This window comes from Microbulbifer maximicatervae (SeqCode), assembly GCF_052467305.1.
The window spans coordinates 867,570-925,240 of the sequence record NZ_CP174306.1 but is presented as its reverse complement, the minus strand read 5'-3'; the positions used below and the strand labels follow the sequence as shown (position 1 = coordinate 925,240).

Annotated in this window: 57 protein-coding genes (2 of these 57 cut by a window edge); 29 read left to right on the top strand and 28 right to left on the bottom strand. The window is 48.8% G+C overall.

Annotated features, from left to right (window positions below):
* The 11 genes from ACJJI4_RS04155 to ACJJI4_RS04105 form a co-directional block, all read right to left on the bottom strand.
* On the bottom strand, window positions 1-550 hold the 5' end (the start) of the coding sequence (locus ACJJI4_RS04155; RefSeq protein WP_444927170.1) for a terminase gpA endonuclease subunit. 1,463 nt of this gene lie to the left of the window's left edge; only the first 550 of its 2,013 coding nucleotides appear in the window; its start codon is at window positions 548-550; the stop codon falls past the left edge of the window.
* A complete protein-coding gene (locus ACJJI4_RS04150) occupies window positions 513-1,034 on the bottom strand; it encodes a hypothetical protein (protein WP_444927169.1) in 522 nt (173 codons plus the stop codon). Before ACJJI4_RS04150 ends, ACJJI4_RS04155 begins: the two co-directional genes overlap by 38 nt.
* 97 nt (window positions 1,035-1,131) lie before the next feature.
* Complete coding sequence (locus ACJJI4_RS04145) at window positions 1,132-1,869, bottom strand: hypothetical protein (protein ID WP_444927168.1); 738 nt, start codon at window positions 1,867-1,869, stop codon at window positions 1,132-1,134.
* A complete protein-coding gene (locus ACJJI4_RS04140) occupies window positions 1,859-2,107 on the bottom strand; it encodes a hypothetical protein (RefSeq protein ID WP_444893433.1) in 249 nt (82 codons plus the stop codon). Before ACJJI4_RS04140 ends, ACJJI4_RS04145 begins: the two co-directional genes overlap by 11 nt.
* Window positions 2,104-2,598 carry a hypothetical protein gene (locus ACJJI4_RS04135; RefSeq protein ID WP_444927167.1) on the bottom strand — a complete coding sequence of 165 codons (495 nt, stop codon included), beginning with the start codon at window positions 2,596-2,598 and terminating at the stop codon, window positions 2,104-2,106. Before ACJJI4_RS04135 ends, ACJJI4_RS04140 begins: the two co-directional genes overlap by 4 nt.
* Complete coding sequence (locus tag ACJJI4_RS04130) at window positions 2,598-2,993, bottom strand: DUF5675 family protein (RefSeq protein WP_444927166.1); 396 nt, start codon at window positions 2,991-2,993, stop codon at window positions 2,598-2,600. Before ACJJI4_RS04130 ends, ACJJI4_RS04135 begins: the two co-directional genes overlap by 1 nt.
* Before the next feature lie 255 nt (window positions 2,994-3,248).
* Window positions 3,249-3,707, bottom strand: a complete 459-nt coding sequence (locus ACJJI4_RS04125; RefSeq protein ID WP_444927165.1) for a hypothetical protein — start codon at window positions 3,705-3,707, stop codon at window positions 3,249-3,251.
* On the bottom strand, window positions 3,700-4,035 hold the full coding sequence (locus ACJJI4_RS04120; protein ID WP_444927164.1) for a hypothetical protein: 336 nt from the start codon (window positions 4,033-4,035) through the stop codon (window positions 3,700-3,702). The genes ACJJI4_RS04125 and ACJJI4_RS04120 overlap by 8 nt, the downstream gene beginning before the upstream one ends.
* A gap of 282 nt (window positions 4,036-4,317) precedes the next feature.
* Window positions 4,318-5,841, bottom strand: coding sequence for a primase-helicase family protein (locus ACJJI4_RS04115; protein WP_444927163.1), 1,524 nt, complete (start codon window positions 5,839-5,841; stop codon window positions 4,318-4,320).
* A complete protein-coding gene (locus ACJJI4_RS04110) occupies window positions 5,838-6,878 on the bottom strand; it encodes a PriCT-2 domain-containing protein (RefSeq protein ID WP_444927162.1) in 1,041 nt (346 codons plus the stop codon). The genes ACJJI4_RS04115 and ACJJI4_RS04110 overlap by 4 nt, the downstream gene beginning before the upstream one ends.
* A 268-nt stretch (window positions 6,879-7,146) precedes the next feature.
* The gene (locus ACJJI4_RS04105; RefSeq protein ID WP_444927161.1) at window positions 7,147-7,416 is read right to left on the bottom strand and encodes a transcriptional regulator; all 270 of its coding nucleotides are present in this window, start codon (window positions 7,414-7,416) and stop codon (window positions 7,147-7,149) included.
* A 96-nt stretch (window positions 7,417-7,512) separates the two neighbouring features.
* Here ACJJI4_RS04105 and ACJJI4_RS04100 point away from each other — a divergent pair, with 96 nt between their 5' ends.
* Window positions 7,513-8,187 carry a LexA family protein gene (locus tag ACJJI4_RS04100; RefSeq protein ID WP_444927160.1) on the top strand — a complete coding sequence of 225 codons (675 nt, stop codon included), beginning with the start codon at window positions 7,513-7,515 and terminating at the stop codon, window positions 8,185-8,187.
* 7 nt (window positions 8,188-8,194) lie between these two features.
* On the opposite strand, the gene ACJJI4_RS04095 is transcribed toward ACJJI4_RS04100, so the two are convergent.
* Window positions 8,195-8,812, bottom strand: a complete 618-nt coding sequence (locus ACJJI4_RS04095) for an AbiU2 domain-containing protein (RefSeq protein WP_444927159.1) — start codon at window positions 8,810-8,812, stop codon at window positions 8,195-8,197.
* A gap of 164 nt (window positions 8,813-8,976) precedes the next feature.
* Here ACJJI4_RS04095 and ACJJI4_RS04090 point away from each other — a divergent pair, with 164 nt between their 5' ends.
* The 16 genes from ACJJI4_RS04090 to ACJJI4_RS04015 all read left to right on the top strand — a co-directional run bounded on the left by ACJJI4_RS04090 (window position 8,977) and on the right by ACJJI4_RS04015 (window position 18,525).
* On the top strand, window positions 8,977-9,312 hold the full coding sequence (locus ACJJI4_RS04090; RefSeq protein ID WP_444927158.1) for a response regulator transcription factor: 336 nt from the start codon (window positions 8,977-8,979) through the stop codon (window positions 9,310-9,312).
* The gene (locus ACJJI4_RS04085; protein ID WP_444927157.1) at window positions 9,309-9,488 is read left to right on the top strand and encodes a hypothetical protein; all 180 of its coding nucleotides are present in this window, start codon (window positions 9,309-9,311) and stop codon (window positions 9,486-9,488) included. The genes ACJJI4_RS04090 and ACJJI4_RS04085 overlap by 4 nt, the downstream gene beginning before the upstream one ends.
* A complete protein-coding gene (locus ACJJI4_RS04080) occupies window positions 9,485-9,787 on the top strand; it encodes a DUF7673 family protein (RefSeq protein WP_444927156.1) in 303 nt (100 codons plus the stop codon). Before ACJJI4_RS04085 ends, ACJJI4_RS04080 begins: the two co-directional genes overlap by 4 nt.
* A complete protein-coding gene (locus tag ACJJI4_RS04075; RefSeq protein ID WP_444927155.1) occupies window positions 9,784-10,092 on the top strand; it encodes a DUF6378 domain-containing protein in 309 nt (102 codons plus the stop codon). The genes ACJJI4_RS04080 and ACJJI4_RS04075 overlap by 4 nt, the downstream gene beginning before the upstream one ends.
* A complete protein-coding gene (locus ACJJI4_RS04070) occupies window positions 10,092-10,250 on the top strand; it encodes a hypothetical protein (RefSeq protein WP_444927154.1) in 159 nt (52 codons plus the stop codon). Before ACJJI4_RS04075 ends, ACJJI4_RS04070 begins: the two co-directional genes overlap by 1 nt.
* Complete coding sequence (locus ACJJI4_RS04065; protein WP_444927153.1) at window positions 10,247-10,534, top strand: phage antirepressor KilAC domain-containing protein; 288 nt, start codon at window positions 10,247-10,249, stop codon at window positions 10,532-10,534. The genes ACJJI4_RS04070 and ACJJI4_RS04065 overlap by 4 nt, the downstream gene beginning before the upstream one ends.
* A gap of 89 nt (window positions 10,535-10,623) precedes the next feature.
* Window positions 10,624-10,977 (top strand): YfdP family phage-associated protein, encoded by a 354-nt coding sequence (locus ACJJI4_RS04060; protein WP_444927152.1) that lies wholly within the window; start codon window positions 10,624-10,626, stop codon window positions 10,975-10,977.
* A 55-nt stretch (window positions 10,978-11,032) separates the two neighbouring features.
* Window positions 11,033-11,860, top strand: a complete 828-nt coding sequence (locus tag ACJJI4_RS04055) for a DUF2303 family protein (RefSeq protein WP_444927151.1) — start codon at window positions 11,033-11,035, stop codon at window positions 11,858-11,860.
* Between the two features lie 67 nt (window positions 11,861-11,927).
* Complete coding sequence (locus tag ACJJI4_RS04050; protein WP_444927150.1) at window positions 11,928-12,182, top strand: hypothetical protein; 255 nt, start codon at window positions 11,928-11,930, stop codon at window positions 12,180-12,182.
* 108 nt (window positions 12,183-12,290) lie between these two features.
* A complete protein-coding gene (locus tag ACJJI4_RS04045; RefSeq protein WP_444927149.1) occupies window positions 12,291-13,205 on the top strand; it encodes a hypothetical protein in 915 nt (304 codons plus the stop codon).
* 13 nt (window positions 13,206-13,218) lie between these two features.
* Entirely contained in the window at window positions 13,219-13,464 is a 246-nt protein-coding gene (locus tag ACJJI4_RS04040) for a DUF4224 domain-containing protein (protein ID WP_444904188.1), read from the top strand.
* Window positions 13,461-14,474 carry a tyrosine-type recombinase/integrase gene (locus ACJJI4_RS04035; RefSeq protein WP_444927148.1) on the top strand — a complete coding sequence of 338 codons (1,014 nt, stop codon included), beginning with the start codon at window positions 13,461-13,463 and terminating at the stop codon, window positions 14,472-14,474. Before ACJJI4_RS04040 ends, ACJJI4_RS04035 begins: the two co-directional genes overlap by 4 nt.
* A 25-nt stretch (window positions 14,475-14,499) precedes the next feature.
* Complete coding sequence (mutS, locus tag ACJJI4_RS04030) at window positions 14,500-17,100, top strand: DNA mismatch repair protein MutS (protein ID WP_444928215.1); 2,601 nt, start codon at window positions 14,500-14,502, stop codon at window positions 17,098-17,100.
* 139 nt (window positions 17,101-17,239) lie between these two features.
* Entirely contained in the window at window positions 17,240-17,563 is a 324-nt protein-coding gene (fdxA, locus tag ACJJI4_RS04025) for a ferredoxin FdxA (RefSeq protein ID WP_108732342.1), read from the top strand.
* 62 nt (window positions 17,564-17,625) lie between these two features.
* Entirely contained in the window at window positions 17,626-18,321 is a 696-nt protein-coding gene (locus tag ACJJI4_RS04020) for a polysaccharide deacetylase family protein (RefSeq protein WP_444927147.1), read from the top strand.
* A 45-nt stretch (window positions 18,322-18,366) separates the two neighbouring features.
* The gene (locus ACJJI4_RS04015; RefSeq protein WP_282931841.1) at window positions 18,367-18,525 is read left to right on the top strand and encodes a DUF1328 domain-containing protein; all 159 of its coding nucleotides are present in this window, start codon (window positions 18,367-18,369) and stop codon (window positions 18,523-18,525) included.
* A gap of 25 nt (window positions 18,526-18,550) precedes the next feature.
* Here ACJJI4_RS04015 and ACJJI4_RS04010 read toward each other — a convergent pair whose 3' ends face one another.
* Window positions 18,551-19,093 (bottom strand): carboxymuconolactone decarboxylase family protein, encoded by a 543-nt coding sequence (locus tag ACJJI4_RS04010; RefSeq protein ID WP_413664916.1) that lies wholly within the window; start codon window positions 19,091-19,093, stop codon window positions 18,551-18,553.
* Between the two features lie 82 nt (window positions 19,094-19,175).
* Between ACJJI4_RS04010 and dinB the strand changes: the two genes are divergently transcribed.
* The 4 genes from dinB (at window position 19,176) to ACJJI4_RS03990 (ending at window position 22,134) form a co-directional block, all read left to right on the top strand.
* A complete protein-coding gene (gene dinB, locus ACJJI4_RS04005; protein ID WP_444927146.1) occupies window positions 19,176-20,252 on the top strand; it encodes a DNA polymerase IV in 1,077 nt (358 codons plus the stop codon).
* A 273-nt stretch (window positions 20,253-20,525) separates the two neighbouring features.
* Window positions 20,526-21,053, top strand: coding sequence for an RNA polymerase sigma factor (locus tag ACJJI4_RS04000; protein WP_444927145.1), 528 nt, complete (start codon window positions 20,526-20,528; stop codon window positions 21,051-21,053).
* 13 nt (window positions 21,054-21,066) lie between these two features.
* Window positions 21,067-21,531 carry a hypothetical protein gene (locus tag ACJJI4_RS03995; RefSeq protein WP_444898121.1) on the top strand — a complete coding sequence of 155 codons (465 nt, stop codon included), beginning with the start codon at window positions 21,067-21,069 and terminating at the stop codon, window positions 21,529-21,531.
* A gap of 75 nt (window positions 21,532-21,606) precedes the next feature.
* On the top strand, window positions 21,607-22,134 hold the full coding sequence (locus ACJJI4_RS03990; RefSeq protein WP_444927144.1) for a hypothetical protein: 528 nt from the start codon (window positions 21,607-21,609) through the stop codon (window positions 22,132-22,134).
* Between the two features lie 89 nt (window positions 22,135-22,223).
* Here the strand turns inward: ACJJI4_RS03990 and ACJJI4_RS03985 are convergent, their stop codons facing one another.
* The 6 genes from ACJJI4_RS03985 to ACJJI4_RS03960 are packed head-to-tail and all read right to left on the bottom strand — an operon-like array spanning window position 22,224 to window position 27,278.
* Window positions 22,224-22,682: a MaoC family dehydratase gene (locus ACJJI4_RS03985; RefSeq protein WP_444927143.1), complete on the bottom strand. Its 459-nt coding sequence runs from the start codon at window positions 22,680-22,682 to the stop codon at window positions 22,224-22,226.
* Between the two features lie 49 nt (window positions 22,683-22,731).
* Window positions 22,732-23,508 carry an SDR family NAD(P)-dependent oxidoreductase gene (locus tag ACJJI4_RS03980; RefSeq protein ID WP_444898124.1) on the bottom strand — a complete coding sequence of 259 codons (777 nt, stop codon included), beginning with the start codon at window positions 23,506-23,508 and terminating at the stop codon, window positions 22,732-22,734.
* 2 nt (window positions 23,509-23,510) lie between these two features.
* Window positions 23,511-24,287 carry an SDR family oxidoreductase gene (locus ACJJI4_RS03975; protein WP_282931833.1) on the bottom strand — a complete coding sequence of 259 codons (777 nt, stop codon included), beginning with the start codon at window positions 24,285-24,287 and terminating at the stop codon, window positions 23,511-23,513.
* Between the two features lie 24 nt (window positions 24,288-24,311).
* A complete protein-coding gene (locus ACJJI4_RS03970; RefSeq protein ID WP_444927142.1) occupies window positions 24,312-25,364 on the bottom strand; it encodes a phosphotransferase in 1,053 nt (350 codons plus the stop codon).
* Window positions 25,357-26,589 (bottom strand): acyl-CoA dehydrogenase family protein, encoded by a 1,233-nt coding sequence (locus ACJJI4_RS03965; protein ID WP_444927141.1) that lies wholly within the window; start codon window positions 26,587-26,589, stop codon window positions 25,357-25,359. The genes ACJJI4_RS03970 and ACJJI4_RS03965 overlap by 8 nt, the downstream gene beginning before the upstream one ends.
* Window positions 26,590-26,603: 14 nt before the next feature.
* A complete protein-coding gene (locus ACJJI4_RS03960) occupies window positions 26,604-27,278 on the bottom strand; it encodes a histidine phosphatase family protein (protein ID WP_444927140.1) in 675 nt (224 codons plus the stop codon).
* Window positions 27,279-27,386: 108 nt separating this feature from the next.
* Here ACJJI4_RS03960 and ACJJI4_RS03955 point away from each other — a divergent pair, with 108 nt between their 5' ends.
* Entirely contained in the window at window positions 27,387-28,280 is an 894-nt protein-coding gene (locus ACJJI4_RS03955; protein ID WP_444915918.1) for a LysR family transcriptional regulator, read from the top strand.
* A 226-nt stretch (window positions 28,281-28,506) separates the two neighbouring features.
* Window positions 28,507-30,543: an oxidoreductase gene (locus ACJJI4_RS03950; protein WP_413664906.1), complete on the top strand. Its 2,037-nt coding sequence runs from the start codon at window positions 28,507-28,509 to the stop codon at window positions 30,541-30,543.
* Between the two features lie 84 nt (window positions 30,544-30,627).
* Here the strand turns inward: ACJJI4_RS03950 and ACJJI4_RS03945 are convergent, their stop codons facing one another.
* A complete protein-coding gene (locus ACJJI4_RS03945) occupies window positions 30,628-31,893 on the bottom strand; it encodes an MFS transporter (protein WP_444915917.1) in 1,266 nt (421 codons plus the stop codon).
* A 637-nt stretch (window positions 31,894-32,530) separates the two neighbouring features.
* Here ACJJI4_RS03945 and ACJJI4_RS03940 point away from each other — a divergent pair.
* Window positions 32,531-37,300 (top strand): CapA family protein, encoded by a 4,770-nt coding sequence (locus ACJJI4_RS03940; protein ID WP_444927139.1) that lies wholly within the window; start codon window positions 32,531-32,533, stop codon window positions 37,298-37,300.
* A gap of 36 nt (window positions 37,301-37,336) precedes the next feature.
* Here ACJJI4_RS03940 and ACJJI4_RS03935 read toward each other — a convergent pair whose 3' ends face one another.
* The 5 genes from ACJJI4_RS03935 to ACJJI4_RS03915 all read right to left on the bottom strand — a co-directional run bounded on the left by ACJJI4_RS03935 (window position 37,337) and on the right by ACJJI4_RS03915 (window position 46,706).
* Window positions 37,337-38,248: a transglutaminase-like domain-containing protein gene (locus tag ACJJI4_RS03935; protein WP_444927138.1), complete on the bottom strand. Its 912-nt coding sequence runs from the start codon at window positions 38,246-38,248 to the stop codon at window positions 37,337-37,339.
* Window positions 38,249-38,260: 12 nt separating this feature from the next.
* Window positions 38,261-39,517 (bottom strand): HlyD family type I secretion periplasmic adaptor subunit, encoded by a 1,257-nt coding sequence (locus tag ACJJI4_RS03930; protein WP_444927137.1) that lies wholly within the window; start codon window positions 39,515-39,517, stop codon window positions 38,261-38,263.
* Between the two features lie 21 nt (window positions 39,518-39,538).
* The gene (locus ACJJI4_RS03925; protein ID WP_444927136.1) at window positions 39,539-41,743 is read right to left on the bottom strand and encodes a type I secretion system permease/ATPase; all 2,205 of its coding nucleotides are present in this window, start codon (window positions 41,741-41,743) and stop codon (window positions 39,539-39,541) included.
* Window positions 41,740-43,170, bottom strand: a complete 1,431-nt coding sequence (locus ACJJI4_RS03920) for a TolC family outer membrane protein (RefSeq protein ID WP_444927135.1) — start codon at window positions 43,168-43,170, stop codon at window positions 41,740-41,742. Before ACJJI4_RS03920 ends, ACJJI4_RS03925 begins: the two co-directional genes overlap by 4 nt.
* 146 nt (window positions 43,171-43,316) lie before the next feature.
* The gene (locus ACJJI4_RS03915; protein WP_444927134.1) at window positions 43,317-46,706 is read right to left on the bottom strand and encodes a BapA/Bap/LapF family prefix-like domain-containing protein; all 3,390 of its coding nucleotides are present in this window, start codon (window positions 46,704-46,706) and stop codon (window positions 43,317-43,319) included.
* A 273-nt stretch (window positions 46,707-46,979) separates the two neighbouring features.
* Here ACJJI4_RS03915 and ACJJI4_RS03910 point away from each other — a divergent pair, with 273 nt between their 5' ends.
* Both ACJJI4_RS03910 and ACJJI4_RS03905 read left to right on the top strand, forming a co-directional pair.
* Window positions 46,980-48,539, top strand: a complete 1,560-nt coding sequence (locus tag ACJJI4_RS03910; protein WP_444927133.1) for a carboxylesterase/lipase family protein — start codon at window positions 46,980-46,982, stop codon at window positions 48,537-48,539.
* Between the two features lie 10 nt (window positions 48,540-48,549).
* On the top strand, window positions 48,550-49,098 hold the full coding sequence (locus ACJJI4_RS03905; RefSeq protein WP_444927132.1) for a histidine phosphatase family protein: 549 nt from the start codon (window positions 48,550-48,552) through the stop codon (window positions 49,096-49,098).
* A 42-nt stretch (window positions 49,099-49,140) separates the two neighbouring features.
* On the opposite strand, the gene pepN is transcribed toward ACJJI4_RS03905, so the two are convergent.
* Window positions 49,141-51,771 carry an aminopeptidase N gene (gene pepN, locus ACJJI4_RS03900; protein ID WP_444927131.1) on the bottom strand — a complete coding sequence of 877 codons (2,631 nt, stop codon included), beginning with the start codon at window positions 51,769-51,771 and terminating at the stop codon, window positions 49,141-49,143.
* Between the two features lie 517 nt (window positions 51,772-52,288).
* Here pepN and ACJJI4_RS03895 point away from each other — a divergent pair.
* The 3 genes from ACJJI4_RS03895 to ACJJI4_RS03885 all read left to right on the top strand — a co-directional run bounded on the left by ACJJI4_RS03895 (window position 52,289) and on the right by ACJJI4_RS03885 (window position 55,992).
* A complete protein-coding gene (locus tag ACJJI4_RS03895; RefSeq protein WP_444927130.1) occupies window positions 52,289-55,279 on the top strand; it encodes an intermembrane phospholipid transport protein YdbH family protein in 2,991 nt (996 codons plus the stop codon).
* A gap of 181 nt (window positions 55,280-55,460) precedes the next feature.
* Window positions 55,461-55,655, top strand: a complete 195-nt coding sequence (locus ACJJI4_RS03890; RefSeq protein WP_282931815.1) for a YnbE family lipoprotein — start codon at window positions 55,461-55,463, stop codon at window positions 55,653-55,655.
* A gap of 10 nt (window positions 55,656-55,665) precedes the next feature.
* Window positions 55,666-55,992, top strand: coding sequence for a YdbL family probable chaperone protein (locus ACJJI4_RS03885; protein ID WP_282931814.1), 327 nt, complete (start codon window positions 55,666-55,668; stop codon window positions 55,990-55,992).
* Window positions 55,993-56,084: 92 nt separating this feature from the next.
* Here the strand turns inward: ACJJI4_RS03885 and rpoS are convergent, their stop codons facing one another.
* Window positions 56,085-57,131 (bottom strand): RNA polymerase sigma factor RpoS, encoded by a 1,047-nt coding sequence (gene rpoS / locus ACJJI4_RS03880; protein WP_444894557.1) that lies wholly within the window; start codon window positions 57,129-57,131, stop codon window positions 56,085-56,087.
* A gap of 199 nt (window positions 57,132-57,330) precedes the next feature.
* Window positions 57,331-57,671 carry the 3' portion of a peptidoglycan DD-metalloendopeptidase family protein gene (locus tag ACJJI4_RS03875; RefSeq protein WP_444927129.1) on the bottom strand. 502 nt of this gene lie beyond the right edge of the window, so 341 of the gene's 843 nt are visible here — the last part of the coding sequence; the start codon falls outside the window, past its right edge; its stop codon occupies window positions 57,331-57,333.

Here is a 57,671-nt window from a genome sequence, read left to right as displayed (position 1 = left end):
GGTGGCGAATAGAGTCGCCCTGATCACCGACGTCTTTGTTGGTATCGTCAGGCTCCTCCACATAGCCCCGACGGGCTGATGTGGATTTCACATTAGAAATTGAGTTGGAGCCAATGGTGCGTACTTCACCACCGGGAAATTTTTTCCGTGTTGAACGGCTGCCGCCTTTGCGGCTAGTGGTGACATCGATCACCCGGTTCACTGCTGGTGAGCCTTCGATAATCGGTACCAGCTTTTCATCCATAAACAACCGGCCTTTTTCATCCTTGGGGAACAGCATCAGGATGCGGGCTGGCTCAGTAGCGGCGACCTTGCAGATATCGGTAGCCAGTAGAACCGTCCAGCCGATCTGCGCGGCCTTTTGCATCACTACCATCCACGACACCGGATTATCCAGCGCGTGCATTACGCCCCAAAAATAGGGCACATAATCGTTGCGGTAATAGCCCGCGTTATCGCTATCCTCAGACGGCAGCTTGATATTTTCCGGCAACCACTCAATCAGCGGGACTTTAGGCTGCGGTATCCAGGTCTCCCGCACCTCCTTCACCAGCCTCTTCAGATTTAATCTCGTAACTGCCAATAGCTTTGAGGGCAGCGTCAATGTTTGGCTGTAGGGGTTCTCGATCGACGGTAATGGCATGCTGACTTTCGATAGCAATAAAGATGCTTTCTACCGCTCCTAAAAATTCATTCTTGCCAATAGTGGACCACTCCACCATCGCCTTGCGTACAGACTCAATATCGAGGATGAGCTGATCGTCCTTATACAGCTCGCGCATTTTCATCTGCGCATTCACCTCAGACTCAATGGCTTGTGCCATATCGCGGCGGCTGCGAGCATCGCTAACCTGGCGGCCAGCGGCTTCTGTTCTTAGACGCTCGCAATATTCCTGAAGCCAAACCCGATAACTGGCACCTTCAGTGAAGACCCCTGCTTTAAAGTGCTTTGCAATCGCCGGCTGCGAAGCGCCCACCAAGCGAGCCAAACCAGACTGAGTGGCCTGATCATCCAGTGATAGGTTGTCAGCCAAGGTATAACCCCCTAGGAAATTTCAGATAGCTGTTAAAAAAACGGGGTCCGAATTACCCGTATCACGGATTTCTCAGGAGGACCCGTTGACGTTTAGGTCAACGCCGCTTGGCTGTCGCAATGGCGCGATCCATTGCCTTATCAAGCTCAATCGGGAAGTGTCGCCGCGCTATGCCCTCGGCAATTCGGAAGAAGGGGAAGCGCTTGCGATAGTTTGGTTTCTTTTTTACGAAGATAAGAATGGGCCTAACGGATCTGCGCCGCTTGTACCCTACCCTCTGCCACACACCCAAGGTACCTTCAATCTTCCCAACGAAGTAGCCCTTAGTGATGCCCCGCTTGGACTTGCTGCGCTTACTATTAGTGGCGTTCTGCGTTGGGTCACTGCTAGCACGTACCTGGGAGAGGATTTTGGTATAAGTCGCTGCTGAAATATTTCCATATTTATTAAGCTTTGCGCCCTCACCTGCAACCGCATACATCCCAGCAGGTAGTAAGCCAGCATGTCGCAAAGCACGCTCAAATCGCTTTTCATTCCTGCTAGTGCCAAATACCGCAGGGGCCAGATATTTACTGGGAGCTGTGCCTTTTGTCGCTTCATCACGGATATATATTTTGGCAACACCCGAGCGCTTGGTGGCCTTCTTCACTAATACGGAGTTTTGAGTTAGTCGTGTTGGGCTCATAAAAACTCGCCCTATTGCTGAACGCTCCTCACCTCGAATACGAAACGCCACATTATTCAGAGCAACCGAACTGGCATAGGGCAACTGCTTTTTTAATTCAGCAGCGGCCTTATCAAACTTTGAAGTATCCAGCTTGATACTAACGTCCATCGCTCAGCTCCTCAGCAGGGTTATCCTCCCCCCGCTTCATCTGCTCACGCTTCAACTTAATATCCTGATGCCGGTAATAAGCAAACACCGCGATAGAAAGCAGGCCGGTGGTGAATGCACCGTAGGTAATTACATACTGCTCAAACGCCGATGCAACCTGAGCTGTCACGCTACCCACTCCCGCAATCCATATCATCAGCCGCTCCATTGCTGTATTTGCTGCATCAGTTGGACTCATTGAACCACCCTCTTCGCTGCGCCTTTCACCGCAGCCAATGGCTTCATGATGTGCTGGCTGATCCCATAAGAACCAAAGAAGAAAATGATCACTGCCGAGAAAGCACCGAACATCAGCATCGACCCAGCAACAGACCAAATAAACTTCGCGTACCCAGCATCCCACGGCCACACCACCACAGAGGCCAATACTAAAAACATCTCGATGCGAATAATGGCCAAGGCCGCAAAGCGCCGGGTTAAGCTGCGTTGCGTATTCTCACTCGCCGTGCTCTCAACATGAGCCACCACCGTACTGATAATTTGCTTGCGGGCCTCAGAGGCATGGCGAATTAATTCTTTCGCATCTTCCGCACTTTCCTGTTCGGTGTAAGACAAGCCATCAATCCAACCCCCCGCCCGCACCAGTAGCCCGTTATCCTTGTCGAGGATATCGTCCACGGGTTTAGCGTTACTGCTAAACAGCCCTGTTATTCCAGACCAAATACCCATCACGGATACTCCGGCACATAGTGCGTAATTGTCAGATTAAAGTTAGGCGGCAACATATCCCGCAATTGCCCCATAGCCTTGCGTGACTGCATCACCCACCAGCCACCCGGAGCCACACCAGAACCAACACCAATGCAGCCTTGAACATCAGAGGAATAATTAGCCGTGTGGATTAATATTTTTGAACGCCCAGGAACCTCCAGCAGTTCCCACACATTGGGGTAGCGCTGTGAGCTATACGCCTCACAAGAATAAATACCCTCGGGAATACAACTCTTAAATGGGCGGTTACCCAACCACGGACGCTCTACCGTATAAAACACACAGTCGCGCACTCTCAGTCGCCCCAATGTGGCATCAGGCCCATAGGCGAATCGTTGTAGGTTGCAGTCCATGTGTTTGCGCTCAGTGCCCTGCGTTGCAGAGCAAATAGAATTTAAAAAAAACGGCGCCCAAAAGAGCGCCGCCAAAGATCGTACAAGGATGAAAAATGAAAGCCCCAAACGTAAAAAACCCAGCTGGGGGAGCCGGGTTTTTTACGCGATCCGAAAATGGGGGGATCGGATTTGGTTCTTTCTTACCCACCTATGGCAGGATGCCTAGATTTAATAATTTATTATCACGGATGTAAACCCCTAATTTAAAAATAATTACGCCACTCTCGGACCTTGCGAACCAAATAGCTCCACATCCAATAAAACATGGGCCGCATCAAGGTGGCGATAATAAGTAGCAATAGGGACACCCGCAGCCTTTGCCCGCCCTTTGGCAGAAAGGCCCTCCCGTAAATACTGCACTCTCACAACCTGACGCAGCACTTCCGGCAATTTACGCAAAGCCTCTTCAACTTCCATAGGCTCCTCATCAATTAAAACTACCGGCCCCTTACCTCGCTGCCCCTGGCCACTGCCTGCGCGCATATTGGCGGTAATTCTTCTCGCCCGGTAAGTTATCGGGCTCACCCGTATCTCATTGGTCCACTGGCCAGAAGATGAAGAGTTCACACCGTTCTCCATAATCGCAGCCATCGGCGACTTATATTGCCGCGCCATACTTCCAATTACCTGAAGCGCCCAATCAAGCAAACGTTTCTCGATTCGATCAATCACTTGAAACCTCCTCAGGAAGATCTACTCCAGCTGATTCCAAATCAACCATTAAATCCTGTACTTGACTAAATAAACTCGACCTACACTCAATACCACCTTCACGCCTAGCCGCCTGATCTCTAGCATCTTTCTGGTCGAGATGAATCGTTCGGGAAGAGTGGCCCCCAATACGCAGCGTCACGTCAAATGTGAAGCCAGTGTCTACAACAACCACTTCTGGAAAACCATGAAGGCGTCGCCAACCATTCACCTTGTAATCTTCAAGCAAAATATCTGCGACCAATGTTGCTACCTGAATCCTTGTTACTTCATCACCTACATTGCGCATTCCCGTCTCCTTACTGGTTATGACACTTTCAAAATAAGCGTCACAAATTGAGTCACAAAAAAAATCTTTATTAATCAGTGAGTTATTTATTTTTATGACACTATGACACTTATGACACTAAAAAAAGAGGTGCATACACGTACGTATGTGCGCGCGCACGCGTAAGGGTATTTACAGAAAAAGCGTCATAAGTGTCACAAGCCCCGTATTTACTGGGTTTCCTTGCGTCATACTATGTGTCATAAGAAGTGTCATAGTGTCACAAAACCGTTCACCATTTAATCAATCGCTTGGACTAACAACAGTTGCCACTCGAAATTCCCGGCATGACTCGCCCAAACGCTCAGCAAAATGCCTATCGTATTTGAAGTTCATATCATCCTCAGTGACATAGATTCGCTTGGTAATATGAGAGCTCATAACCTCAGGGTATTTAATATTGTGCCTAACCTGAGGCATCACACGTTTTAATTCAGCACCAAAGTAACGTTCAGTACGCTTAAATTCCCCCGAACGCTCACACCATCGCTGAAATTCTTTAAATAAATCCCCAGCTACAGCTGACTTATAAGGGATATCCAGCTCTCCTTGCTTCCAGAGCTTATGAAAATAGGCTGGCGAGGGCAAGCTAGCATCAATGAGCTCTTCTTTCTCCCGGTTTACTGGTGGCTTTGTATGCGCAGAGAAATCACCCATATCAAGGTTTAATAAATGGTGATAAAAACATTCCACCCCACCATTTTCAATTTCAGCAAAGAGATCAATAAAGTATTGCTTCTCTGGCACCTTATCGACATAAAGCACCAGGTATCGGCGATCTCCCATATCTAACTCAAGAGGAACCGTAGAGTTGGAGAGAAACACAAAATTCATGTGATTCGACTCTTCCCGCTCAGGCAGCATCTTCTCATTAATCATATGAGTGCTGCCTGTTACAGTTTGCTTGAGTACGCCTTTATGATGATTCCGCTCAGAGCGGCTTACCACTTCCTCTGCCAGCGCAAAGAGCCTGCGGGATTTCCACCCTGTAAACTGGCTTTCCAATTGTGCCTGACCAATAGTCACTGAGTATTCGCCATATATTTTCTTAACAACCTCTTCCCAGACTATCGACTTACCCGGGCCCTCACTGCCATACATAATCACAGAACTTGCCATCTTGGCCCCAGGGTTTTGAAGGGGGAAAGCTATCCAGCGCATCAACCAATCAAACTCAGCATCACGCAATCCGCACAAACGGTAAATGTGGTGAAGGATACGGGCACATCCAGACCTTCCACGAGGGTCAGGAGTCATATTGAAACCGGTATAGAGGTTTACATACTTAGAGCCCATATCTTTATCGGGAGAAAAAACAATATCCTTAACCCACCGCCTATCAGAAGACTCATCCCAAAGTTTATAACGCTCCCTCCCCACCCCATGGCGCAAGTGCGAGAGCTCAATCTGCTTCTGATGAATATTGTCCCAAGCATGACGAGTTCCCCACACATACCAAAAGTGATCAATTAGCGTCTGATATGAATATCTGCCGAACTCATCCAATAACTTATTGGAATCGCTCTCAGGCTTAGAGGGCGCGGGAGATACAGAATAGCCTGAATATTCAGGCGGAATTTCATCAATAGGAGGAGGATCACTATTAGTCGGATCTCCAGCAAAAACCTCAGGAGGCACCCCATCAGATGGGCGCGGGAAGAAAACCACATTCTCCATAAACTCATCCCACTGCCGCCGCACCTCCCCTAATCCATAGCGGCAATGGATATCATTAAAATCAAATCCCTCTGGCTTTTTCTTACTCACGCTGCTTTATCCTCCACCTCATCACGCAGAGACGGAACCCACACCGCAGCATCACCCACAGCCTTTGCCGCCTCCATAGCCTTCTGCACACCATCATTCACATCCAAGTGCAGATCATTATCAGCAGCGAATACCATGTGTTGATCAGGGAAGCGCGCGCGGATCAACAGAGCCACCACCTTCAAATTGCCGCAGTCAAAACAAATCAATACCGGGCACTCTGTGGCCTCATGGGCACTGGCACCCGTCGAAAAGCCCTCAACCAATACTAAGGGTTTACGTGGGTCCATCTTTCCAAGGAGTACATACAAACCCGACTTACGCCCATTCCGTAAAAACAACTTCTTACCTGAGGGTGTAATAATTTGTAGATTCCAAATCACACCATCAATATCAGTCATAGGGACTGCAAAATATCCACTCTTGAAATAGTGAAACTTCGGGCGCCCTTCTTTCGGCAAAGCGAAAAACTCTGATATTTTTTCCTGATCCTCAACACGCTCTAAATGATCATCCCGCTCAATCAACAACAACGCCGAACGGAAAAAGCGCACCCCATGGGCACCAATTTTTTTAACCCCCAGGTACTTACTCCGCCCTGTAGGTTTTAATTCTGACCAAATTGCCTGCGCCTGCTGCTTTACCGCTTCATGCCAGGCCGCAGTCTCTGCCTCTTCCTGCTGAACATCCTTGGCCCGCTGAGCATCACGCGCCGCCTTTTCCTTTGCCCAGGCCGCCTTCTCTTCCGGCGTTAACTCCCGGCGCTCAAACTGGTAGCCGCCCTCTTTCGCCTTCGCAAATAAGGAACCAATACCAATACCACCTGCTGACCGCTTGAAACTTTTCCAAGTGCTTTTCGCCGCGCGCGGGCAATAGTTATCCGCCTGCTGGCTCCACTCATCCCAGATATCAAAGGCTGAATCACCAAACTCCGCCTTGATCGCCATACCTATCTCAACCCAGGTATCACGCACGGCATAATCGAGAACAAACGTGAGCGCACGGCGCACATCATCCATAGTGCACTGTTCGTACATAGAGAATTCCCCCTAATACAGAAGCGCCTAAGCGCAGTGAAGAGTGCCGGTCTTTCCCGGCTGTCAGCGGTCTTTCCCGCCGTCTTCTAATTGGGCCGGCTTAGGTAACGCACCGGCCCATCCTGTGGGTATTCAATACACTCTGTATAAATCCCCATATACCGCAATGAATTAATCCCGATCTTCAAAAACCGCAGAATGGCAGGACAATAAAATGGGGAATTGAAAATGATCGTTATTCTGGTTTCTGAAACGAACCCGCACGGCCTTAACTTGCCTGCCGAACTTCTGGCATGGCTTGTCCACCAATCTGATCATCCAACGGCCCAAAAACATCAGGGCGAAGACAGGCCCGAGAAACCCTCCTCTGAGTAGCCAGCTCTATCTTTGAGCAAAGCTTTGGCGGTATCGCCTTTAATCCATTACGCATCTGGGAGACAAAGACCGGGGTTACCCCTATGGCCCTTGCAAGATTGGCCTGTGATCCGACCAGCTTGATCGCGATATCTAGGGCAGAATCTGTCGTTTCCTGCATCATTGCGGCTGCTCCTTGTCATCAGAAGCCAGAGTATTAACTTTCAGCTACTGAAAATCAATAGCCGATAATTAATTAACTTATAGCTAACATGTCGCTATGAAACATCCTGACTTTGCAAAGCGGTTTAAACGGGCAGTTACTCATGCCGGCGTAGAAGACACGCAGGAGGCATTAGCTCGCCTGTTTCAGGTGAGCACCGTAACAATATGGAGCTATCGCAACGGCGAAAAACTGCCTCGCATGAGTACTGCAAAACGAATTGCGGAGACACTTGGAGTTTCTGTTGATTGGTTGCTCACTGGCACAGGCAAAGGTCCAGGTGAAGGGAGTACTGAGGAGGGAAGCAATGTTACTCAAGGACCTCGGATTCAAGGGAGAATCCCCCTGATAAGTTGGGTACAAGCAGGCGCATTTTGTGAAGCCTTGGACTTGCTTGAGCCTAGTGAAGCCGAAGCTTGGCTTCCTTGCCCAGCCGCGCATTCAGACCGCGCCTACGCATTACGGGTTAATGGCGACAGCATGACGAGCCCTTACCCTGGCCAGCGATCTTATCCAGAAGGAACAATCATATTTGTAGACCCCGACAAACCTCTCACCAATGGCTGTAGAGTTATCGCCAAACTTAATGATGAGGTTACCTTCAAAACATATGCTGAAGACATGGGCCGAACATTCCTACGCCCAATTAACCCTAGTTATCCATCAATGGATATAACTGATTTAGACGTTAGCTTTTGCGGTGTCATCCTGGGGGCTTACACCCCAGACTAAAAAGAGACTATATTTTACGAAGTTGCATAAGCAAGTCAGCCCCAACACCCTCCCACTTTTCTAAAAGATTAACAGGCGAACTTACTTTAGTTGAGCCTGTAAGTAGTCGCTTTAGAAGAAACATTAGCTGTAAGGAAGAGTCAATAAGCTCCAATATGGAAGCAGTCTCTAAATTATGTTTTGTTGGATAGGCCTCCCCAAGTAGTACACTTTCATTATTGTGTGCAACGATATCCCCTCTGTACCTCTTAAAATTAAGCCTACTAACGAGATCCCTAGTTTTTACTTTTAGCACCTCAACTTCTCTCTTATCCTCCTTAGAAAGAGTCGCCAACTTTAAATACTTGGAAACAACTCTCCTTTGGGACAGACAATAAATTCTTACCTCTTCTTTATCCCCGGTTGTCTCACCTGCCACTTCCTGTTTGTAATACTTTTTATCAAAAATCCTAGACAAAGAAATTACCACTTCATCATGCATAGATCTCTGAATTACTGAGAACGCCCGGCTTGATACTTTAGCCAATTGCTTTACAGACTCTAAACTACCAAATAATTCTGAATAAACAACGACATTCCGACGAATCCTCATAGCTTCAATAATATATCGATCGATTTCTTTCATAGGCCTTCCTTCGCAACATGTGAACTTGCCTCTCAATACCCAATCCCGAGACAAGACGTCCAGCATAGCAAGGTGGTTTCCAGCGATAAATTAACTTACGGCTATTGACCGCACTATTAACTTTCGGCTACTGTTCGCATATTAACCAAGGACAGGGCCCCAACATGGACACCGCCACAAGCCACCTAAGACCCCTGGCACCACGCCAAGCGGAAGCGCTGACACATCGCGCAAGGGGGCTCTCAAACCGGGAAACCGCCCAGGCTATGCAGTGCTCCGTCACCAACGTCAGCAACCTGCTCGCAGAGTGCTTCTACAAACTGCACGCCCGCAACAGCACCGACGCCGTGGCCAAAGCCATAAAGCACGGATTAATTCAATTCGTCCTGATCGCCACGATTGTCAGCGGAATTGGCGCAGAGCAAGAACAGCTACGCACCCGATTCCAACGCCGCCTCACCTCACAAACCATCCGAAACAACCGGGAGGGAATCGCATGACCGCCACCGTGTTTGTACACCCCACGGCGATGAGTAAAAACAATATCGACCGCCTCAAGCGCCGCATCGATATTGCCAACGCCGCCCACAAAGCGCACATCCGTTTAGTGCAACCCAAAACCTTTTCAAAGCCAGCCAATAACAACTGGCCACCGTTTGGAGGTGATGCCGCATGAACCAGAACAACCCAGCCCACAGCGTGGAAACCCTGCTCACCGTCGCCAATGGAAATTCTGGAGCCAGCAAAGTTGCCGCATTGGTTTTGCTTTCCGCCTGGAATAGCAACGACTTTTCGCTCCCCATTGCGGAACTCTCATTGCTCGACGGCGACAACTTCTGGCATGCCATCAACGTGATCAACCTACGCTACCACGGCAGATCACCTGAAAACGTCATTGCGGATGGTGAGAAAAAATTCCACACCCTCTACCGCGACTGGAATCACTTGGAAATTCAGAGGAAAGAAGCCGCATGAGCACAAATGAATTTACCCCACCGGATTACAGCGCCCCCACCTTTCTTGAAAAAGGCGCCCAACACATGCGCGACCGTGCAGAGCAGCGCGATAGCGAAGGCGGCGAACGCTCCATGACCAAAACCGTATCAGCATTTAATGCCCTATACGGAACCGCCCTCACCGAAGAACAAGGCTGGATGTTTATGGTCCTGCTCAAACAGTCCCGCGCAAGCAGTGGTGTATTTGTAGCGGACGATTACGAAGACGGCGCCGCCTATTTCGGTCTAGCCGGCGAAGCCGCCGCAAAGGCCAGAGCAGCCTGATGAACGAGTTCAGCCGAATCTTAGAGCTGTACGAAGAACTACTGGCCAAGGTGAAGCTGCAAGAAGTTGAAATGAAAAGTATGCGCGAACAAGTCGCCACACTTTCCGAAGCCATCCAAGGCCAAGACCCACAACAAGAAAATCAGGAGGCAGCGTGAACAAAGAAAAACTGTACACCATCACCCAAGCCGCCCGCATGGCAGAGATTGGTAGAAACAAGCTTTTAAAGTTGTTACGTGAAAACGGGTTTCTCCACAGCCGCGAAAGTGTCCGCAACACGCCAACAAAGCGGGCCGTTGAGCAAGGATTGCTATATCCAAAAACTACAGAGTTTTCAAAGGGGCCAGTAGATGTGCAACACATTACCGCACTGGTCACCCCAAAAGGCATCGTTTGGATCTGCGACCTAGTGGAAAAGCAATCCATTCCGAAAGCCAGCTAAAAATTTACCCGCGCCTCAGGCGCATCAGTCAGCTGTAACCGTTAGGGCTGCCGGTACGGAGCCCAATTTTAAAAAACTTGGAGCATCCCATGAGCACAAACGTAACCCAGGTATTTGCCGATTTGGACGGCGGAGTATTTATAGAAAAGCTCGCCCACATCCTCAGCGATGTTGCCGGCGCAGTTACCGATCATGACAAAAAAGGTGAGGTAAATATCAACCTGAAAATGTCCAACATCGAAAACAGTGATCAGGTGAAGATTGATCACACCGTGAAGTTTAAAAAGCCGACCATGCGCGGCTCCATTATCCAAGATGACGCCACCTCTACCCCAATGTACGTCGGCACAAAAGGCGCCCTAAGCTTCTACCCCGAAAAACAGCCACCGCTGTTTGACAAAGAGAGCAACGGCAACGTGGCCAAGCTTCAAACCAACGGCTAACAAAAAGCCATAGCAACCTAACCCAGCAACCCAAAAAGAAAATAAGGATTTATCTATGACCATGGACCAAAGTGCAGTAAAGGAAATCAAGGAGTCACAAACTACTGCCGAACTGGCTGCAGTGATTGACCGGGCTAAGCTTTCCATTCCAGCAATAGCCGCTCCAGATGATTTCCGGATAATCAACCTGGAGAAGTATCAGCAGGGCCGCACGCGCTTTCGCGGAGAGATGGAAACTGCCTCCCTCGAAGACTTTGAAAAATACTGCATGGATTTCGGCAATGAGAATTCCAAGTGTTTTGTCGATCCGGAGAGCATGACCGCAAAAACCATTTTCAACTTGGGAACCATCCAAGAGCCCGGCCACGCCGACTTCACTGCAAAACTACGCTTAATTAAAACCGCTGAATTTAAAGCCCTACTACAGCTTAATGGTGACCGGTGTTCGCAAAAAAGCATGGCGGAATTCATGGAAGATTACGCAGAAAATATAATCTGCTATTCCGCCGATGGTGAAGCGATCCCAACCAGCAAAGCCATTGCCGCCGTACGCCGCCTCACTATCGAATCCTCCCGCAAAGAGGACCACGCCGTTGATGACTTTAAATCTAGCCGCAGCGCCCTGGAAAATATCGAAGCCCGTAGCGAAGAGGGTCTACCGGCAGGCTTTAAATTTGAATGTACCCCCTACAACGGCCTGGAATCCCGCAGCTTTGACCTGCGCTTATCCATCCTTACTGGCGGAGAGGCCCCACGCCTTACCGCCCGCATTAAGCGCCTAGAAGCAATACAGGAAGCCATGGGACGAGAACTACAGATGCACCTCAGCTCAGCGCTAGTTCAGTCCCAAATGGAAACTTACATAGGCGGATTCGCCGCGTAATTACGGGCTGACATACAGCTATAACCGGGCCGCAGGTACTGGGCCCAAATACAGGACCAATATCCCCATGAAAAGATTCGCACTATTTACCGGCACTTATAACTTGCTGATGGGAGGTATCAAAGATTTCAAACGCTCCTACGCCACTGAAGAAAAAGCCTACGAAGAGGTAGAGCGCATTGCCCAAACAGACCCATTCACACACTGGGCCCAGATCTTCGACAAGAAAACCGACACCGCAAAAATTTATCGTATCGACGCTAAAAAAATCACTGAGGACAAATCCTCAGATTGCCCTCACCCAGAACCGAACGCCGCCTGACCCACAGCCAATAACTTTCTAAGCCCGCCCAGTGCGGGCTAAGTGGGTAGAAAATAGCAACGAATAAAACCCAATGGCTAATCGTAAACAGAAAAAAGGGAGAGCCGCGTGAAGCTCTGGCAATCCCTCACCGGTATCGCCGCCCTAATCTTCTGCGGCACCAGCCTAGCGTTTACTGTGCAGCTGTGGATATCCATGCCCGCAGGTCTCGGCGGGCAGGTGGTGGCCGGGGCCACGGCGGTGGCGCTGGAGCTGTGCAAGTTCAGCTTCGCCCCGCTGGGCCTTTGGTTACGCAGCCAGGGCCAGGCCAGTGGCTATGCCCTACTCTGCCTTTGGCCCCTGCTGGTAGTAATCAGCATTGTTGCAACGGTCGGATTCCTCGCCACCCACAGCGACGAACAGCAACAGCGCAGCACCCGTAACAGCCAGGAATACCAAGCGTTGCAACAGCAGTTAAACAGTTTGCAACAGCAGATCAACACCCTAAACGGCCTGATCAACACCGACGCCAACAACGGCTACCGTCAACGCGCTATTGATACCGCTGCACAGTTATCCACAATGGAGGCTGAGCGCACGCAGCTGATAGAAAAGCTATCCACAATCGAACAGACACCCAGCACGCACAGCGCTTTCAATAGCTTGGCGGGCACTCTGAACACAGACCCGGCAAAGGTTCAGCATATCGGCTTCCTCGCCCTGGCGATCATCACAGACATCGTAGGACTGGTCGCGTTGCTCGCGTTTAACGCCGCCGTAACAGTTGCGAAACGCGCCACTACAGCGTTGCAACAGCCTGAAACGGTGGAAACACAACCGTTACACACCACCCACTTGAGTGAAGAACAACAGCAACTCGCCCAGCGAATCCGCTCCGGAGAGTTCGGCCGCAAGCCCGTAATGCGCAACATCATCAACGATATGCGCCTTAGGCACGGAACCGTTAAACCCGTTTTCGACGCCCTGCAACAGGCGGGCGCACTTGAGCGGAAAGGCCAAGGCTTTGCCTTGGCTCAAAACTAAGTAAGGAGAACCCATGAAAAAAGAGGCCGCGAGACTAAAAAACGGTTTTCCACCCAGCGAGGCAAAGCAGTTACCATGGCTCACCGACGCTCAGCTTGAAGAGCTGACTAAAAAGAAACGTGCAAAGAGCCAAGCTGAGGAACTCAAGAAAGCTGAAATTCCATTCAGGATGATTGGGGGCCGCCCTGTTGTTCTTATTCAGAGTCTAGCCCCAATGAATCAATCAGATTTCCCGCGCCCAACGGTTAAAAGGTTATGAGAAAGGATAGTCAGGGACGACCCTTACCCCCACGAATGCACCAAAAGCATGGCCGCTACTATTACGTCCAAAAAAATAAATGGCGACCTTTAGCCAAGGAGTACCATAAATCTTTGGCCATGGTTGCCGCCATTGAGGCACCAACACCACAATGGAGTGAGCTGGTTAGCCAAGTGTACGAACGGTATGAACGCCGGCATGCAGACGGGAAGCTAGCCCTCAACACGCTCAAGCAATACCAGAGCATGCGTCCTCGCATTGAGTATGGATTTTCAGACTTCACGCCCGACATTGTACGCACCAGTGATATAACTCAGTTCCTCGATCTATATGAAGATACACCCAATATTGCCAACCGAATGCTAACGGTTATCAAGGCAATATTTGAGCGAGCTGTTCGGCAAGGTATTGCCGACATCAATCCAGCCTTTGGTATCAAACGATTTGAAGAGAAGAAGCGAGACCGCTATCTCACTGATGGTGAATTTAGGGCTATTCGCTCGAAGGCCAACCCAACCATCAAGTTGGTGATGGACATGTGCTACCTGACAGCGCAGCGCATATCAGATGTACTGGCAATCCAACACAGCGACATCAGTAAAGATGGCATTAAGTTCCAGCAAGAGAAGACCGGCAAAAGATTACTAGTGCAGATGGAGCCCGAGCTGGAACGGATAATTACTGAGGCCAAGCAGCTGCATAAAGTGATGTGCCTCTTCCTTTTTCACCCTAGAGGCAAGAATACCCGATACAGCTATCGAGGTATTAGAGATGCCTACGAGAGAGCCCGCGTTAAAGCCGGGGTCGAGGATACAACCATTCATGACATCCGGGCTAAATCACTGACAGATGCAAAGCGTTCCGGCATCGACGCCCAGGTCCTAGCGGGACACGTAAGCCCAGCTATGACAGAGCGCTACATTCGTTTGCGCGAAACTGATAATGTAGCCGGCCCCAGCCTTAGACAGCTTTTAGACAAAAGGCAGAAAATTGACAAAAACTGTAGATAAATCAAAGACTTCCGCACTCACTCCGATGATGCAACAATACATGCGCATCAAGGCCCAGCACCCCCAAGAGCTGGTGTTCTACCGCATGGGGGACTTTTACGAGCTGTTCTTTGATGATGCCAAGAAGGCGGCAGAGCTGTTGGATGTCACCCTTACTGCCCGTGGCAAGTCCGGGGGTGAGCCTATACCCATGGCCGGTATTCCATACCATGCAGCTGAGGGCTACTTGGCGCGGCTGATTAAAGCTGGTGTTTCCGTTGCCATTTGTGAACAAATCGGTGATCCCGCCACCAGCAAGGGACCGGTTGAACGCCAAGTAGTACGTATTGTTACTCCAGGCACGGTCACGGACGAGGCACTTCTCAACGATCGCCGCGATAACCTCCTGGCTGCTATTTCACACTTGGGCGATGTATTTGGCCTGGCACTGCTGGACCTGGCAACCGGTCGTTTTGTGGTTCAGGAAACAGATACTCTAGAAGCTCTGGCCGAGCAGGTGCAGCGCCACAATCCCGCTGAACTGCTTGCGCCGGAAGAGCTTAGCCTGCCGATTGAAATCGAACGCCGCGCGGGCGTGCGCCGCCGGGCACCTTGGGAGTTCGAGCTGGAGAGCGCTTTGCGTCTGCTCAACCAGCAATTCGGCACCATGAACCTGGAGGCCTTTGGTTGTAGCCATATGCACGGTGCTGTGATCGCTGCCGGCTGCTTGCTGCAATATGCACGGGACACCCAGCGTACCGAGCTGCCCCATATTCGCGGCCTGCTGACGGAAAGTGGTGATGAGACAGTCGCCTTGGATGGTGCCAGCCGCCGCAATCTGGAGATTGATCTGAACCTGAACGGTGGCGATGACAATACCCTATTGTCGGTCTTCGATAGCTGTAAAACCGCTATGGGTAGCCGCTTGCTGCGCCGCTGGTTTAACAACCCCTTGCGTCAGCTGACTACCTTGCGCAACCGCCAGGATGCCATCGCAGTATTAATTGCCGATTATGGCTTTGAGCCTCTGCGTGATGCCCTAAAACCTGTGGGCGATATGGAGCGAATCCTGGGCCGTTTGGCACTGCGCTCTGCACGTCCTCGGGATTTGGCTCGCCTGGGCCAGTCCCTAGCTCAATTCCCGGAAATCCAGCAACAGTTAGCGGAATCTGACGCAACTTTATTGAGTGAATTGTGCAGCCAGATCGGCGAGTGGCCAGAAACCGTAGAGCTGCTGCAAGATGCCATCATTGAAAACCCTCCGGTAGTAATTCGCGACGGTGGCGTTATTGCTACCGGCTACGACGAAGAACTGGACGAGCTGCGCGCTATCAGTGAAAACGCTGGCGATTACCTGGTGCAACTGGAGCAGCGGGAAAAAGAGCGAACCGGTATTCCCACCCTTAAGGTGGGTTACAACCGGGTGCATGGCTACTTTATTGAAATCAGTCGCGGGCAAAGCGATAAGGCGCCAGCTGAATATATTCGCCGCCAGACCCTGAAAAATGCAGAGCGCTTCATTACTCCCGAGCTGAAGGAGTTTGAAGACAAGGCACTCTCCGCCAAGAGCCGCGCGCTAGCTCGTGAAAAGGCGCTGTACGAAGAGCTGATCAATCAGCTGAATGAGTCCCTGGCAGAGCTCCAAGCCGCTGCTGCGGGTATCTCCGAATTAGACGTGCTGGCCTGCTTGGCCGAGCGCGCTGACGATTTGCGCCTGTGCCGCCCAGAACTGGGCACTGAGCCGGGCCTGCATATTACCGGCGGGCGCCACCCGGTGGTGGAGCAGGTATTGGACGAGCCCTTTGTGGCCAACGATATTGATTTGCACAATGACCGCCGCATGCTGGTAATTACCGGCCCGAACATGGGCGGTAAATCTACCTATATGCGCCAGACAGCATTGATTGCCCTGTTGGCCCACTGCGGCAGTTACGTGCCCGCCGACAGTGCCCAGATCGGCCTGCTCGATCGTATCTTCACTCGCATCGGCAGTGCCGATGACCTGGCCGGTGGCCGCTCCACCTTTATGGTGGAAATGACCGAGACCGCCAATATCCTGCGCAATGCCACTGAGCACAGCTTGGTACTGATGGATGAGATTGGCCGTGGTACCAGCACTTACGACGGCCTGTCCCTGGCCTGGGCCTGTGCCCACTACCTGGCAGGGGAAGTGCGCGCCTTTACGCTGTTCGCCACCCATTACTTTGAACTGACTGACCTGCCCAACCAGTGCTCTGAAGCCGCTAACATCCACTTGGATGCCACCGAGCACGGCGAGGGAATTGTCTTCCTGCACCGCATCCAGGAAGGGCCCGCCTCTAAGAGTTACGGGTTGCAGGTGGCCAAACTGGCCGGTATCCCCAGTGATGTATTGACCGAGGCCCGCGCGCGCTTGGCAGCATTGGAAGCCGGCGCCCAGTCAGTAGATGTGCCAGCTCCTATCGCTGCGCCTGCACCGGCCCCCAAACAGGAGCCGGAAGAAGCCGCTGTGCCAATGGCCGCAGGCCCTGGTTCCCCCCAGCAGGTAGATCTGTTTGGCAGCCCGAGCCACCCGGCCGTGGATGCCCTTGAGGAGCTTGATCCGGACGATTTGACGCCACGCCAGGCACTGGAAGCGCTCTATTCTTTACGCAAGTTACTGAAGTAAAAGACCGGGCGACCCTGGTCGCCCAATTCATCCTGTTATAAACAGTGAACTAAATCGACTGAAAAGCCACTACAATTCGCGCCAGTAATTGATAAAATCCGCTGCACGAAGAATTCAGTGGCACTATCGAGGGACAAACATGACATTCGTAATTGGGGAAAACTGCATTAAGTGTAAATACACCGACTGTGTAGAGGTTTGCCCGGTAGACTGTTTTTACGAAGGCCCCAACTTCCTGGTAATTCACCCAGACGAGTGTATCGACTGCGCCCTGTGTGAGCCGGAGTGCCCCGCCAACGCGATTTTCTCTGAGGATGAGGTTCCGGACGATCAGCAGGAGTTTATCGAGTTGAACGCAGAACTCGCCGAGGTATGGCCCAATATTACTGAGAAGAAAGACCCATTACCGGATGCCGAGGAGTGGGACGGCAAGAAGGGCAAGCTGGACCAGCTAGAGCGCTAAACAAGTTCAAAGAAAAAAGCCGTCATTGACGGCTTTTTTTCTATCTGTGGAAACCCTAAAAAATGAAAATAATAATTAATGCTATTTGCATTTGGCTTTTTGTATTTTCAACCTGTGCCCAGGCAATTACCGGCAAGGATAAATGGGTAGCGCTTATTTTTGATGAGGGGCCCTCCCCCGACAAAACCGAGCCGCTGTTAAAGCGGCTCGAGTCTTTGGAAGTGACCGCCACTTTTTTCCCTACAGGGCAGGAAATGGAAAGGTACCCGGAACAGACCCAGGCAATCATTCAGGCTGGGCATCAGTTAGGCAACCATGGTTACTCACACACAAACCTTTCCCAGATGCCTTTGAGCAGTGCCAAGGAAGAGATTAAAAAAACCTGTCGGCTACTACAAAGTAATGGCTATACCAGCAAGCCCATGTTTCTCCCTCCTCACGGAAAGATGTCTGACGAGTTGGACACGCTTTTAAGCGATCACCAGTTCAAGATTGCTCACTGGGATATCGACCCTACTGAGCAACTGAAAGCAGGCGGCGCTCAAGTCGCAGCTGACTATATATCCCAAAAGGCAAAAGACGGAAGTGTGGTTCTGCTTCACCCCATGTATGGTCAGCACCATCAGGTAATGGAGGCCCTGCCCCTCATTACTGCGCAACTCAGGCAAAAGGGCTTCCAGTTTGCCACACTGGAGCAACTAACCCTGATGAAAGCAGGCGACTATTTGGAACCTGTGGAGCGGGACTCTATCAATTAGCGGAACGGGAGCCCAAGGTTCCCCCCACTCTATTGGGAGCCTCTTATGTTGCGCTGGGCTGTCACCTTCCTGGTTATTGCGCTGATCGCCGCCTTCTTTGGCTTTAGTGGCATCGCTTCGACCGCAACTGAAATAGCCAAGATTCTCTTCTTTATTTTCCTTGTGATGTTTGTGCTGGCACTGATTTTCGGCAGACCCAAGTAGAACAGCCGCCCAAGGGCGCCTGTCATTACTTCTTGTGAGGCACTCGGGTCGGCGCCAGGCTGAGCACTTCAGCAATGTGATTGGCCCCCAATACCATCTCCATTACGCCCAACGCCTCAAGAATCTCATCATCACCGGCACCGAGCTTTCGCGCAGCGGCGATCAGGTGCTCGCGATGGTCATCAGGGGCGCTGTTGGCATTGCGCGCCAAGTCAAACAGGGCGTGCTCTTTTTCAGAAAAGTGCACATGCTTGGGGTCAGTGCGAATCCGCATCACTTCATCCGTTTCCACCCCAAGCATTTGCAGGGACATACTGTGATGGTAAATGCCATAGTCACAGTGGTTATCGGCTGAGACTGCCAGGCCAATAGCTTCTTTCAGCTGCGCCGACAAACAGCCGTGAATCATCACCGTCTTAAACTTGTACCAGTTTGCCTCAAGCAATCCCGGGTGTTGGGCGTAGACACGGAACAGACTGGGGATTCCCCCCAGCTCGTCATCAATCTCAGCAAAAACCCGGGCTACATCATCGGAAGCTGGGTGCTCGACCAACGGAATACTGCTCATTATTCACCTACCTGTCATCGCCGGGTGTCCGAGTGGCATAAATTACTTTCTGGCACGACATAACACTGTATATAATCACAGCATGAGAAAGATTATCCACTGTGATTGTGACTGCTTCTACGCTTCGGTCGAAATGCGTGACGATCCCAATCTCCGTGGACGCCCTTTGGCCGTTGGAGGCAGTAGCGACCGCCGCGGAGTGATCTCTACCTGCAACTATGAAGCCCGCAGCTATGGGGTTCGCTCCGCAATGCCTACCGCCCAGGCCAAGAAACTGTGCCCTGATTTGATTGTAGTACCCGGCAACATGGCCAAGTACCGAGAGGTCAGCGGGCAGATACGGGAGATATTTCTCGACTACTGCGATGATATTGAGCCCCTATCCCTGGACGAAGCCTTCCTGGATGTCACCGACAGTGGCCGCTGCCACGGCAGCGCTACCCTAATCGCTGAGGAGATCCGGCAACGGGTGCACGACACCCTGGGTATCACAATTTCTGCCGGGGTGGCCCCGAATAAATTCCTGGCCAAAATTGCCAGTGATTGGCAGAAGCCTGACGGATTGACAGTCATTACGCCGAGCGAGGTCGATCAATTTGTTTTGCGCCTGCCTATCAACAAAATACACGGCGTGGGACGGGTAACCGCAGAGAAAATGCATCGACAAGGCATTCGCACTTGCGCGGATTTACGCAATTTTTCACAAGTTGAACTGAGTAAGAAGTTTGGCAAATTTGGCCGCCGCCTTTACGACCTTTGCCGTGGTGTTGACGACCGCCCGGTAAGCGGCGATGGCTCCCGCAAGAGTGTTAGTGTCGAGCGCACCTTTCGCGAAGACTTATCCAGTTTTGACGAATGGCTGGAACAGCTGACAGAGCTGTATATGCGTCTGCTGGAGCGGCTGGAAAAACTCGGCGATCGTTACGAAGTAAATGGTGCCACCGTTAAAGTAAAGTACGCAGATTTTACTACCAGCACCCACGAGCGCAGCAGCCGTGCCGGGCGCATTTCTGAATTCCGCCAGCTACTGCAGGAGTGTCGAGAAAAACGCCCTGCTCCCATCCGCCTTCTTGGGGTAGGCCTGCGACTCACAGACCTCCGGGCGGGGCAAGGCCCTGTTCAATTGCCACTACCCTTGCCGGAGCAAGCCTCTTTTTGACGTTTGATGGCTTAATTAGGCGCGTCATCACTTATTGATAAATCTGGCGTTGGCCCTTACCCGAGCAACCACCTCTCAAACCAGAGGCAACTATACTTCGCAAGCCCGAAGATTCGTATCTGTCGTACCGTGACATCGGCTGAAATTATAAGTACTGGCCAGAGAATAATTGCGACGCAGAACCATACTACAATCTTCTTTATTGACGCCGCATAAACCAATACTCGGCCAGTGGCTCGAGACGGGATAATTTGCGTACGGAGGCTCAAGACATTGTCTCTCAAAGAGTTACGCCAGCTATCTGACGAGGCGCTATTCCAATACTACAAGGAGTCGCGCAAACCTGCTGTGTTCCGTCAACTCTACAGCCGTCATAAAGATTCCCTGTATCGCTACTGTATGCAAATGGCGCCGTCTTCATCCACTTTACTCTTGCAAAAACTCTGGCGTGGTCTTTTGGAAAATCCGCCAGAATTGCACGGGCGCCTGCTTAAAAGTTGGCTTTACATCCAAGTCAATAAATTGCTCAAGCTTGAGGAATTTTCCAGTTCGAAGAAATCCGCGCAAGAGTCTCCCCAGCAGAATAGAATTCTCGCAGCGATTCAAAATTTACCTTCTCAATTGCGCAATGTTTTATTACTGCATATGGAATGCAAGCTGCCACTGGCAACCGTGGCTGACATCGAGCAGCTCTCTCTCAATAAATGCCGCACCCTATATCATCGCGCCCGCACCGCACTGGACGAAGCGATATACGGTTCGGAGAGAAGACCTTGGCAAGTAGAAGTTATCGAAGAGTAATCGAGTTAATGCTATGAGCAATTGGGAAAATCAATATTTTAAAGAAGCCGAGACGTTGACTTCCCCGCAGCAGCTGGATGACGATCTATATAAAACAGCCCAAACCTATAAGCCGAAAGTAAACGTCAATCATCTACTCTCTCGTGCAACAGTAAGTTGTAGCTTGGTAACCGCCTTGCTATTGCTTCTTCATCCAGCCCAACACCTGGGTGCCTTCACTCACAAAGCAAATTCCACCGAGCAGCATTTGTACGAGCCGGCGTTAAGGGATTGGAAAGAAACTGTGATGGCAGTTACCCCAGCACCAGATCCCTGGCTCGCACTGCGCAATCAGGTAAATAGTGGCGAGTATGTTGCCTTGTGCCACTATTGGCGGGCAGAACAGCAGGATGCAAGTGAAGAATCCCTACCCGATGAATTACGTAAAAGTGCTAAGCGTCACTGCCGAATTTTATCGAGCACGGCTTCAAGGAGCTAGAAACAACTGATATCAAGTTCAAGCGGCCAATTCGAATTCTCACTCCCTATACAGTCTCAACTTAGCCACTACATTGTGGTGGGCATCTACGGTGCCGGTGGTCCTTCTGCCGGAGAAAATCCGGTACTAAAGTCGGTAATCAACCAACTTCATGGGCGGATATTCTCCCACACACGAAAGCTAACTATTTACCGTTACCTTAAAAATGGGGTTTCACGCAAAAAAGCAGCGATATTGTTTGGCTACAGCAGAGGGGGAAATGCTGCGATAAAAATCGCCAATGCGCTTGGTCGCCAAGGCATCTCTATACAATGCCTGGTGATATTTGATGCCCACAGCATCAATGACAAAAGAAAATTCAAACTCAAATATGACAATATCAAAAGGGCTTACAACTTCTTTCAAAGAAACCCCAGAACCGCCGGAAAATATGGCTGGTGGGGTATAAACCCCTACTGGGGATGCACCCTATTCTCACCATTTATCGAAGTCCAACAATTTGACTTTACTGGCGAGTACTACAAAAAAGGTATTCCCGCTTCTCACTTGAATATTGTTCGCATGGGTCTCAACACCCTTAAACAACAAGAAACATTTATGTAAACTCGCCTTAAAAAACTCTCAAACAGATCGAAACCACCACTTTCCACTGCGACTTAGAAAAATGGTGATCCGGCCTTATACTGACCCCACTAGGTAATCTGTAGGAAAATCCACTCTGCAACTAAAGCTGGCTTCTCCTCGCCCTCTATTTCCATAGTTACCATCAGTTTAATTTGATACTGGGAATCTTTTTTCTCCGTAATATCCAGTATTTTCCCAAATACGCGCACCCGGCTACCGGTCTTTACCGGGTTGATAAAGCGGACTTTATCCAAACCATAATTCACCCCCATATAAGCACCTGTAACCGTTATCTGTAGAGCCCCTACAAAATAAGGCAGCAGTGACAATGAGAGAAAACCATGGGCAACCGTTCCCCCAAAAGGCGTTTTCGCAGCGGCCTCTGGGTCTACATGAATGAACTGTCGATCCAAGGTGCACTCAGCAAAGCTATCAACTCTCTGCTGGTCAACTTCAAACCAGTCTGTGGGCTCTGTTTCAAAACCAATGTAATAGCCGAGGCTATCAGGTGAGATTTCTACAGGCATCGAAGGCTCCTTTTCGATTCTCTATTCGCTTTCTCAGCGACTCCCAACCTCAATAGGCCGAGAGACCGCCATCTACCGCTAATGCCTGCCCGGTAATGTAAGTCATTTTTGGGGAAACCAGCATCAACATGGCCGCTACGACTTCTTCCGGCTTGCCCAGGCGTTTCATCGGGCATCCCTCAGCGAGAAACGCTTGAACTTGTTCAGGGCTGGCATCTTCAGTTGCAATATCGGTAACCATCGGGGTGAGGCAATAGAAGGGGCAAATCGCGTTTACACGGATACCGTACTTGGCGTTTTCCATCGCTGCCGTTTTGGTCAGGCCGATCACACCATGTTTTGCCGCGGCGTAGGAGGCAATCTTGGGAGCACCGCCCAGCCCTGCCATAGAGGAAACATTCAGTACAGCTCCGCCGGTCATCTTCAATAGGGGCAACTGGTGTTTAAGCCCCAGGAAAACCCCCTTAAGGTTAACGTTGTACTGAAGATCCATCATGGCCTCATCTGTCTGCTTGAGAGACATCATCGGAGGCGCGATTCCGGCATTGTTAACTGCGATATCCAGCTGTCCAAACTCTGACTGAGCCAATTGCGCCAGAGCCGCGCAATCAGACTCTTGGGAAACATCACAGCGCTGGGCGCGCACAGCAATATTTTGGCTTCCCAGTTTGTCCGCCAACTGCATCAAAGCCTCTTCATTGATATCTCCCAATACTAAACGAGCGCCCCGAGAACCAAGCTCCTCGGCCAGTAATTTTCCAAATCCACTGGCAGCACCGGTTATCAGTGCGACTTTATCGCTAAAATCGAGAATTGGATCATGCATGGTTAAATCCCCCCACAAGAAGTCAAACCACCATCTACAACGACACACTCGCCGGTCGTATAACTGGAAGCATCGGAGACCAAGTACAAAACGGTACCCGCCATCTCTTCCGGCTCCGCATGGCGGTGCATGGGAATATGGCCAACCGCAGTTTTATAAATATCCTCGTGGGAAAACAATGCCCCGGCGAATTTGGTTTTTGTAAGCCCTGGTAGTAAAGCATTCACCCGGATATTAAATTGCGCACACTCCTTGGCAAACGCTTTGGTCATATTGACTACCGCCGCCTTGGTGATTGAATAAATACCCTGCCCTACACCCGGTTGCAAGGCATTCACTGAGGCGGTATTTACAATAACGCCACCACCCTGCTCTCGCATCAATTTGCCGGCTTCTACCGACATAAAGAAATAACCGCGTATATTGACCTCTACCGTCTTTTCGAAGGCCGCTAGATCAGTATCAAGAATATGACCAAAATAAGGGTTGGTTGCCGCATTGTTGACCAAAATATCCAAGCGACCAAATCGCTCGCGAATATCGCCAATAACCTGCTGGATATTATCCATATTGCCAATATGGCAGGGGATCGCATCGGCACAGCCACCGGCATCCACAATTGCATCGGCTACGGCCTGACACCCCTCAATTTTTCTGCTGGAAACCAAAACATGGGCACCCTGCTCAGCCAAAAGTTTTGCGATGGCCTCACCAATACCTCGACTGGCACCCGTCACCAGGGCAATTTTTCCCGAGAGATCAAAAATATTCTTTGCCATTTCTTATCCTTATAATTTAACAAGTTAACCGTTAGCAGCGATATCCAATGCAGCTTGTGCGAGGGGTTCTACCAGGGCTCCCAGTTTTGCAGCATTTTTATTGGAGGCATTGCCGTCTTTTGCACGCTTCACCACCCCCTGAACAATCGCTGCCAGGCGGAAGAAGCTAAATGCCAAATAAAACGGCCAATTATCAATCCCATCAATACCCATTCGCTGGCAGTATTTGGCCACATACTCTTTTTCGGAGGGGATGCCCAAGGCCTTTATATCCAAGCCTAATAGGCCGGACATTTTGTCTTTGCCAGCGGGCATTCGCATTTGCATACACTGGTAAGCGAGGTCGGCATAGGGATGTCCCAGTGTGGAAAGTTCCCAATCCAAAAGCGCTATGACCTTGGGCTCCTCGGGATGGAAAATCATATTATCGAGCCGGTAATCACCGTGCACCAACGCGATACGCCCATCATCATCCGGTAAAACGTCACCCAACCAGGCCATCAACTCATCCATTGCCGCAATGGGCTCCAGCTCAGAGGCTCGATATTGAGTGCTCCAGCGGTCCAGCTGCCGCTGGAAGTAATTACCTGGTCGGCCGTAATCCGAAAGGCCTACGGCATTAATATCCAAACTGTGCATGGCCGCCAGTACACGATTCATTTCATCGTACATAGCGCTACGCTGCTCGGCATCAACTTCCGGCAGTGCCGCATTCCAGAATATCCGACCCTCACAATATTCCATTAAATAAAACATGGAACCGATTAGGTCCCGGTCCTCACAGAGGTGCAATACCTTGGGCACCGGCACATTAGTATCGGCGAGTGCCGACATTACCCGGTACTCCCGATCTACGGCATGGGCAGATTTCAATAACTTGCCGGGAGGCTGGCGCCGCAAAACATAAGATCGCGCCGGGGTCTGCAACTTGAAGGTGGGGTTAGACTGGCCACCGGGAAATTTGCTGACCGTTACAGGCCCATTGAAACTGTCGACTTTGCGGGACAAATATTCTTGCAAGCGCTCAACAGGCAGCTCTTCCACAGAGCTGCGCAAATTGTTTACCGTCTCAGTCACTGAGTCCTCCATGATTTTCTGCGGCGGCATAGTGAGCTGCCAGGTTTCTGCCCAACTGCATCATATGAACTTGATCGGGACCATCCGCCAGACGGATAGTCCGAGCATAGGCATAGTGATGGGCGAGACTGTAATCCTGCCCCAATCCTGCGGCGCCGTGAATCTGTATGGCGCGATCTATCACCTTACAAGCCATCTGTGGCGCGACAATTTTTATCATTGCGATTAAATCTTTGGCCGCCTTATTGCCAAGTCGATCCATTTGCGCAGCGGCCTTCAGAGTCAGCAGGCGTGCCTGCTCGATTTCGCAGGCGGATTTGGCAATATCTTCCCGCACCGATCCCTGCTTGCTCATCGGGCGACCAAAAACTATGCGCTGCTCCGCGCGTGCCGACATCATCTCCAGCGCTCTTTGAGCCTGGCCAATTAACCGCATACAGTGGTGTATTCTGCCCGGCCCCAAGCGTCCCTGGGCAATTTCAAAACCGCGCCCCTCTCCAAGAATTAAATGGCTGGCAGACACCCGGACATTTTCAAAAATCACTTCCGCATGCCCTTCCGGTGCATCGTCATAACCGAATACCGTCATCGGGCGAACTATTTTGACTCCAGGCGTATCGGTGGGTACCAGGATTTGCGATTGCTGCTGGTGACGATTGGGATTTTCCGGGTCGGTCTTACCCATCACGATCATCACTTTACAGCGTTTATTCATCAGGCCACTGATATAAAACTTGTGACCGTTAATAACGTAACTGTCGCCATCGCGGATAATCGACGTTTCGATATTAGTGGCATCGGAGGAGGCAACCCGGGGTTCGGTCATAGCAAAGGCAGAGCGAATTTTTCCATCCAGAAGCGGGGTTAGCCATTGTTCCCGCTGGGCCTCAGAACCGTACTGAGCCAAAACTTCCATATTGCCGGTATCCGGGGCATTACAGTTAAATACCTCCGATGCAAAAAGTACTTTCCCCATTTCCTCTGCCAGGGGTGCATACTCCAGGTTATTGAGCCCGGCACCGTAACGGGAATCCGGTAAAAACAGATTCCAGAGTTCCGCTTCCCGGGCTTTAATCTTTAATTCTGCCAAAATCGCCGGCTCTCCCCAGCGATCCTCCTGCAACTGCTGCATAAATATCGCTTCGGCGGGATAGATATACTCCTGCATAAAATTTTGCAGGCGTTCCAGCAGTCCTTTTACTTTGTCTGAGTATTCAAATTCCATCGCTACCTGCCCGATCAACTGTAAGTGATATGTTCGTGACGCCCATCCCGATCCAGGTGCGGCACATGATTGAAACTGTGCAGACTGATATTTTCTGCACTGAAAAATAAACGGCTAACGGCTGTGTTTTGGATTTGCATATTGAGATTGGCGACGGTGGAAATTGAGCCGCCCAATATTTGCGTCAACATCATGGCAATGGCACCACCCGAACTAACAACCAGGGTTCGGCTGCCTTTGGGGCTATCGCAAATGTTTTTAAGCGCATCTGCGATTCTGGCTTCAAAATGCGACCAGGTTTCCGGTGGACTGATGTCACCGGCGGCCCAAGCCAGCATCCCCTGCTTCAGGAATCGATAAAAATCGGCGCGACTGGCACCTACTCCCGGTGCCCGATCCGGGTATAGCTCGCTGTAGTGCTTGACAACCGCTAGAAAATCAAATTCATTAAGCTGGGGGAGTACACTGCGAGTATTTTCACTGGGGAGTTCCAACCCCTCGCAAATACCGTCCAAAGTTTGCCGATGCCGAGTTAGGTTGCCGCACAGCAGCCGGTCGAAACGAATACTCTTATCCCGCCAGTATTCACCCAACCAGCGCGACTGTTGCCAGCCGGTATCGGAGAGATTGTCATAGTCATCAGCCCCAAATGAAGCCTGTCCGTGACGTACCAGAATAAATTCAGCCACCTATTTCCCTCCCCTTTTGATCTCCTCAACCCTATCTCCAGCATTTGAATCATCAAAGTTTATTATGCGAATATTGAATCATTCATGAGAGTGATGATGGTGGCAGCAATGCAATTACAGCGAATCGACATGAACCTCTTTCCCGTGCTGGAGGCGATATACACAACCCGAAACCTGACTCGTGCCGCTGAGCAACTGCATATCACCCAGCCGGCTGTCAGTAATGCCCTGGCGCGACTTCGCCGTACATTAGACGACCCACTATTCACTCGCAGCCCCACCGGTATGGCACCGACGCCATTGACTGAAAGTATTATGCCGAAGGTCCAGGAAGCTCTTTCTCTACTGGGGGCAAGCCTTAGCGAGCAGCGTCACTTTGTGCCACAGGAAGCCAGAAAAACCTTGCGCCTCTCCATGAACGATATGGCGGAGACTTTCCTTTTACCTAGGCTGCTGGAAGTGCTGGAGCAGGAGGCCCCAGGTATCACTGTCGAGTCTTTCCAGGTCCCAAGGGAGCAGCTGGTCAAGGAACTGGCCGCCAACACCCTGGACTTTGCCCTAGATGTTCCCGTACCCACTTCCCCACACATAAAACAACAGCGACTGATGAACGATCGCTACCTGTGTATGTTGCGCCAGGATCACCCCTTGGCGGATTCCGCCAGCCTTACCCTGGAGCAGTACCTGAAGCTGGAACATATCCATGTCTCCAGCCGTCGCAGCGGCCCGGGCCTGGAAGATATTGCCCTGAATAAGTTAGGGCGCCGTCGCAATGTGAAATTGAGGGTCCAACACTACCGGGTCGCACCTTTAGTGGTATTGAGAACCGATCTGGCACTGACAGTCCCCGCCAGCCTGGCGAGACAGTATTCAGCCCGATTGTTTGAGCTTCCGTTTCAGATACCGCAAATGGACTGGCACCTGCTATGGCATAAAAACCAACACGACGACCCCGCCAATCAATGGCTGCGAAACAAGTTGGTGAGCTTGGTAGAGGAGTAAGGGAGGCTCTGTATACGGCGAGACAGGGAACCCTTAAAAAAACACTTTATTTATAGATGAGAATGGGACGCATAAAGGTTAAATAGAGCCCGTAATTGATCACTGATTTCGACCGGTTAAGTCACTGTTTCACAGTGGGCCGTCTTGTTATCCTGCTGGGCAACGATATGCACTTTTTTGCATATAAATAAATGAACCCTAAAGGTTACAAGAAGAGAAATTTGCCATGTCCCAAGCCTACCCTAATATGCTTGCCCCCCTGGACCTGGGCTTCACCACCCTGAAAAACCGGGTGCTGATGGGCTCCATGCACACCAACCTGGAAGAACACCCCAATGGCTTCACCCGTTTGGCGGCCTTTTTTGCCGAACGTGCCCGCGGTGGCGTTGGCCTGATTGTAACCGGTGGTATTGCCCCGAACGAAGAGAGTGGCGTATTCCAGGGCGCTTCGAAGATGACCACTTCGGAAGAAGCCCAGCAGCACCGCGAAGTCACCGATGCTGTTCACGCTGAGGGCGGCAAGATCTGTATGCAGATCCTGCACACCGGCCGCTACGCCTACAACGAAAACCTGATCGCACCCTCTCCCATCCAGGCGCCGATCAACCCCTTCACCCCGCGCGAATTGACCAGCGAGGAAATCGAAGGCCAGATCGATGACTATGTACGCTGCGCCACCCTGGCCCGCGAAGCCGGCTATGACGGTGTGGAGATCATGGGCTCCGAGGGTTACTTTATTAACCAGTTCATCGTGAAACGCACCAACAAGCGTACCGATGAATGGGGCGGCTCCTTCGAAAACCGTATCCGTCTGCCGATCGAAGTTGTGCGCCGCGTACGGGAAGCCGTCGGCGAGAACTTTATTATTATTTACCGCCTGTCCATGTTGGACCTAGTGGAAGATGGCAGTGACTTCGATGAAGTAGTGGCCCTGGGCCAGGCTATCGAAAAAGCCGGCGCCACAATTATTAATACCGGTATCGGCTGGCACGAAGCGCGCGTTCCCACTATTGCCACCAGTGTTCCCCGTGCGGCATTTACCGACATTACTGCCAAGGTGAAAAAGCACCTGTCTATCCCGGTAGTTGCCAGCAACCGTATCAATGTGCCGGAAGTCGCCGAAGAAGTTCTGTCCTCCGGCCAGGCTGACATGATTTCCATGGCACGCCCCTTCCTGGCAGACTCTGAGTTCGTCAACAAAGCCGCCGAAGGCCGCGCCGACGAGATCAACACTTGCATTGGCTGTAACCAAGCGTGTCTGGACCACACTTTCCAGCTGAAACTGACTTCCTGCCTGGTAAACCCCCGCGCTTGTCACGAAACCGAATTGAACTACCTGCCTACCGACAACGTGAAAAAGGTAGCTGTAATCGGCGCCGGCCCTGCGGGCATGGCCGCATCTACCGTTGCCGCAGAGCGTGGACACGAAGTAACCCTGTTCGAAGGCAGCGATAAGATTGGTGGCCAGTTCAATATCGCCAAGCAGATCCCCGGCAAGGCAGAGTTCCAGGAAACCCTGCGCTACTTTAAGCGCCGCCTGGAAGTCACCGGTGTTGAAGTAAAACTTAATACCATCGCCACAGCGGAAGATCTGCAATCTTTTGATGAAGTGATTATTGCTACCGGTATCGAGCCGCGCACTCCACCGATCCCCGGCATTGAGAGCGATAAAGTCCTGGGTTACCTGGATGTACTGAAGCACAAGAAGCCGGTTGGCGAGAAGGTTGCCATTATCGGTGCCGGCGGCATCGGCTTTGATGTAGCGGAGTACCTGACCCACGATGGCCCCCACTCCACTGAAGATGAAGTGGTCGCCAGCGATAAGGAAGAGTTCTTCAACGAATGGGGTGTCGATATTGCCCTGGAGAATCGCTCCGGCCTGAAGCCACGCGAAGCAGTAAGCTCTCCGCGCCAGGTATACCTATTGCAACGCAAAACCACCAAAGTGGGCGCGGGCCTGGGTAAAACCACCGGCTGGATTCATCGCGGCAGCCTGCAGCATCGCAAGGTAGAGATGATTGCCGGTGCCCTTTACGACAAAATTGACGATAAAGGCCTGCATATCCGCGTTGGCGAAGAGGAAAAGGTACTGGAAGTCGACAATATTATTGTCTGCGCCGGTCAGGAGCCTGCACGCAAGCTATACGAAGCTCTGCAAGAGCGCGGCGTAACCACCCACCTGATTGGTGGCGCTGATGAAGCCGCAGAACTCGATGCCAAGCGCGCTATCGACCAGGGCTCTCGTCTCGCTGCCGAGATCTAATCTCCCGGCGATCACAATATAAAATACCCCCGCCAATTCGAATTGGCGGGGGTATTTTTTTGCCCTTAAATTCTGTGTCCCGTGCTAGGAGACATTGGCAACTCGATCCGCGACTACCGTTCCCTCAGGCTCAGGCCACTCAGGGCGAGACAGATACTCGGTAAGACGATAGAGCACGAACACAACTCCACATAACGCCACTAACAAGCCGTATAAGGCCGGGCCACTCCACCATTGAATAATCACTCCACCAATTAATGGCGCCATCGACCAGCCAATGGCATAAAAGGAAGAGGCCCCAAAATAGGTACCGCGTAAATGGGATGGTGCCAGCCGGTCAATTTGAATGCTCATGGTTGGAAACAAAATTGCCTCAGCTAGGCTCAAAATAAAAGTCGCTCCGAGCCAACCCCAAAACCAATCTACCGGATTTAGGGCATACCAAATCTGGGAGATCGACAAAATACCCAACCCAATCACAATACGAGTGTTAATGGCCAGCGGCCCCATTAACTTCATAATGGGAAACTGCAGTAATACTATCGTCGACGCATTAACAAAGATCATGCTGGATATCAGCTCTACTAATCCCGGCGCTTCAGCGCGGGTGAGGTATTGCACCAAGCTTGAATCCATATGCGCATAGATAAACAGCGTTAAAATATTCGCAATAATCACCACCAGAAATACCTGATCACGGCGCAATACCGAAAGCGTATTTCCCAGAGATACGCCCGCATCCCTTTGCTTACTCGCTAAACGCCCGCTCTCAGTTCTGGCAAAACCCCAAACAAAGGCCAGGGCTAAGAGTAGGTAGCTGAGAGAGGTGAGCCCAAAGGTGGATTGCTGTGCACTCAAACCGGCCCAGACACCTACAATCGGCCCCAGCGCCGCCCCCACATTAATCAGGAAGTAGCGGAATTGCAGCGCCAATTCACGGCTGGCTTGATCGTCAATTAAGTCGCCTATCAGCGCACTCGCCGGCGGCTCCCACACCGCGCGACCAATAGCACACAGGGTCATCGCACAGATAAATCCTGCCAAGGTTTGCGTCACAGCCAACAAGGCAAAGGAAAAAATACTCACAATACAGCCAAGCAATAGCATATTGCGACGCCCATAGCGATCCGATAGCGCACCGGTAAAGAAGCCCAACACAGCAGCACCAACGGCAGATGCACTCAGGATCAAACCAATTTCAGCCGCGCCGAGGTGAAACTTTTCAAATAGAAGGATGGCCAGGAAAGGCCAGACCATAAAATAAGTTCCACGGCTAAAAAAACTGCCAATTAAAATAATCCAAACTAACGGAGGGAAGCTCCTCAAGCTTCTCCACCACTTCCCATTCATGGTTACTACTCCAATAGATTCACTGCCAACAATTCGATAGAGGCACCTGTCCTGTATGGTTTAAGTTGACTGGTTCCAGATAAAAGAATGGCGCTAAGGCCACTCGGCGAGTGCCCGAAAGACATTGGTACAAATACAAACCCGGAAGGTTCTCTCACTATTCGGCCAAGGTGCCCATCTTTCTGGGGAGGGCAAGCAGCCTACCTCAGAAAATTAAGAGGCAGACAAAGAAGAGTTTCAGTAAGCAAGATGAATTTGAGACAAACAACCTATATTTACCGACAAAAAAACCCGAGATGATAAGATCCCGGGTTTCCTTCTTGGCAGAAAATGCTCCTGCCCTGCGGCTAAACCTTGGTATTAACCCACACTGTTAATTACAGGTTAATAGAGAATAATCTGAGTGAGTTGCACAACAATCATTCTGAATACGGTTACCCAATACTATCCGACAAGATTTGTTTTGAAAACCCAAATTGACAGATAAAACAAAAAAATATTTACCACACCACCACCTCAGTACAAACCACTAAAAGCAGAATCTTCCCCCCCGTCTATACTCGTTCAGGAAAAGCACCCGAGCCGACCAGCAGAAAAAATACTGCCACGCTTTTTTAATAGAGAGATAAGTCGCGACATGTCCCTATCCAACATGCTCGTTCAAGTGCGTGCTCAGGTTGAGCAGGCACTGGGTAAGCAACGCCCCCCCTATACCTTGTTTTTTTCAATTAGTGATGCCAAGCATCGCGCCATCGTGAAGCATAAAACGGCGGCGGATATTTCGGAAGCCTGGCAAGCCTTAGCAAAGACAATCCAAAGGGCAGCAAAGTCGCACAAGATGGAACCCTGTTGGTTACGTGTCGATTGGGTCACCCAAAAAAGCACAATGACATTTGCAGGCTTGGAAGAAATCCTTAAAGACACCAAGAGGTCGTATTTCCGCTATGGCCTCGCACTTGATATGGACTGCGAAATAGCATTCCTGGAGCAAGAGCTAAATGCTAATGCCATGCTCTATGGCGGAAATCAGATTGATCATGTCATTATTAATGAGAACAATTTTCTTGCCTACGCTAAGCAAAGATTCGGAATAAATACCGAGCTGGATTTTTCAGAAGAAAAGACTGTGCTTTTGCTTTCAACTCAGGGAATTTTCTGTGAATCCAAGCGCCAGCCCGTTTGCCTCTACGGACCCGGTTTAGATGCCGGCCGACGTGTCATAGAAAAATTAGATACTAATACTGTCTCTGATTTGATTAGAAACAGCAGTAACTACTTAAGCTCTCAAGTCAAAAAGAATGGCTCCTTCCACTATGGTTGGCACGCCTGTTTCGACCGGAAGATCGACACCTATAACAACTTACGACATGCCAGTAGTACTTATTCGATGATTGAAGCCTGGGAGGTTACTGGCGACAAAGCTCTAATGAACTCCATACATCGATCACTGGAACACCTTACAACAGAGCTAATTCAGACCGCCACCCTCGCCTCAGGTGCTGAGGGAGCTTTTTTGGTAGAGGCAAATAATGAAATAAAACTAGGGGGCAACGCAGTATCACTGTTAGCCCTGGTAAAGTACTCTGAGGCAACGAAAACCAACAAGTATTCCAAACTGATGGAGCAATTAGCACTTGGGATAGAGTATATGCAGGACTCAATCACCGGGCAGTTCTCCCATGTTCTTGAATATCCAGATCTTCAAGTTAAAGATAAACATAGAGTCATCTATTACGACGGTGAAGCTGCCTTTGGTTTGATGCGGCTTTATGGCTTTACTAAAGATTCACGCTGGCTAAATTTGGTTGAAAAGGCATTTGATTATTTCATTCAAGCCAATCACTGGCGTGCTCACGATCATTGGTTAAGCTACTGCGTTAATGAACTAACCCTTTATCGCCCCGAAGAGAAGTACTACCAGTTCGGTATTCGAAACTTCGCCAGCTATTTGGATTTTGTGGAGAATAGGATAACCACATTCCCTACTCTGCTTGAATTGATGATGGCAGCTGAAAAGATGGTAACTCGCTTGGGCAAAGAGCCCGAGTTCCAATATTTACTTGACCAGGTAGACCTAAAACACTTTTACAGGGCACTACATAAGCGTGCGATGTACCTTCTAAATGGGTATTTCTGGCCTGAATTCGCCATGTATTTCAAGAATCCCAAACGTATATTGGGAAGCTTCTTTATCCGGCACCATGCCTTCAGAATCCGTATTGATGATGTCGAGCACTATCTATCTGGTTTTGTCGCTTATCGAAAGTACCTGCTTACGCCCAAAAATGCACCCGAGGATATTGATGAGGCATACCAAGAGATGACCGTCGAGCCAACTGTCGACTCCCACAAGTCACTACCAGTGCTCGCTTGGGGAGGAGATGTTAACTTATCCCGGAGGCAGCATTACCGTACGGCCCAATTTGGCACCGAAAAAGTACTCGGCACAGTCATTGCTTTAAAAAATGCAGATATAAGCGTCGTTAACTTAGAGTGTGTAGTCGGAACTGAGGGTGAGCAAGGGATCAGTAAAGGCGAATCGTCCCCATACTATTATCGAGCCCGGCCCGAAATGCTTTCGGTATTAATGGAAGCCGGTATTGATGTTGTTGTCACTGCAAATAATCACAGTGGAGACTATGGCACTGCTGCGTTAATGGAACAGCAGTATTGGCTCAACGAAACCGGTATCGGACACACAGGCTCAGGCATCAATATCGAAGAAGCTCTGGCCCCAGTATATCGCCCGGCAGGCCGACTTAATGTAGCCATTTTTTCTCTTGATGCTACACAACCCCGATTTGCAGCAGGTCCAAATACTCCCGGATGTGCACACTTGCCACTAACCATGCCCAGTCTCTGGTTCGACAATTTGAAACCTCGAATTGAGGCCGCGCGAGAGAAAGCTCATATAGTGCTTGTCGCTGTTCACTGGGGAGGCAACAGAGAACCCGAGCCCAGCGAAGATGAAATCGCTATTGGACATGCCATTATCGATGCTGGGGCAGATGGTATTCTGGGTACCAGTGCGCATAACCTACAAGGTATTGAAGTCTATAAGAATCGGCCAATCATCCATGACGCCGGGGATCTATTATTTGATGCAGTTCGGCGAAGCTTGGCAGATAGTGGAGTCTTTCGGCTTTACTTAAGTGAAAAAGGAGTAGAAAAGGTTGTCTTTGTACCTGTAGGTGTCGGATTTGGCTTTAGCAAGCAGTTGAGTGGAGATAGCGCAAAAGAGCTTACCCAACGATTTTCCAAATCCTGTTCAGCTCTGGGAACAAACCTAGTACCGAATTCAGATGGTAGCGGAACCATTTTGCTTTCGCCTCCGGATAGACAATACCGTAAATTACCACATCTCTTTAAAACCCATTACAAACGGGACCCGATTAAGCAGCAGCGTCCATTGAGTCCAAACTGGACAGTAGATCAAGTACCCCTGGATGCACAGATCCCTCCGCTTGAATGCGGACCGCTTAAATTATTAGGTGTCAGATTTTATCCCCGTGAAATAAAAACTCGCCAGATGCTGTGGGTAGAATCCTTCTGGACTACTGACGAGAAAGTACAGGAAGATTTTCGCCTGGACTTTCGAGCTATCCCCATTAAGGAAACATCTATGCCTTATTGGGGAAAATCGATGGACCATGATCCCTGTGATTGGCAGGTACCCACCACAAAATGGCAGCCAGGGGTAATCTACCGAGACCTGTATGGAATAAGAGCACCAGCAAAGAATGAACTTCAACCTGTACATTTACATTTAGCCGTAGGCCTAATTTCAAACACCACCCAAATTAAACCCATACTCGTAGGGGGAATGATTACCCAACTGAATCTACTGGGGAAGAAGCCCTCCACACGTCCCAGAGTCCCCAATTATATGACCGAGTTCCCATCGGTTATTTATCAACATCATCCAGGTCAAACTTGGAACGAAGAACAAATTAATGCAATTGCAGGTGGCAGATGGTTGGTCCCTCCCCCAAAGGGATGGTTTGTCCGAAGCGTAATCTCAGGGAGCAGTTTTATAGAGGAGTCTCTCGACCCGATTCTATTCGTTGCACACACTAATCTTGATCGAGCTTACCATGAACAAAGCTCAAAAAAGCCAACCAAATTTTGGGATTTCCACCAGAAGCTCCCTTCTTTTGCCGATCAAATTGCCGGAGTAATTGTATCCAAACCCGTTGCTGGACTTCCAAAAGATCTCCCTGTACTCCAGGTAAAAGACCCAATCAAAGTCATTGTCGAATTAGGTTTAGCGGCAAGGGAGCGATTTACTGGTGATGTAATAGCAATTACTGGCACTGCGGGAAAGTCAACAACACTCAAGATGATTACCCAAATGCTGGGAACAAGAGAAAAAATACTTTCCAGCATGGGGAACTATAACTCTCGCGTAGGTGCGCCGTCGATGATGGCTAGCCTGAATCAAGATCATGAAGTCGCAGTTATAGAAGTTGCTCAAAGTGCCCTATGGATGAAACGTGGCCCTATTACACATCAAGTAAAACCCACTATTGCCTTAATAACCGAAATTGGAATGTCTCAAACTAGTCACCACGTAAAATGTGTCGAAGATACTGCTCGTTGGAAGTCACGAATTTATGATGGTCTTACTGGCTCCGCTATCGCTATTGCTGGAGAGCATCTAAAGTGCTTTGACTATGTATTGAAGAAAGCCAAGAAACATGCAAAGCGAATCATCATCTTTGGGGAAAGTCCTAATGCTGAAGTTCGTATTCTGGGAGTACGTACCGATGAATCTGGTAGCTGGGTCCAACTGAAATTTCCTAAGCGGGAATTGGAACTTCGCGTTCCTGCTCCAAGTATCGGTATGCTACACAATGCTGTAGCCTCCATTTGCGCAGTCTATGCCTTGGGCAGAGATATCGATGCAGCGGCATTAAAACTACAAGAACTACAGTTAGATGACAGCCACCTACAGCGCACCCGCATAAAAGTACATGGGAAATCCATTAGTCTGATCGATGATAGTTGGAATGCTACTGTTAGCTCAATGCTTAATGCTTTTTCCGTATTTGCACAAACTGAAACTCAAGATAAAGGAAGAAAGATTGCCGTTCTAGGCCGAATCGTTCATTTAGGCGAAAAAGCCAAGGAGCTTCATGAGAGCCTTGCTGGACCTCTTATTCAAAGCCAGGTAAATTGGGTAATAACCCATGGCGAGGAGATGGAGTATCTTCGCCAGGTGCTACCTGATGAATTATTAGGCCCTCACTTTTCCGAAGCTCCCCCCTTGGTAAGTTATCTAACAGACTTTTGCCAGGATTCAGACCTTATCCTTTTAAAAGGCTCAAGGCGGGATTCAGATTTTGGCTCTATTCCTGCACTGCTCGATAAACTCCAAAAAACCGGGCAGACTTTGGAAACAGAATAAAATTCAGTCTACAAAATATATCAGAACAAGTAGTCGCTATTGTAAGCTCCACTCAATGGCGACCTTTGTTTGGTCTACATTTCCCTTGAATTCTTTAGGCCACAAATTGGACCACACCCAAGTAAAATCGCGGGTAAGAGTGATTTTACTGAGCTGTCCTCGACCAAACCCATATCCAAATCGAGACTCCTGAGCCAAATTAGGGTCTACTGGCATCCAGCGTCCATTCATATAGACCTCAGCAGCATGATGATTGGGTTGTTTAAATTGCTTTCTTTTGGTAAAAAGAAACTCAGACGTGACCCTTGCTGGATAGCCCATTGAACGGGCCAAAGCAACAAAGAGAGCTGCATACTCTGTACAATCGCCCTTTCTTGACTCGAGTGCCGCAAGTGCGCCTTTTGTCGGTTGGATTTTATATTCGATAACAGCTTGGGGTAAGAGAAATGCAGCTCGTAATCTCCCCTCTTCATCAGAAAACGTATTCTGAATTTCCAAGGATAATTTTTTTATTGCCAAAGCATCTGATTCAATATACTTTGCTGGCTGAAGATATTTTTTAGCCGGATAAGGCTCACGACCTCGAGAAATTTTGGCATAATCATAAGAACTCAATAAAAGGTCAAAATGAAATTTTCGCTTAACGACCTTTCCTGCAGGTATGTCTAGTCTTACTTCTAAATACTTGGAATCTCCCTTCTTATGATCCTTGATAACTAAATTTTCAGGGTATTCATATCTTATCTCTTTTAATGACTGTTGCAATCCAGTTTCAACTGGCATCGACAATCTGTGAATATATCCTATGACATCACGTTCAGAGTGATTTTCTATAGTAACTTCTGCGGACAAGGTAACCTTCTTACTATCAGCTGCTGCACCGCGCCAAAGACCAAAAAAGCCGAGAAAAATACAAAACACCAAAAATGCGATTTTGCTACCAAGCATCAATTCCCACCGCTATCTCTCTCGCAAAGCTTCACTTGCTCTGTTAATCGGCTTTAACAGATAATCAAAGATAGTTTTTGATCCTGTTTTGATATCCACCGTAGCAATCATCCCTGGCACAATTGGGAATTTCTTTCCAACTTTATTTATCAAGGAATCTTTTTCAGTTAGGATAAAAACCCGATAATAATACTCTCCTGGTGTAAATTCATCTTGTATTGTATCTGGAGATATAGTCGTAACCTCACCATCTAAGCCTCCATATACTGCATACTCATAAGCTGTTATTTTTACCTTGGCAGCCTGTCCAGGACGAATAAACGCCACATCTCTAGGAGATATTTTTGCCTCAATTAAGAGCTGATCGTCCAGAGGAACTATCTCCATTAATTTTCCATTGGGTGGCACAACTCCGCCTATTGTCGTAACTTCAATAGCCTTAACGATACCCCTCACAGGAGATCGATGAGTCAACCGGGTCAAGGAGTCAGACCGCCCCTCTTTTACGGAAGAAAGTGACTCAACTTCTGCTCTAACATTGGCAAGCTCTTCTCGAGCCTTGACCATATAATCGGACTTGATTTCCAGAATTTTGGTTTCCAGCTCTGACTTCTGCCGTTGCAGACGCAACACATCGACACTACTAGCCGCCCCAGAATCAAGTAAAGAAGTTGTTATAGTTAGCTCCTTGTTAACCAACTCTAATGTTTCTTTTGAACCACGAAGGGATTCCGCCAGACCTCGCTGTCTTATATCAAATAACTTCTTTTCTGTAGCAATAAGTTCGGTGAACTCTGAAAGTTCATCCGGGAATTTTATTGGTATTCCATTTACTTCGGCATTTAGGCGGGAAACGCTTGCAAGAGCAGCTCTATATCTTGCTGAAATTTCATCTACATTTGAGCGAAGCTTTGTCGGATCCAGTTGTGCTAACACCTCTCCTTTCTCGACAATATCTCCCTCAGATACTTTTAAATCAGCAAGTATGCCCCCCTCCAAAGACTGAATAATTTGTGAACGTGAAGTTGGCACTACTTTTCCACTACCCGATGACACTTCATCCACCTTAGCGAGATATGACCAAGTCACTGACGCTGCGAGAAGTAGGAAAAACACCCAAACAATTCTTCCAGAACGAACCAGAGATGCATCATCAACATCATCGCCATACTGCTTTTCGTCATTTTGTGAGTCTATATCTAGGAGGGCAACGCGTTTTGGTTCTCGCCGAGGGTGTGATAGCAAATCGTGACCATCTGCGTTTGACATGGCTACCTCGCCAAAATTTGTCTAGGAAACCTTCTCACCCTGTTGGGTATCTTTGCCTTTTTGTCGTGACAATATGGAAATCGCCTTATCTTTGGGCTCATCTAAAGCAACTCTGCCGCTATCTAAAACTATTACGCGATCCACAAAATTTAGAATACTTGTTCTATGAGTAGCGACTACAACTGTCCGCTCAGCACTCCACTGTGAAAGAGCATGAATAAACCGCTTCTCAGCAGCTTCATCCAGGGCTGACGTTGGCTCATCTAACAAAAGAACATTTGGTTGGCGTAGAAGCAGGCGGGCTAGAAGTAGAGATTGCTTTTGTCCTCCAGAGAGTCCAAACCCTCCTTCCTGGATCAAGCACCCCAACCCTTTTGGAAGCTTGTTAACAAAAGCCTTGGCGCCTGTCATATCAAGCGCCCACATAATTTCCTCATCACTGGCATACGGGGCGCCTAGCACCAGGTTTTCATAAATAGTGCCATGGAAAAGGCCTGTTTTCTGACTAAGCAGGGAAACATCACGTCTGACATCAGCAGGATCTATGTGGGCAAGGCTCACATCATCAAGCCGCAACTGTCCCCTGGCAGGCTCAATGTATCCCGATAAAGCATGTAAAAAGGTTGACTTCCCTGATCCATTTCTGCCCAGGATCGCAATTCGCTCACCTTGATGTATTTTTAGGTCGGAAATAATCAGTGCCGGTTCAGCAGCACTATCTCCGTAGTTATATACCGTTTGCTGAAAGTGATAATTGCCCTGGATAACTGATTTTTGTACTTTTTTTTCATTTTCAGGATTATCAACCGGCAGCTGCATAATTTGATCAATACCCTGCATCGCAAACCTAGCCTGCTGCCACCGACTAAGAACTTGGGTTATATTTGCCATTGGCGCCATCATTCTGGAGCCCAGAATCGAGGCCGCTACCAAAGCACCGGTCGTCATACCCCCTTCCATTACCATCGGCGCCCCAAAAAGAACAACAACAGCAAAAACCGATGATTGAACATTGTGAGTCCAACTCAGTAACAACCCTACCAAATACCGCAATTTAAGACTGGATTCGGCGGTAATGGCATTGAAGTGATTCCACTGCCCTTGAAATCTCTGCTCTGCCTGCATGGCTTTTATATCTTCAAGTCCCTGCACTGTCTCAATTAGCATGGCATTGCGCAGAGCACCCTCTCTGATTGATTCTTTGGAGAGAGTTGCCAATTTTGGCTGAAGTAGCAAACCAGGAATTATCAGTAGGAAGACTGCTACCAAAGGAATTAATGCCAGGCTTCCTGCAATCCACCACATAACAAACAGAAAAAGTATAAAAAATGGAAGGTCCGCGAGTGCCAGTATTGTCGAGGATGTAAACAACTCTCTTATTCTTTCAAGATCTCTAATTTGTGAAATAAAGGTCCCAGTAGACTTTGGCCTTGCCTGATCTTTGACCCGTATAGCATGGCCAAAGACTAAATCTGACATACGAATATCCGCACGTTTTCCCAACAGATCCGTTACTCTGACCCGCATGGTTCTCATAATGAAATCAAAAACAATGGCAACTACAACACCACTAAAAAGGACATAAAGTGTTGGCAATGATTCGGCGGGAATCACTCGATCATAGACTTGCTTGGAAAAAATGATGCCTGCTAATGCCAATGAATTAGCGATTGTAGTAGCAATCATCACATGAAAGTAGGGTTTTAAGTCCCGCAATATAATACGTCGAAACCAATGTTTATCGTGGGGCTTAATATACTCATCAATTCTAGAATCAGTCGCTGTACGCCTAGGCCGGAATATTGCCAAACTTAAAATTTGACTCTTCAACTCACACAGAGGCACACTCGTTTTTAGGCCTTTATCGCCACAGTAGGTAACACTCAGTTGCTCTTGCTTGGATACAGAATCGATGACAATCAACTGTCCATCTATCGTTTGTGCTACAACAGGCAATCTCCAAGAATTAATCGCAGACTCTGTGAATGGGCAAAATTTAACCGTTAGGCCTGCTTGCCGCGACATCTGACGAATAACACCTTCTACCGAATCACAGCCCCCCCAATTTCCCGCTATTCGCACTCTCTCGGCCGAACAGTCGATACGATAATATCGTGCAATGGCAATAATTGCCTCACACCATGGATCAAAGTCAGATACCATATTGGAGGTATCTAAAGATGAACCCTCACCATCATTAGTACTTTCAATTTGGTTATTATTCAAGGCAACACCTCCACGCCCTGAATTTGAATACCTTCTAGCTTGAAGGCTTCACGCATACCGCCACGACTATGTAAGCAGTCAATTTTTAATAAATGCAAATCAAAAATCGTATTATTTTTTTCCAGGCGGGCAAGGTGTAATTCCTGCTCTGAATTGAGCAAATCAATTAAAGTTCTTGTTCCCAAGGTGGAGTATTGCTGCTTATAGAGATCCCTTGTTTCTGCAATTGCACTTTCCCTGGCACTAAGCGCCCCCAAACTTCGCATTAACCCTTCTGCCTCCTCTTGTGCCTCCAGATACTTTTGGGTTGCTGACAGCTGAGCTGAATCCCGAGCAGCATCCGCTGACTGTAAAGCATAATTAGCGCCTTCTCGACCAGCAGCTATTTTTCCGCCTTGGTATATAGGCATGGAAACATTTAGGAAGATGGCTTTTTCATTTTCATTGAGGGCGTTGGCATCTACATAGTTTTGATCCAAATATTGATTTACATTACCGTCCAAAGTGAATGTCGGCCAAGTGTTTGCTTTTGCCAACTTTAGTTTCGCTTCTGCCTCAGCTCTATCTGCTTCGGCAACTAGAACCTCTGGAACAGAGGACAGATTAAACGATTCAACGTCACAAGCTTGGGCGACATCTTCCGGAACATACATAGCAACCCGAAAAGGGGACTGAAAACCTGTTAATTTTTGTAGCGTGCTACGCCATCGACGCAACAGGGCTTCAACCTGTTGCTTGGAGGCCTGCGCAGCATCTACTCTAGACTGAGCTTGTAAAACATCTGAGCGAGAACTCACCCCTCGTTCTTTTCGAATTTGCACAAGTCTGGCAATAGCAGATACACCTTGAACTTGTGCATCAGAAGTAATTAGAAGTGACTGGTAACGTTGAACTTCAATTGCAGCTTTTGCAGTTCTCCTTGCAACTTCATCAATAGATTGGAGAACTTCAGCTTGCGATCTTTGCACCCCTGCTTGGGCAACAGAAACGCTACTGGATACTTTGCCAAAGTCGTAAACCATCTGTGAAACATTCATCTGAAATGCGTGACCATCACCTTCACGCTTATATTCAGAATCATGTCCAGCCACAACACCAGCACTCAACTGCGGGAAATATCCTGACCTTGCGGAACGGACGCCCTGCCTCTGCTGGTAAAGACTACCTATTGCTTCTGCAATTAGGGGGTGCCAACCCACCGCTTGATGCACGACTTCAAGGATATTAAGTTCATTTCGTTTAATTCCCCTTTCATACTCACTAAACGATAACTGCCTAAGTGAATCATTCACTTCGACATCCATTTTACTTGGACTAATTACTTCAGCTGTGGGAGACGAACCAAAGAGGTCAGCTTCAGCAAGGAGAGCCCAAAATGCCAGAGCAAATAGCATTGACATTTTCCATAGTCGTTTAAACACTTCCACTATGTTCACTTTTCACTGATTATTGGAGAGATAAAACACGCACTCACCGCTAGACATCAACGGTTTCGTAGAGTGGCTACGAAAGTCTAGCCAAAAAAAACCGGGCCTTGCGGCCCGGTAAATAAGTTAATTAAAGGCTATCTGATCTAGGTGTCACTCAAGCCATTTTGTTGCCACATATCTCCAACAGGATCTTCAAACGCCGCTGCATTATCTGTCGCTGTCAGGGCATCAGTGCCACCAACCATGCCACTGGAATCTAAGGTCGGGCTCACACCCTCCTCATTTCCACTCGACTCAAATACCTGAGCATCTTCACTCGTTGACTCAAGTAGCTCATCGATTGACAGGTTAGAACCGGCACCCAGCATACCTTCGCCCGCATCTGCAGTAACGTCGATATCGAGGAACCCATCAGATCCAACGGTTGAATCAGAACCGATATTGATGATGGTGATATCAATATCAATGTCGATATCAAGGTTGATATCTATGTCGATATTTATATCGATGTCTACATCGGCATCAGCGTCTGCATCAGCATCTGCATCAGCGTCTGCATCAGCGTCTGCATCCGCGTCTGCATCAGTGTCAGCGTCTGCATCTCCATCGGGCACCCAAGCGAACAACGCATCGGACGACGTTCCAGCTTCGCTATCGAGAGCTTCTACATCGCTGTCTTGAAGTTCACCAGGCTCTTGCGAATCCGATCCGATATTGATGATGATAATATCAACGTCAATATCAATATTGATGTCGATATCAATATCAATATTTATGTCGATATCGACATCGGCATCGGCATCGGCATCCGCATCAGCGTCGGCATCGGCATCCGCATCCGCATCCGCGTCCGCGTCCGCGTCAGCATCCGCATCAGCATCAGCATCAGCATCAGCATCAGCATCAGCATCAGCATCAGCGTCAGCATCGGCATCGGCATCGGCATCGGCATCGGCATCGGCATCTGCATCCGCATCGGCATCGGCATCGGCATCCGCATCCGCATCGGCATCGGCATCGGCATCGGCATCGGCATCAGCATCGGCGTCGGCATCCGCATCCGCATCCGCATCCGCATCCGCGTCAGCATCGGCATCCGCATCCGCGTCGGCATCCGCGTCGGCATCCGCGTCGGCATCAGCATCAGCATCGGCATCGGCATCGGCATCGGCATCCGCGTCGGCATCCGCGTCGGCATCCGCGTCGGCATCCGCGTCGGCATCCGCGTCGGCATCCCCATCGGGCACCCAAGCGAACAACGCATCAGACGGCGTTCCGGCACCGCTATCGAGAGCTTCTACATCGCTGTCTTGAAGCTCACCAGGCTCTTGAGAATTTGATCCGATATTGATGATGATAATGTCAACGTCAATATCAATATTGATGTCAATATCAATATCAATATTTATGTCGATATCGACATCTGCATCAGCGTCGGCATCCGCATCGGCGTCGGCATCGGCGTCGGCATCAGCATCCGCGTCAGCATCGGCATCCGCATCGGCATCAGCGTCGGCATCAGCGTCAGCATCCGCGTCGGCATCGGCATCCGCGTCAGCATCGGCATCCGCATCAGCATCGGCATCGGCATCGGCATCGGCATCCGCATCTGCATCTGCATCTGCATCTGCGTCAGCATCCGCGTCAGCATCCGCGTCGGCATCCGCGTCGGCATCAGCATCAGCATCCGCGTCAGCATCAGCATCAGCGTCAGCATCGGCATCGGCATCGGCATCGGCATCGGCATCGGCATCGGCATCGGCATCCGCGTCAGCATCCGCATCCGCATCCGCATCCGCATCCGCATCCGCATCCGCATCCGCATCCGCGTCAGCATCGGCATCGGCATCGGCATCCGCATCGGCATCTGCATCCGCATCCGCATCCGCATCCGCGTCGGCATCCGCATCAGCATCTGCGTCAGCATCGGCGTCGGCATCGGCATCCGCATCCGCATCCGCATCCGCATCAGCATCCGCATCCGCATCAGCATCAGCATCAGCATCAGCATCAGCATCAGCATCAGCATCCGCGTCAGCATCGGCATCGGCGTCCGCATCCGCATCCGCATCAGCGTCGGCGTCCGCATCGGCATCGGCATCGGCATCCGCATCAGCATCAGCATCAGCATCTGCGTCAGCATCGGCATCGGCGTCGGCATCGGCATCGGCATCCGCATCCGCATCAGCATCAGCATCAGCATCGGCATCAGCATCGGCATCGGCATCAGCATCAGCATCAGCATCAGCATCTGCGTCAGCATCGGCGTCGGCATCGGCATCGGCATCGGCATCGGCATCGGCATCAGCATCAGCATCAGCATCGGCATCGGCATCGGCATCGGCATCGGCATCGGCATCAGCATCAGCATCTGCATCTGCGTCAGCATCGGCGTCGGCATCGGCATCGGCATCGGCATCGGCATCCGCATCAGCATCGGCATCGGCATCGGCATCGGCATCGGCATCGGCATCAGCATCCGCATCCGCGTCGGCATCGGCGTCCGCATCGGCATCGGCATCGGCATCGGCATCGGCATCAGCATCGGCATCAGCATCCGCATCAGCATCAGCATCAGCATCAGCATCAGCATCAGCATCAGCATCAGCATCAGCATCAGCATCAGCGTCAGCGTCAGCATCCGCATCTGCGTCGGCATCGGCATCGGCATCCGCATCCGCATCTGCGTCGGCATCGGCATCGGCATCCGCGTCGGCATCGGCATCGGCATCGGCATCCGCATCCGCATCCGCATCAGCATCAGCATCAGCATCAGCATCAGCGTCGGCATCGGCATCGGCATCGGCATCCGCATCGGCATCGGCATCCGCATCTGCGTCGGCGTCGGCGTCGGCGTCAGCATCGGCATCCGCGTCGGCATCCGCATCCGCATCGGCATCCGCATCCGCATCGGCATCCGCATCCGCATCGGCATCCGCGTCGGCGTCGGCGTCGGCATCGGCGTCAGCGTCAGCATCGGCATCTGCATCCGCGTCGGCATCTGCATCGGCGTCCGCATCGGCATCGGCATCGGCGTCCGCATCGGCATCGGCATCGGCATCGGCATCCGAGTCCGCATCAGCATCAGAATCGGGTATAAAGAATTGATCACCATCATTATCATCGTCATCACTAGCAGCGATAGCGATGACAATAACGCCAAGGGCAATTAATGCGGGAATCCACCAAGAAACACCGGGACTGGCCGATGCAGGGGCAGGGTATGACGCTTGGCCAGCCGCAGCAAAGGCAGAGATTAAATCTCCATTAGAGGCTAACATGAGAGGCTCTTCAGCCCCTGTTAGCACTAGCTCACTATGGTCACCTTCTTCATCTAACAGGTAAAACCCTGAAATAATGATGATTTGACCGGACTTTAAAACAATAACAAGGTCTACTCCGTCCTTGGAAAAAGACGCAATATCCTCAGGATCTGCGGGCATTTCGACAAGACCAGGAGAGGACAATGATAGCCCCTCCAGTGATCGCTCATCGATAGAGCCCGTGGATTTGTCAAAGATTTTCGCAATCATGCTCTCACCAACTTCAAACGGTGCAACTTCCTAAATACACAGTTCATGGCCTGAGCTTAAAGACGGAAAATACCCCACTTTGAGCCCATCCGTGACTAGATTCACTAATACATCGCCTTGCTAATTTCCCTCCATAAAAACAATTACGCCAGTACGTTTTTACGCGCACTACTTTTGTATGGACGTAATTCAAAACCTTTTCAAGGAGGAGTTAGGCAGCGGCAGGAGAAAAACGGTTTTCGTGCTAACTTCAGCAAGATTAGGAAGTTACAAATGACTACAGACCCGGAAATTGGCAGGCACTTAAACAAAAAACCTACACCTGTTGTTGATACGCCTGCCGGGCCAATCATCGGAACTACAGATGAGGAAACTGGCGTATATAAATTCTTGGGTATCCCCTACGCCCTCCCTCCTGTGGGAAATTTACGTTGGTTACCGCCGCAAGAGTTGGACCGCTGGAAAAACCCTTTCCAAGCACATAGTTTTGGATCACCAGCTGCGCAAAACTCATCCACCTTAATGGAAGTTCGAGATCAAAATGGGAATCTTCCTGAAAGAGAGGAATGCCTCTATTTGAATGTATTCTCTCCCGCAATGTCGCAAGGAAAAAAGCTGCCAGTGATGTTTTGGGTTCATGGCGGCTCTTTTTACATGGGATCAGGATGCCAAGAAATTTACAATGGTAAATACTTGGCAGCTAGCGGTCGGACAATTGTTGTCACTATAAACTACCGATTAGGCGCACTGGGATTTCTGCGTCTAAAGGATATTAGTGATATACCATCAACCGGCAATGAAGGGCTTTTAGATCAAATAGCCGCCCTACAATGGGTTCGGAAAAATATCTCAGCATTTGGCGGAGATCCAAAAAATATCACTCTTTTTGGCGAATCAGCCGGGGCAATGAGTATTGCCTCCTTACTTGAAACTCCACAATGTAAAGGTCTTATACGGCGTGCTATTGTCCAAAGTGGGCACCCAAGAGCCTCTCACTCCCAGCAAAGCGCTAACCATGTTGGTAAGACTTTCATTCAACAATTTGAGAAAATCTCTGGTGGCATCTCACTAAAAAATTGTCCAACCAAACTTCTTCTGAAAACCCAAAAAGCAATACTCTCTGACACGTCTATGACAGCAAAATGGGGGCAACTTCCATTTAAACCTGTCGCAGACAGGGAACTTTTTTCCCCTGAAAAAAAGCTCTCCCCGACACACCAAACATCCCTTTTGTTAGGGAACAATTTGGAGGAATGGAATCTCTTCAGCGCGATAAACCCTGAAAGCTTTAACATGGACTACCGGCAAATATGTACTCATCTGGAATGGCTTATCCCAGAGTCAGAGTTAAAGCCCCTACTCAGACATTACTATCAACTAGCAAAAAAAATGACAGACAACCCCTGGCCAGAATGGAGCCGAGCCTGGAACCTCTTGCTCACTGATATGGTATTCACCTTGCCAGGGTTGAGACACCTACAAAGTCATCAGGGGGAAAACTATCACTATCACTTTGCACAACCTCTCGCTGCACAGCCTTTACTAGGGGCCTGTCACGCCGTTGAGCTTGGTTATGTATTTGGAACCCATAGCGATCAGTCCTTAAAAACACTATATGGTGCTGAAGAAAACCCCCATTTATTAAGTGCCTCAATGCAACAAGCTTGGCTGAATTTTGCTGAAACAGGGAAACCCGGCAATGATTGGCCAGAGTTTTCAGGAAAACACAGTAAGCGATTTGGCAATCATCCCTCAGCCAGGGAGTTTAACTCACCAGAGCTTCTCAGTTTATGGCAACATATACCCGACGATAGTTTGAATGGTTATCTTTAGGTTGGCATAGATGGCAAGAATTTTTTTAATCAGGCATGGAGAAGCAGCGAAAGGGGAGCACATCCCCGATCCAATACTCACAGACGAAGGTTACAAGCAGGCAGAAGAACTAGCCCTAAAACTTTCCACACTCGAGAAAGTTCAATTAATAAGCAGCCCCAAACTCCGTGCACAGCAAACAGCAAAGCCCTTGGCTGAAGTTTGGGATATAGAGGTTGTAATTGAAAATGCAGTGACGGAAATACCTACACCAGAGGAAATACCCAAAGCTCAACGCCTAACCTGGTTACGAACATTACTTACTGGAGAGTGGGACCCCTGCGACAGAGAACAAAAAGATTGGCGCGATGGAATAATCAGGTATTTGGAAAGTCTTTCAGAGGACACCTTTATCTTCTGCCATTTTATGGTCATCAATTCAGTTATTGCACATATCCGAAATCACCAAAAAGTACAACAGTTTAGGCCCGATTACACTTCAATCACTGAGCTAAAAAATGATGGAAACAAGCTACATTTAGTCCAGCTAGGCGAAGAAAAAGATAACAAAATCCTATAAGTAAATGGGGTATGTGCAGCATACCCCAAGCAGGTATTTATTTTAAATCAAGCTTTTGCTGACTACCTCAAACAAATCCTTAGATAGGTCTCCCGAATTAGCAATCCTTTGCAGGGCAACTTTCATCTTCTCACCCAGGCTACCAGAGTATTTTTTCCAACGTGTGATCGGTATAACCAGCCTTGCTGAAATTTGTGGATTTAGCTTGTCCAAGGCCAGAACCTGATCGGCAACAAACTCAAACCCGCTACCATCGCTCTTATGGAATTGCTTAAAATTACGATTAGCAAAACCACCTATTACAGACCTTACTTTATTGGGGTTTTTCATTTCAAAAGCAGGGTGATCCATAAGTGCACGAATATTATCCAATGTACCGCGCGTGGGACTACAACTCTGCTGACTCAGCCATAGTTCTACGACTTGAGTATCGGTTTTCCAGCGCTCATAAAATTGCTCAATCAACCCCCTGGCTCGGTCTTCCGGTGCATGATTAATAATAACAGCGAGAGCCGCCGCGCTATCTGTCATATTACTAGCGCTCTCAAACTGAACCTGGGCTATATCTAACGCCTCCTCAGTTTCTGTTATGCACATATAGGATAAACAGGTATTTTTAAGTCGTCTTTGCGCAATATCTAACGCATTCGGGCTATAGGGCTTAGTGGTATTCAACTCTAGATAGCGCTTGCGAAATTCATCAAATAATTCACCTGCAATTACCTTCTTTACAAATTCCCTCGCAACAATTATTGCTTCTGCATCAATAGATGATGACTCTTCAGCGATAAACTGCTCACTGGGCAACTGCAAGATTTCTGCGACCAGCGCTAGATCGAGATCAACATCCTGTAAAACCTCTTTATAAGCTCTGATTAAACTTGGTTGTACCTGTAGTTCCTCACCTTTACGAAAAGCCACCTGAAGCTCATACAAAGCATTTAATGCTAGGCGCTGACTTGCATCCCAGCGGTTAAACGTGTCCTTATCCTTTCTCATTAAAAACTGAAGCTGCTCATTACTATAGTTGTACTTTATTTTTACTGGAGCAGAGAAGCCCCGCAGCAATGAGGGTAAAGGCTTCTCTGTAAGCCCGGAAAACTCAAAAGATTGCTCATCTTCTGTTAACTGTAAAACAGTTTCAGTATCACCCTGCTCATTGAGTACAAGCTCTGCGCCATCAGCCCCCAGCAATCCAATTCTTATTGGTAAGTGGAAAGGTAACTTCTCTTCCTGACCTGGCGATGAAGGGCAAGACTGGCGAATAGTTAGCCTATAAGTGCCATCAGTTTCATTAAAGCTATCTGTCACATCAAGTATCGGCGTGCCTGCTTGGCTATACCAGTTGCGGAATTGCTTCAGTTCAACCTTGTTAGCATCTTCCATCGCCTTGACGAAATCTTCACAGGTTACCGCGCAGCCATCGTGCCGCTGAAAGTACAAGTCACTTCCTTTGCGGAATCCTTCTTCACCTAAGAGTGTATGAATCATCCGTACAACTTCCGCACCCTTTTCATAAATTGTCAGAGTGTAAAAGTTTGAAATTTCTATATAAGAATCTGGCCTGATAGGATGGGCCATAGGGCCGGCATCTTCAGCAAACTGGGTAGTACGCAAAAGGGATACATCTTCAATACGCTTAACCGCTCGGGAATTAAGGTCAGCAGAGAACTCCGCATCACGAAATACGGTAAAACCTTCCTTCAGACTCAACTGAAACCAATCCCGGCAGGTGACCCGATTACCGGACCAGTTGTGAAAATACTCATGTCCTACAATAGACTCAATCCGCTGAAAAGCTGAATCCGTTGCTGTTTCTGGGCTAGCGAGCACACAGGCCGAATTGAAAATATTCAATCCTTTGTTTTCCATAGCCCCCATATTGAAATGATCAACAGCAACAACCATAAAGATATCTAGGTCATATTCCCTTCCGTAAGTTTCCTCATCCCAACGCATCGCATTTTTAAGGGAGTGCATAGCATGATCACACTTCCCAATATTTTTCGCTTCCGTAAAGATCTGTAACTTAACCTTTCTACCAGAGGCTGTTGTGAAGCTATCTTCCACATGCTCCAAGTCCCCCGCTACCAACGCAAATAAATAAGCCGGCTTGGCAAATGGATCTCCCCAAGTTACAAACTGACGACCATCTTCATATCTACCTTTCTCAATTTCATTGCCGTTGGAAAGTAGTACCGGGTGGTCCATCGGCGCGACGATGGTGGTGGTAAATTTGGACATAACATCCGGCCGGTCAGGATAGAAAGTAATTTTTCTAAATCCTTCAGCTTCACATTGAGTGCAATACATACCATTAGAGAGATATAATCCCTCTAGAGATGTGTTTTCCTCCGGATTTATCCGATTGCGGATTTCCAGCAGAAATTCTGGTTTCTCTACAGGGATAGACAGGCCCTCAGGTAGAACCTGATAATCAGATGTAGACAACAAAACTCCATCCAAAGAAACCGAAAGTAATTCCAGCTCGACACCATCCAGCACTAAAGGCGGCAGCCCTGCACCCGCTTGCGGATTTCTGCGAATATTCAAACGAGATTTGACCAAAGTTGCCTTGGGTTCCAGCTCAAAATGTAAATCAGTAGCATCCACCAAGTAATCTGGTACTTGATAGTCTTTCAGGTAAATGGTCTTTGGCTGGCTATCTTTCATTATTGAAACACCTTCAGTCGTTCTATGCCCTTCCGGGGCAGTATGAATTCGATTAATTGGACCAACAATATCGTTACCCGGGCTAATACTATTTATCACCCAAGTTAAAAACCGGACTATAGCTTCCCAGCGCGATTGGTGCCACGCATAGATAAGTTAGATTAATACTTGCCCTTGCAGCCTTGCCCACCGGCACTCTTGGCACATCTGCCTACACAGGCGTGGCGGCAACAGCGGCGGAGAAGCTAAAAGCTATCAATATAGCCATTAATATAGATAAAAACTATTAATTAATAGTCGATTATCTATCTACATAAAGCACTTATTGTCTGCCCCACCCCACAGCACAGTAGATACTCATCAACATGGCGAGAAATTGCAGCAAGTATAATTATCCAATCTGGTAAACTCGCCATAAGGTAGAAGTAAGGGATTAAAGTATTCCTACTCCACCCTTTTGTAACGAATAATAGATTTAAGTTTGAGCTAATCTCTTGCGGGAACTCCGAGGTTCAGTGTGCGTAAACTCCGTATATCCATCATAACCCTATCTTGTTTTTTAGCTGCGCTCATAGCAGCTAGCTGGTGGAAAAAGGATATCGTTGCTTCTCAGCTGATCAATATTTTCTCAGGAGAGGTAGTTATTCAGGAGCTGACAGGTCTACAACTGGGTTTTAAAGAAGTTTCGATCCAGGAAGTTCGCCTAAAGTCCAGTGTAAATAGCATTATCCTCCTTGAGGGAGTAAAAATTGTCTATCCTTTCCATATTATTTATGACCGAGATAACACTCAAAAAATTGAACTATCAATAAAAAAGCTAACTAGGAGCATGGAAGCTGAAGATATCGTTACCAAAGCACATATCGACGAGCAGCTCCCGGAAAATAATGTCAAGACAAGTAATACATTATCGTTAAGTGCCCTAAGCCAAAGTCTAACCCGCTTTTTGCCAGGCAAGATATCCGTTAAGCAAATAGTACTCGATGGCCAATTGATTGGCGGCCCACTAAATATAGCTCGCGACAGCACAAAAATTCATGCCGAAACTCCCCTTAAACACCCCCAGTTTGGCGAGCTTAATTTATATTTTGAGGCTTTTTTAGGTTTGTCAGAAATCAAACTAAAACCCAGAATACTAACTAACAACTCAAAGATTCTGTCTGAAGCTGATATAACTATTGCTAAACTAGAAACTGACACATGGATTTTAAACAGTGAACTTGTATCAGAGCTAGAATCTATAGCCCCACTGATAGAGATATTTGAACCTAAAGCTAGCTCCACAACTAAGCCGACAGTATCAGGCAAAATTATAGCTACCACCGCAATTAGCTTGCCAGACAATCTGCTATCCATTTCAAGCTACCGAGAAATTGACATTCAACTTAATGGCAATGATCTAAAGGCCACAATCCCATACGCTCAACTAAACTCCAATATAGAAGCCCAATTATCTATAAGCAATCCAATAAAAATAACACTTGAATCACTATTTCCATTTAAACCTCGACATATCAAGGGGAGTGGCGAGCTTGATATAGCTTTAGATACTGATAAAAACACCAATACCCCGCTACTAAGTGCGGACTTTAGCTCGAGCACATCGGCGACATCTCCCGAATTAGATATCGAAGGTACTTTTCATCTAACAAGTGCAAATACTATAGTTAATTCCCCCCTATATCTCAGACACTTGCCAGCACTACCTATTGATAGTGTTAATGGAGATGTGACATTTAAGGGTAAACTTCAACTAAGTTCGCTTAACAATATTAACTCTCCAGAAGTAAATAGCTTTCAATTAGAATTGATACCAAACCAAACTATTCAATTGGATATTTCAGCTTCCACATCAGGAAAAAACTCTCCTTTAATTACTACTGGATTACATCAGAGCAAGATACAGGCAAGCATTAAAGATCTTATCTCCATTACAGGTGACCTGACCAATCCCAACCAAAGAGATATTAAGATCGAACAAGGATCTCTAACTGCAACGATACAAGGCTCCAATGGGGACTCGACAGTACAGTTAACCGCTAGCGACATACAATGTCACTTCTCTGATATCAGTGCCTGTAACTTTGAGCTGAAGACAAAGGTATCCCAACTTTATGAGCGGGCCAGAGAATTAGCAGTTACCAATCTAAGTTCAACGGCCAAGGCAAAGATTGAAAGCAATCTTAAAGGTCAAAAATTCACTCTAGAGAACATTAAAGTATCTGGAGAAAAAATAACAACCAAAACATTGGAGGCTGACAGAGTAAACTTAGATATACCAACAGTACACTGCGAAGTAACAGAACCTACAATCTGTACTCTCCCAGAAATAAGCAGTCAGTTTGGAATTATCAACACCGAGCAATTTTCCCTTTCTGGAGACCTCAATTTTCTTGATAGTATTGTTACCATCAAAAATGGTGCTACAGCGCTGGACAGTGAATTTAATAGTAACAATTTAGAGATTGAGACACCGGAAAAGTACAAGGTTAACTCTTCAGCCAAAGGCAAGCTATCCCTGCAACACAATAAGCTAACAAGTCATAGTCAAATTAAAGCAGGTGCAATTAAAATTGATTTAAGCGGCTCTTACGACTTATCAAAATCCTCAGGTGGAGTTGAATTTTCCGTTCCTGAAGTTACCTTTAGTACGGATCGCTCTCTAAACGATACGATCCAGGGCCTTCCCCTCAATATCGTCTCGGGCAGACTTTCTGCCGGTGGTTCTGTGTCTTTGCCCTCCCAGTCCAAAGATAGTATCCATGTTTTATTGGACGATATTGCAGCAACCTATAAAGATAGTTTTGCCACCGGAATCAGTGGAGATCTAAAAGTAGAAAACGAAGATGGGCACTGGATCACACCTACACCATACCCACTATCGATAGAATCTATTAACGCGGGCTTACCAGTGAAAAATATCCAGTTATCACTGCAACTGGACAAACAGAAAGATATTACATTGCATAATTTTTCTGCTGATTTTTTGCAAGGCAAGGTTACTTCATCAGCCCTTATTTGGAATCTCGCTGAAGAGACTCGAAAAAGCATTGTACATGCACAAGGTATTTCTCTAAAGGCTTTAGCTCAGGAGACGGACTCAGAGAACTTTGAGGCCAGCGGGCTAATTAATTTGGAAATCCCCATTGTAACGGGACCTGAGGGTATCACTGTGGAAGCCGGCCACCTTCAGGGTGAAGCTCCAGGCGGACGCTTACGCTACTACGGAGCCTTTTCTCCGCAGATGCTGGCAAGCAACCCCCAACTTAAGTTGATAGCCAATGCACTGGAAGATTATGAGTTTCAAACACTGGAAGGCAGCATAGACTATCCAGCCAGCGGAGATCTCCAACTACAGCTAAAGCTGGTTGGTCGAAGTGAGGCTATCGATTCTGATCGAGACCTGGTGATCAACCTGAACCTTGAAAACAATATCCCAGATATGCTGCGCTCATTGCAAGCCAGTCGTGATTTGACTGAAACCCTGGAAAAGCAGCTGGACCAATAGGTCAGGAGTGAAGTAGCCTTTATTGGTATGTACAAGCCTGCTTGGTTCATCACCGGTTAAGGTTGACTCAATAAAATACTTGGGTCTGCCGGCATCCAACTCACCTGCTGAACCAGGCAGGTAACACGGGCTAGGTACAAAAAGTAAAAGGGTACCAAAGAGGTACTGTGAGGAGTGTCAGATGAAAGCCAGCCGACTGATTCCTATGGGGCTGCTATACGCTATGGTTGCTACAGGGTGTACACCCACTGTAGCGGTCAAGGCTCCCAGTGAGCCAATTACAGTAAACCTGAATGTGAAAATTGAGCATGAAATTCGGGTCAAGGTCGACAAGGACCTGGACAACCTGTTTGAAGACAAGGAAGGGATTTTCTAAGGAGGCAAATATGAAGACATTAATGAAAGCCTTTTTGGCACTGAGCTTATTAATCGCCCTGCCTGCAATGGCAATTTCCCTGAATGAAGCCAAAAGTAAGGGCCTGGTTGGTGAAGCCAATAGCGGATACATCGCTATCGTAGATGCCAGCTCACCAGAATTAGAAAAACTGGTCAAAGAAGTGAATGCCAAGCGAAAAGCTGCTTACGCTCGAATCGCTGAACGCAATAAAATTGATATAGCCCAAGTGGCAACACGCGCCGCTGAAAAGTTGGAAGCCCGCTTGTCACCCGGAGAATACTACCAGGACAACCTGGGACGCTGGGTAAGGAAGTAACTCATAGCCCGAAGACTTCAGCTCAGTAAGAAGAGATGATAAAAAACCCCACAGCCAGAAACTGGCAGTGGGGTATTATCAAGGAGTAGAGGCTACAAATTGCCAAATAGTGAATGCCCGTCGAGCCCCTGCTTCTCCATAACCTCTCTTAAACGTTTCAGTGCATCCACCTGTATCTGCCTGACCCGCTCCCTGGTGAGACCGATTTCACGCCCTACTTCTTCCAGGGTGCTCGCTTCAAAACCGCGCAAACCAAACCGCCTAGAGACCACTTCACACTGCTTGTCAGGTAACTCTCCCAACCAGCGGTTGATGCTGTCAAAAAGGTCCCTGTCCTGTAAAAGCTCTGCTGGGTCAGATTCCTGCTGATCTGGGATGGTATCTACCAAGGTCTTCTCGGAAGAGGGCCCAATGGGAGTATCTACAGAAGTAACCCGCTCATTGAGCCCAAGCATACGCTCGACATCTTCGACTGGCTTCTCAAGGAGAGTGGCAATTTCTTCCGCAGATGGCTCGTGATCCAGCTTCTGCGCCAACTCTCGAGATGCGCGGAGGTATACATTTAACTCTTTCACGACATGGATGGGCAGGCGTATGGTTCGGGTCTGATTCATTATGGCCCGTTCTATCGTCTGACGTATCCACCAGGTGGCGTAAGTGGAAAAGCGAAAGCCTCTCTCTGGATCAAACTTCTCAACTGCTCGAATCAGGCCCAGATTACCTTCCTCAATAAGGTCCAGCAGTGCCAAGCCTCGGCTAACGTAGCGGCGAGCAATCTTTACAACAAGGCGAAGATTGCTCTCGATCATTCGTTTTCTTGCCGCAGCATCTCCACGCAAAGCCTTGCGCGCGTAATACACCTCTTCTTCTGCGGTCAATAGGGGGGAGAATCCAATTTCATTGAGATAGAGTTGGGTAGCGTCGAGATTTTTCTGCAAATGGCCATCGCCATCCAATCTACAAACTCTACTTTTCTCTGCCTGGGAGGGTGCGGAACTCTTTTTAGCCGCAGATTTCCGCGTGCGACTAACACCTGCTTCAGTTGAACCTAATTTCTGCTCATCATTTTCAACGTCTAACTCAGGAGGAAAGTCTTCTGCCTGGCCAGTCACAGACTGGTCTTGCCGTTGTGCTTCCATTTCCCCTGCTCCTTGTACTTTGCCAATTTCAGCCGCACAACACACTCGGACATTGATAACACAACTATCAATGCCGCAGGTATGTGGCGACAGCCACTGAATCGGCTGACCCTGGGATGGCCACGATTACAGTGACTACCTCAAGTGGTACTAGTTAAAAGTCCATTTTTATTTGCAGAGCTTTACTGCGGCCGTGAACTTACGGTAAGTAGGCAAGAGGGTCTACTGGCTGACCGTTTTTGCGAATCTCAAAGTGGAGCTTGTTGCGGTCGGTACCACTCGAACCCAGTTCCGCTATCCTTTGCCCCGCCTTTACCCTGCTGCCCTCCTTTACGAGCAACCGGTGATTGTGTGCATAGGCACTGAGGTAAACCTCGTTGTGCTTGACGATCAGCAGCTTTCCATAACCTCTCAAGGCGCTTCCTGCGTAGATCACGGTGCCATCAGCCGCTGCCAGTACAGACTCACCCTTTTCACCCGCGATATCAACTCCCTTACGCAATGGGTCCCCAGAGCGGAAATGACTAATCACTTTCCCCT

Excerpts from the sequence above, each read along its gene's own strand:
- ACJJI4_RS04040 (WP_444904188.1), top strand. The coding sequence starts at position 13,219 with ATGAAAAAAGAGGCCGCGAGACTAAAAAACGGTTTTCCACCCAGCGAG.
- ACJJI4_RS04135 (WP_444927167.1), bottom strand. The coding sequence starts at position 2,598 with ATGGGTATTTGGTCTGGAATAACAGGGCTGTTTAGCAGTAACGCTAAA.
- ACJJI4_RS04085 (WP_444927157.1), top strand. The coding sequence starts at position 9,309 with ATGACCGCCACCGTGTTTGTACACCCCACGGCGATGAGTAAAAACAAT.
- ACJJI4_RS03945 (WP_444915917.1), bottom strand. The coding sequence starts at position 31,893 with ATGAATGGGAAGTGGTGGAGAAGCTTGAGGAGCTTCCCTCCGTTAGTT.
- ACJJI4_RS04145 (WP_444927168.1), bottom strand. The coding sequence starts at position 1,869 with ATGGACGTTAGTATCAAGCTGGATACTTCAAAGTTTGATAAGGCCGCT.
- ACJJI4_RS03930 (WP_444927137.1), bottom strand. The coding sequence starts at position 39,517 with ATGTCAAACGCAGATGGTCACGATTTGCTATCACACCCTCGGCGAGAA.
- ACJJI4_RS04130 (WP_444927166.1), bottom strand. The coding sequence starts at position 2,993 with ATGGACTGCAACCTACAACGATTCGCCTATGGGCCTGATGCCACATTG.
- ACJJI4_RS04010 (WP_413664916.1), bottom strand. The coding sequence starts at position 19,093 with ATGAGCAGTATTCCGTTGGTCGAGCACCCAGCTTCCGATGATGTAGCC.
- ACJJI4_RS04060 (WP_444927152.1), top strand. The coding sequence starts at position 10,624 with ATGAGCACAAACGTAACCCAGGTATTTGCCGATTTGGACGGCGGAGTA.
- dinB (WP_444927146.1), top strand. The coding sequence starts at position 19,176 with ATGAGAAAGATTATCCACTGTGATTGTGACTGCTTCTACGCTTCGGTC.
- ACJJI4_RS04020 (WP_444927147.1), top strand. The coding sequence starts at position 17,626 with ATGAAAATAATAATTAATGCTATTTGCATTTGGCTTTTTGTATTTTCA.
- ACJJI4_RS03910 (WP_444927133.1), top strand. The coding sequence starts at position 46,980 with ATGACTACAGACCCGGAAATTGGCAGGCACTTAAACAAAAAACCTACA.
- ACJJI4_RS04080 (WP_444927156.1), top strand. The coding sequence starts at position 9,485 with ATGAACCAGAACAACCCAGCCCACAGCGTGGAAACCCTGCTCACCGTC.
- ACJJI4_RS04090 (WP_444927158.1), top strand. The coding sequence starts at position 8,977 with ATGGACACCGCCACAAGCCACCTAAGACCCCTGGCACCACGCCAAGCG.
- ACJJI4_RS04075 (WP_444927155.1), top strand. The coding sequence starts at position 9,784 with ATGAGCACAAATGAATTTACCCCACCGGATTACAGCGCCCCCACCTTT.
- mutS (WP_444928215.1), top strand. The coding sequence starts at position 14,500 with ATGATGCAACAATACATGCGCATCAAGGCCCAGCACCCCCAAGAGCTG.
- ACJJI4_RS03995 (WP_444898121.1), top strand. The coding sequence starts at position 21,067 with ATGAGCAATTGGGAAAATCAATATTTTAAAGAAGCCGAGACGTTGACT.
- ACJJI4_RS03965 (WP_444927141.1), bottom strand. The coding sequence starts at position 26,589 with ATGGAATTTGAATACTCAGACAAAGTAAAAGGACTGCTGGAACGCCTG.
- ACJJI4_RS03955 (WP_444915918.1), top strand. The coding sequence starts at position 27,387 with ATGCAATTACAGCGAATCGACATGAACCTCTTTCCCGTGCTGGAGGCG.
- ACJJI4_RS03935 (WP_444927138.1), bottom strand. The coding sequence starts at position 38,248 with ATGCTTGGTAGCAAAATCGCATTTTTGGTGTTTTGTATTTTTCTCGGC.
- ACJJI4_RS04120 (WP_444927164.1), bottom strand. The coding sequence starts at position 4,035 with ATGCGCAATGTAGGTGATGAAGTAACAAGGATTCAGGTAGCAACATTG.
- ACJJI4_RS03905 (WP_444927132.1), top strand. The coding sequence starts at position 48,550 with ATGGCAAGAATTTTTTTAATCAGGCATGGAGAAGCAGCGAAAGGGGAG.
- ACJJI4_RS03940 (WP_444927139.1), top strand. The coding sequence starts at position 32,531 with ATGTCCCTATCCAACATGCTCGTTCAAGTGCGTGCTCAGGTTGAGCAG.
- ACJJI4_RS03890 (WP_282931815.1), top strand. The coding sequence starts at position 55,461 with ATGAAAGCCAGCCGACTGATTCCTATGGGGCTGCTATACGCTATGGTT.
- ACJJI4_RS04105 (WP_444927161.1), bottom strand. The coding sequence starts at position 7,416 with ATGATGCAGGAAACGACAGATTCTGCCCTAGATATCGCGATCAAGCTG.
- ACJJI4_RS03985 (WP_444927143.1), bottom strand. The coding sequence starts at position 22,682 with ATGCCTGTAGAAATCTCACCTGATAGCCTCGGCTATTACATTGGTTTT.
- ACJJI4_RS04140 (WP_444893433.1), bottom strand. The coding sequence starts at position 2,107 with ATGAGTCCAACTGATGCAGCAAATACAGCAATGGAGCGGCTGATGATA.
- rpoS (WP_444894557.1), bottom strand. The coding sequence starts at position 57,131 with ATGGAAGCACAACGGCAAGACCAGTCTGTGACTGGCCAGGCAGAAGAC.
- ACJJI4_RS04015 (WP_282931841.1), top strand. The coding sequence starts at position 18,367 with ATGTTGCGCTGGGCTGTCACCTTCCTGGTTATTGCGCTGATCGCCGCC.
- ACJJI4_RS04095 (WP_444927159.1), bottom strand. The coding sequence starts at position 8,812 with ATGAAAGAAATCGATCGATATATTATTGAAGCTATGAGGATTCGTCGG.
- ACJJI4_RS04035 (WP_444927148.1), top strand. The coding sequence starts at position 13,461 with ATGAGAAAGGATAGTCAGGGACGACCCTTACCCCCACGAATGCACCAA.
- ACJJI4_RS04100 (WP_444927160.1), top strand. The coding sequence starts at position 7,513 with ATGAAACATCCTGACTTTGCAAAGCGGTTTAAACGGGCAGTTACTCAT.
- ACJJI4_RS03975 (WP_282931833.1), bottom strand. The coding sequence starts at position 24,287 with ATGGCAAAGAATATTTTTGATCTCTCGGGAAAAATTGCCCTGGTGACG.
- ACJJI4_RS03980 (WP_444898124.1), bottom strand. The coding sequence starts at position 23,508 with ATGCATGATCCAATTCTCGATTTTAGCGATAAAGTCGCACTGATAACC.
- ACJJI4_RS04050 (WP_444927150.1), top strand. The coding sequence starts at position 11,928 with ATGAAAAGATTCGCACTATTTACCGGCACTTATAACTTGCTGATGGGA.
- ACJJI4_RS04070 (WP_444927154.1), top strand. The coding sequence starts at position 10,092 with ATGAACGAGTTCAGCCGAATCTTAGAGCTGTACGAAGAACTACTGGCC.
- ACJJI4_RS03885 (WP_282931814.1), top strand. The coding sequence starts at position 55,666 with ATGAAGACATTAATGAAAGCCTTTTTGGCACTGAGCTTATTAATCGCC.
- ACJJI4_RS03915 (WP_444927134.1), bottom strand. The coding sequence starts at position 46,706 with ATGATTGCGAAAATCTTTGACAAATCCACGGGCTCTATCGATGAGCGA.
- fdxA (WP_108732342.1), top strand. The coding sequence starts at position 17,240 with ATGACATTCGTAATTGGGGAAAACTGCATTAAGTGTAAATACACCGAC.
- pepN (WP_444927131.1), bottom strand. The coding sequence starts at position 51,771 with ATGAAAGATAGCCAGCCAAAGACCATTTACCTGAAAGACTATCAAGTA.
- ACJJI4_RS04055 (WP_444927151.1), top strand. The coding sequence starts at position 11,033 with ATGACCATGGACCAAAGTGCAGTAAAGGAAATCAAGGAGTCACAAACT.
- ACJJI4_RS04110 (WP_444927162.1), bottom strand. The coding sequence starts at position 6,878 with ATGTACGAACAGTGCACTATGGATGATGTGCGCCGTGCGCTCACGTTT.
- ACJJI4_RS03950 (WP_413664906.1), top strand. The coding sequence starts at position 28,507 with ATGTCCCAAGCCTACCCTAATATGCTTGCCCCCCTGGACCTGGGCTTC.